The 57,671-nt window shown below is 40.7% G+C and carries 54 protein-coding genes; 41 read left to right on the top strand and 13 right to left on the bottom strand.

All coding sequences use genetic code 11. The features are described from left to right. The first annotated feature begins 48 nt into the window (after nt 1–48). From recR to rimO, 33 genes are all read left to right on the top strand, one after another. A complete protein-coding gene (recR, locus tag ACXYMT_RS13515) occupies nt 49–666 on the top strand; it encodes a recombination mediator RecR (protein WP_459059639.1) in 618 nt (205 codons plus the stop codon). Between the two features lie 206 nt (nt 667–872). Continuing rightward, nucleotides 873–2,192 carry a dihydrolipoamide acetyltransferase family protein gene (locus ACXYMT_RS13510; RefSeq protein ID WP_459059638.1) on the top strand — a complete coding sequence of 440 codons (1,320 nt, stop codon included), beginning with the start codon at nt 873–875 and terminating at the stop codon, nt 2,190–2,192. Between the two features lie 154 nt (nt 2,193–2,346). Further along, complete coding sequence (locus tag ACXYMT_RS13505) at nt 2,347–3,126, top strand: exonuclease domain-containing protein (RefSeq protein ID WP_459059637.1); 780 nt, start codon at nt 2,347–2,349, stop codon at nt 3,124–3,126. Nucleotides 3,127–3,138: 12 nt separating this feature from the next. Then, on the top strand, nt 3,139–3,753 hold the full coding sequence (locus tag ACXYMT_RS13500; RefSeq protein ID WP_459059636.1) for a fumarylacetoacetate hydrolase family protein: 615 nt from the start codon (nt 3,139–3,141) through the stop codon (nt 3,751–3,753). After that, nucleotides 3,750–4,088: an Hpt domain-containing protein gene (locus tag ACXYMT_RS13495; protein ID WP_459059635.1), complete on the top strand. Its 339-nt coding sequence runs from the start codon at nt 3,750–3,752 to the stop codon at nt 4,086–4,088. The genes ACXYMT_RS13500 and ACXYMT_RS13495 overlap by 4 nt, the downstream gene beginning before the upstream one ends. After that, nucleotides 4,088–5,332 carry a competence/damage-inducible protein A gene (locus ACXYMT_RS13490; RefSeq protein WP_459059634.1) on the top strand — a complete coding sequence of 415 codons (1,245 nt, stop codon included), beginning with the start codon at nt 4,088–4,090 and terminating at the stop codon, nt 5,330–5,332. The genes ACXYMT_RS13495 and ACXYMT_RS13490 overlap by 1 nt, the downstream gene beginning before the upstream one ends. Nucleotides 5,333–5,730: 398 nt before the next feature. Then, nucleotides 5,731–5,970 (top strand): 50S ribosomal protein L28, encoded by a 240-nt coding sequence (gene rpmB / locus ACXYMT_RS13485; RefSeq protein ID WP_459059633.1) that lies wholly within the window; start codon nt 5,731–5,733, stop codon nt 5,968–5,970. Nucleotides 5,971–5,994: 24 nt separating this feature from the next. Beyond that, the gene (gene rpmG / locus ACXYMT_RS13480; protein ID WP_013070733.1) at nt 5,995–6,177 is read left to right on the top strand and encodes a 50S ribosomal protein L33; all 183 of its coding nucleotides are present in this window, start codon (nt 5,995–5,997) and stop codon (nt 6,175–6,177) included. A gap of 9 nt (nt 6,178–6,186) precedes the next feature. Next, the gene (locus ACXYMT_RS13475) at nt 6,187–6,339 is read left to right on the top strand and encodes a DUF4295 domain-containing protein (RefSeq protein WP_324721550.1); all 153 of its coding nucleotides are present in this window, start codon (nt 6,187–6,189) and stop codon (nt 6,337–6,339) included. Nucleotides 6,340–6,457: 118 nt separating this feature from the next. Next, on the top strand, nt 6,458–7,411 hold the full coding sequence (gene ftsY, locus ACXYMT_RS13470) for a signal recognition particle-docking protein FtsY (RefSeq protein ID WP_459059632.1): 954 nt from the start codon (nt 6,458–6,460) through the stop codon (nt 7,409–7,411). Nucleotides 7,412–7,432: 21 nt separating this feature from the next. After that, on the top strand, nt 7,433–9,100 hold the full coding sequence (locus tag ACXYMT_RS13465) for an amidase family protein (protein WP_459059631.1): 1,668 nt from the start codon (nt 7,433–7,435) through the stop codon (nt 9,098–9,100). Beyond that, nucleotides 9,100–9,378, top strand: a complete 279-nt coding sequence (locus ACXYMT_RS13460; protein WP_459059630.1) for a hypothetical protein — start codon at nt 9,100–9,102, stop codon at nt 9,376–9,378. The genes ACXYMT_RS13465 and ACXYMT_RS13460 overlap by 1 nt, the downstream gene beginning before the upstream one ends. Before the next feature lie 233 nt (nt 9,379–9,611). Next, nucleotides 9,612–10,151, top strand: a complete 540-nt coding sequence (locus tag ACXYMT_RS13455; RefSeq protein WP_459059629.1) for a hypothetical protein — start codon at nt 9,612–9,614, stop codon at nt 10,149–10,151. Between the two features lie 239 nt (nt 10,152–10,390). Then, nucleotides 10,391–11,569, top strand: coding sequence for a tyrosine-type recombinase/integrase (locus tag ACXYMT_RS13450; RefSeq protein WP_459059628.1), 1,179 nt, complete (start codon nt 10,391–10,393; stop codon nt 11,567–11,569). 53 nt (nt 11,570–11,622) lie between these two features. Next, nucleotides 11,623–12,378 (top strand): hypothetical protein, encoded by a 756-nt coding sequence (locus ACXYMT_RS13445; protein WP_459059627.1) that lies wholly within the window; start codon nt 11,623–11,625, stop codon nt 12,376–12,378. Between the two features lie 132 nt (nt 12,379–12,510). Continuing rightward, the gene (locus ACXYMT_RS13440) at nt 12,511–13,065 is read left to right on the top strand and encodes a hypothetical protein (RefSeq protein ID WP_459059626.1); all 555 of its coding nucleotides are present in this window, start codon (nt 12,511–12,513) and stop codon (nt 13,063–13,065) included. 1,183 nt (nt 13,066–14,248) lie between these two features. Continuing rightward, on the top strand, nt 14,249–15,211 hold the full coding sequence (locus ACXYMT_RS13435; RefSeq protein WP_459059625.1) for a hypothetical protein: 963 nt from the start codon (nt 14,249–14,251) through the stop codon (nt 15,209–15,211). Between the two features lie 148 nt (nt 15,212–15,359). After that, nucleotides 15,360–16,229, top strand: a complete 870-nt coding sequence (locus ACXYMT_RS13430; protein ID WP_459059624.1) for a hypothetical protein — start codon at nt 15,360–15,362, stop codon at nt 16,227–16,229. A 251-nt stretch (nt 16,230–16,480) separates the two neighbouring features. Continuing rightward, entirely contained in the window at nt 16,481–17,551 is a 1,071-nt protein-coding gene (locus ACXYMT_RS13425) for a hypothetical protein (RefSeq protein ID WP_459059623.1), read from the top strand. A 442-nt stretch (nt 17,552–17,993) separates the two neighbouring features. Continuing rightward, a complete protein-coding gene (locus ACXYMT_RS13420; RefSeq protein WP_459059622.1) occupies nt 17,994–18,287 on the top strand; it encodes a type II toxin-antitoxin system HigB family toxin in 294 nt (97 codons plus the stop codon). Nucleotide 18,288: 1 nt separating this feature from the next. Continuing rightward, on the top strand, nt 18,289–18,645 hold the full coding sequence (locus ACXYMT_RS13415) for a helix-turn-helix domain-containing protein (RefSeq protein WP_459059621.1): 357 nt from the start codon (nt 18,289–18,291) through the stop codon (nt 18,643–18,645). A 229-nt stretch (nt 18,646–18,874) separates the two neighbouring features. Beyond that, complete coding sequence (locus ACXYMT_RS13410) at nt 18,875–19,171, top strand: type II toxin-antitoxin system HigB family toxin (protein ID WP_459059620.1); 297 nt, start codon at nt 18,875–18,877, stop codon at nt 19,169–19,171. Nucleotides 19,172–19,180: 9 nt separating this feature from the next. After that, the gene (locus tag ACXYMT_RS13405) at nt 19,181–19,549 is read left to right on the top strand and encodes a helix-turn-helix domain-containing protein (RefSeq protein WP_459059619.1); all 369 of its coding nucleotides are present in this window, start codon (nt 19,181–19,183) and stop codon (nt 19,547–19,549) included. A 230-nt stretch (nt 19,550–19,779) separates the two neighbouring features. Then, nucleotides 19,780–20,445: a helix-turn-helix domain-containing protein gene (locus tag ACXYMT_RS13400; protein WP_459059618.1), complete on the top strand. Its 666-nt coding sequence runs from the start codon at nt 19,780–19,782 to the stop codon at nt 20,443–20,445. A gap of 189 nt (nt 20,446–20,634) precedes the next feature. Beyond that, the gene (locus ACXYMT_RS13395; protein ID WP_459059617.1) at nt 20,635–21,714 is read left to right on the top strand and encodes a serine hydrolase domain-containing protein; all 1,080 of its coding nucleotides are present in this window, start codon (nt 20,635–20,637) and stop codon (nt 21,712–21,714) included. 193 nt (nt 21,715–21,907) lie between these two features. After that, nucleotides 21,908–22,420 carry a hypothetical protein gene (locus ACXYMT_RS13390; RefSeq protein WP_459059616.1) on the top strand — a complete coding sequence of 171 codons (513 nt, stop codon included), beginning with the start codon at nt 21,908–21,910 and terminating at the stop codon, nt 22,418–22,420. Between the two features lie 155 nt (nt 22,421–22,575). Next, entirely contained in the window at nt 22,576–23,088 is a 513-nt protein-coding gene (locus ACXYMT_RS13385) for an AAA family ATPase (protein ID WP_459059615.1), read from the top strand. Nucleotides 23,089–23,565: 477 nt separating this feature from the next. After that, nucleotides 23,566–24,927: a hypothetical protein gene (locus ACXYMT_RS13380; protein WP_459059614.1), complete on the top strand. Its 1,362-nt coding sequence runs from the start codon at nt 23,566–23,568 to the stop codon at nt 24,925–24,927. Nucleotides 24,928–25,180: 253 nt separating this feature from the next. Further along, nucleotides 25,181–25,876, top strand: coding sequence for an SDR family NAD(P)-dependent oxidoreductase (locus tag ACXYMT_RS13375; RefSeq protein WP_459059613.1), 696 nt, complete (start codon nt 25,181–25,183; stop codon nt 25,874–25,876). Nucleotides 25,877–26,127: 251 nt separating this feature from the next. Then, nucleotides 26,128–27,975, top strand: a complete 1,848-nt coding sequence (locus ACXYMT_RS13370; RefSeq protein ID WP_459059612.1) for a cystathionine beta-synthase — start codon at nt 26,128–26,130, stop codon at nt 27,973–27,975. Nucleotides 27,976–28,045: 70 nt separating this feature from the next. Next, nucleotides 28,046–31,294: a S41 family peptidase gene (locus tag ACXYMT_RS13365; RefSeq protein ID WP_459059611.1), complete on the top strand. Its 3,249-nt coding sequence runs from the start codon at nt 28,046–28,048 to the stop codon at nt 31,292–31,294. A 69-nt stretch (nt 31,295–31,363) separates the two neighbouring features. After that, entirely contained in the window at nt 31,364–32,215 is an 852-nt protein-coding gene (locus ACXYMT_RS13360) for an aminotransferase class IV (RefSeq protein WP_459059610.1), read from the top strand. Between the two features lie 286 nt (nt 32,216–32,501). After that, nucleotides 32,502–33,857: a 30S ribosomal protein S12 methylthiotransferase RimO gene (gene rimO, locus ACXYMT_RS13355; RefSeq protein ID WP_459059609.1), complete on the top strand. Its 1,356-nt coding sequence runs from the start codon at nt 32,502–32,504 to the stop codon at nt 33,855–33,857. A 324-nt stretch (nt 33,858–34,181) separates the two neighbouring features. Here rimO and ACXYMT_RS13350 read toward each other — a convergent pair whose 3' ends face one another. The 4 genes from ACXYMT_RS13350 to ACXYMT_RS13335 all read right to left on the bottom strand — a co-directional run bounded on the left by ACXYMT_RS13350 (nt 34,182) and on the right by ACXYMT_RS13335 (nt 37,941). After that, complete coding sequence (locus ACXYMT_RS13350) at nt 34,182–35,240, bottom strand: class I fructose-bisphosphate aldolase (RefSeq protein WP_459059608.1); 1,059 nt, start codon at nt 35,238–35,240, stop codon at nt 34,182–34,184. 100 nt (nt 35,241–35,340) lie between these two features. Then, nucleotides 35,341–36,015, bottom strand: coding sequence for a TIGR02117 family protein (locus tag ACXYMT_RS13345; RefSeq protein ID WP_459059607.1), 675 nt, complete (start codon nt 36,013–36,015; stop codon nt 35,341–35,343). Nucleotides 36,016–36,017: 2 nt separating this feature from the next. Then, nucleotides 36,018–37,262 (bottom strand): cysteine desulfurase-like protein, encoded by a 1,245-nt coding sequence (locus tag ACXYMT_RS13340; protein ID WP_459059606.1) that lies wholly within the window; start codon nt 37,260–37,262, stop codon nt 36,018–36,020. Further along, the gene (locus ACXYMT_RS13335; RefSeq protein WP_459059605.1) at nt 37,249–37,941 is read right to left on the bottom strand and encodes a TVP38/TMEM64 family protein; all 693 of its coding nucleotides are present in this window, start codon (nt 37,939–37,941) and stop codon (nt 37,249–37,251) included. The genes ACXYMT_RS13340 and ACXYMT_RS13335 overlap by 14 nt, the downstream gene beginning before the upstream one ends. A gap of 245 nt (nt 37,942–38,186) precedes the next feature. On the opposite strand from ACXYMT_RS13335, the gene ACXYMT_RS13330 reads away from it, so the two are divergent. The 6 genes from ACXYMT_RS13330 to phoU are packed head-to-tail and all read left to right on the top strand — an operon-like array spanning nt 38,187 to nt 43,577. Then, complete coding sequence (locus tag ACXYMT_RS13330) at nt 38,187–39,386, top strand: porin (protein ID WP_459059604.1); 1,200 nt, start codon at nt 38,187–38,189, stop codon at nt 39,384–39,386. Between the two features lie 11 nt (nt 39,387–39,397). Then, entirely contained in the window at nt 39,398–40,333 is a 936-nt protein-coding gene (locus ACXYMT_RS13325; protein ID WP_459059603.1) for a PstS family phosphate ABC transporter substrate-binding protein, read from the top strand. Between the two features lie 28 nt (nt 40,334–40,361). Next, nucleotides 40,362–41,240 (top strand): phosphate ABC transporter permease subunit PstC, encoded by an 879-nt coding sequence (gene pstC / locus ACXYMT_RS13320; protein ID WP_459059602.1) that lies wholly within the window; start codon nt 40,362–40,364, stop codon nt 41,238–41,240. Continuing rightward, a complete protein-coding gene (pstA, locus tag ACXYMT_RS13315; RefSeq protein WP_459059601.1) occupies nt 41,233–42,087 on the top strand; it encodes a phosphate ABC transporter permease PstA in 855 nt (284 codons plus the stop codon). The genes pstC and pstA overlap by 8 nt, the downstream gene beginning before the upstream one ends. Next, the gene (pstB, locus tag ACXYMT_RS13310) at nt 42,087–42,881 is read left to right on the top strand and encodes a phosphate ABC transporter ATP-binding protein PstB (RefSeq protein WP_459059600.1); all 795 of its coding nucleotides are present in this window, start codon (nt 42,087–42,089) and stop codon (nt 42,879–42,881) included. Before pstA ends, pstB begins: the two co-directional genes overlap by 1 nt. A 12-nt stretch (nt 42,882–42,893) precedes the next feature. Further along, nucleotides 42,894–43,577 carry a phosphate signaling complex protein PhoU gene (phoU, locus tag ACXYMT_RS13305; RefSeq protein WP_459059599.1) on the top strand — a complete coding sequence of 228 codons (684 nt, stop codon included), beginning with the start codon at nt 42,894–42,896 and terminating at the stop codon, nt 43,575–43,577. A 250-nt stretch (nt 43,578–43,827) separates the two neighbouring features. Here the strand turns inward: phoU and ACXYMT_RS13300 are convergent, their stop codons facing one another. From ACXYMT_RS13300 to ACXYMT_RS13290, 3 genes are read right to left on the bottom strand one after another with little or no spacing between them, the layout of a single operon-like run. Then, on the bottom strand, nt 43,828–46,662 hold the full coding sequence (locus ACXYMT_RS13300) for a M16 family metallopeptidase (RefSeq protein ID WP_459059598.1): 2,835 nt from the start codon (nt 46,660–46,662) through the stop codon (nt 43,828–43,830). Nucleotides 46,663–46,680: 18 nt separating this feature from the next. Beyond that, nucleotides 46,681–47,634, bottom strand: a complete 954-nt coding sequence (locus tag ACXYMT_RS13295) for a calcium/sodium antiporter (RefSeq protein WP_459059597.1) — start codon at nt 47,632–47,634, stop codon at nt 46,681–46,683. 6 nt (nt 47,635–47,640) lie between these two features. Then, complete coding sequence (locus ACXYMT_RS13290; protein ID WP_459059596.1) at nt 47,641–50,136, bottom strand: M14 family metallopeptidase; 2,496 nt, start codon at nt 50,134–50,136, stop codon at nt 47,641–47,643. A gap of 117 nt (nt 50,137–50,253) precedes the next feature. On the opposite strand from ACXYMT_RS13290, the gene bshC reads away from it, so the two are divergent. Together bshC and ACXYMT_RS13280 are read left to right on the top strand one after the other, a co-directional pair. Then, nucleotides 50,254–51,873 carry a bacillithiol biosynthesis cysteine-adding enzyme BshC gene (gene bshC, locus ACXYMT_RS13285; protein WP_459059595.1) on the top strand — a complete coding sequence of 540 codons (1,620 nt, stop codon included), beginning with the start codon at nt 50,254–50,256 and terminating at the stop codon, nt 51,871–51,873. Nucleotides 51,874–51,878: 5 nt separating this feature from the next. Further along, a complete protein-coding gene (locus tag ACXYMT_RS13280; protein ID WP_459059923.1) occupies nt 51,879–53,255 on the top strand; it encodes a pyridoxal phosphate-dependent decarboxylase family protein in 1,377 nt (458 codons plus the stop codon). Between the two features lie 100 nt (nt 53,256–53,355). Here ACXYMT_RS13280 and ACXYMT_RS13275 read toward each other — a convergent pair whose 3' ends face one another. The 6 genes from ACXYMT_RS13275 to ACXYMT_RS13250 all read right to left on the bottom strand — a co-directional run. Next, nucleotides 53,356–53,562, bottom strand: coding sequence for a hypothetical protein (locus ACXYMT_RS13275; RefSeq protein ID WP_459059594.1), 207 nt, complete (start codon nt 53,560–53,562; stop codon nt 53,356–53,358). 123 nt (nt 53,563–53,685) lie between these two features. After that, entirely contained in the window at nt 53,686–54,030 is a 345-nt protein-coding gene (gene rplT / locus ACXYMT_RS13270) for a 50S ribosomal protein L20 (protein ID WP_459059593.1), read from the bottom strand. A gap of 134 nt (nt 54,031–54,164) precedes the next feature. Continuing rightward, nucleotides 54,165–54,362, bottom strand: a complete 198-nt coding sequence (rpmI, locus tag ACXYMT_RS13265; RefSeq protein ID WP_029033297.1) for a 50S ribosomal protein L35 — start codon at nt 54,360–54,362, stop codon at nt 54,165–54,167. A gap of 68 nt (nt 54,363–54,430) precedes the next feature. Then, a complete protein-coding gene (gene infC, locus ACXYMT_RS13260; protein WP_324721978.1) occupies nt 54,431–54,952 on the bottom strand; it encodes a translation initiation factor IF-3 in 522 nt (173 codons plus the stop codon). A 58-nt stretch (nt 54,953–55,010) separates the two neighbouring features. After that, nucleotides 55,011–56,957 carry a threonine--tRNA ligase gene (thrS, locus tag ACXYMT_RS13255; RefSeq protein WP_459059592.1) on the bottom strand — a complete coding sequence of 649 codons (1,947 nt, stop codon included), beginning with the start codon at nt 56,955–56,957 and terminating at the stop codon, nt 55,011–55,013. 522 nt (nt 56,958–57,479) lie between these two features. Next, the coding region (locus ACXYMT_RS13250) for a hypothetical protein (protein ID WP_459059591.1) at nt 57,480–57,671 on the bottom strand (192 nt) is incomplete at its 5' end.

Raw genomic sequence — 57,671 nt, 5'->3', positions numbered from 1 at the left:
CGGCTTCTTTTTCTGGGAATTGTATGAAATATGGAGTAATTTTGAACTATGGAATTTTCTTCAAAATTATTGGAAGAAGCTGTGAATGAGATGTCCCAGCTTCCGGGAATTGGCAGGCGCACTGCTTTAAGGCTGGTATTACATCTTCTTAAGCAACCCGAATCCCAGACGGTAGCCTTGAGTAAGGCTTTAGTTGATCTCAAGACCGAAGTGAAATTTTGTAAGAACTGTCACAACATAAGTGATACCGAGCTTTGCGAGATCTGTGCGAACAGGAGTCGACAGCGGGAAGTAGTTTGCGTAGTGGAGGATATTCGGGATGTGATGGCGATAGAGAACACGAGTCAGTATCGCGGACTTTATCATGTGCTGGGCGGTAAGATCAATCCTATGGAAGGAATTGGCCCTTCTCAACTTACCATAAAATCTTTGATAGAGAAGGCCAGGAATGGGGAAATTGAGGAGATCATATTTGCCCTTAGCAGTACTTTGGAAGGAGACACTACCAATTTTTACATTTTTAAGCAACTGGAGGGTGTGGATATTAAAACCAGCACTATAGCCCGCGGAATTTCGGTGGGGGATGAGCTTGAATATGCAGATGAGGTGACCCTTGGCCGCAGTATTACCAACCGAATTCCGTTTGAGAATTCCCTGAAGAATTGATTCTGAAGATTTTTCTTCAGAAGTACCAAAAAAATCCTCTGCACAGAAATCCTGAATAAAAATTGTAATTTTACTCGGGAATTGGCTTTGTTTCAGAAGCCAAAAGTGATCAGAAAATCTTCGGCGCTGAAGAATTATTATTAATTGAGGTAGATTTTTAGTAATTTCGCAGTCGAATTTATGTAAAACATCTTCGAGTTAAGAATATGGCAAAATTTGAACTAAAATTACCCAAGATGGGGGAAAGTGTTGCGGAAGCAACCATTACGAATTGGTTAAAAGAAGTTGGAGAGACCATTGAAGCCGATGAGGCAGTTCTGGAAATTGCCACAGATAAAGTAGATAGTGAAGTGCCGAGTGAAGTTGATGGGGTGCTGGTTGAGAAGCTTTTCAATGAAGATGATGTAGTACAGGTAGGACAAACCATTGCTATTATAGAAACTGAAGGTGAAGAGGCAGCAAATACCACTCCGGTAGCCGATCAAGAGGTGCCTTCACCTGAAATAGAAGAAGCTGTAGTCGCAGCCGAGCAACGTGTGGAGCAAGCTAAGAGCATCAGTACATCTGACTATGCTGACAGCAACAGGTTCTACTCTCCCCTGGTAAAGAACATTGCAAAGGAAGAAGGTATTTCTTTTGAGGAACTTGAACAAATCCAGGGAAGCGGCAAAGAGGGAAGAGTGACCAAAAATGACATTTTAGGATACCTTGAAAGCCGTTCTTCTCAACCTGCTTCACAGCCGAAACAGCAACAGCAAGCTGCTGCGCCAACACAGGCAGCACCACAACCGGCTAAAACTCCGGTTAGTGTAAGTGGGGAAGACGAGATCATTGAAATGTCCCGAATGGGTAAAATGATCGCGCACCACATGGTAGAAAGTGTGCAGACTTCTGCTCACGTGCAGTCTTTTATTGAGGTGGATGTAACCAACATCTGGAACTGGAGAAAGAAGAACAAAGATGCTTTTGAGAAGAGAGAAGGAGAGAAGCTCACTTTTACTCCTATCTTTATGGAAGCCGTTGCCAAGGCAATAAAAGATTTTCCATTGATCAATATTTCTGTTGACGGGGATAAGATCATCAAGAAAAAGAATATCAACCTGGGGATGGCAGCAGCCCTTCCCGATGGGAACCTTATCGTACCGGTGATCAAAAATGCCGATCAACTTAACCTGGTTGGAATGGCCAAGGCCGTGAACGACCTCGCCAACCGTGCGAGACTGAACAAGCTAAAGCCCGATGATATACAGGGTGGAACTTACACAGTAACGAACGTAGGTACCTTTGGAAGTATTATGGGAACTCCAATTATTAATCAGCCGCAAGTTGGGATACTCGCGCTTGGTGCTATAAGAAAATTGCCGGCGGTGATTGAAACTCCCGAAGGTGATTTTATCGGCATCCGTTATAAGATGTTCCTGTCTCATAGCTATGACCACCGTGTGGTGAATGGGGCTTTAGGAGGACAGTTTGTACAGAGAGTCGCCCAGTACCTTGAAAAATTTGACAAGAACAGGGACCTGTAGTTAAGGTCTCAAAAATGATAAAAAAGCCATAGCCTTTTCGCTGTGGCTTTTTGCTTTTTTAGTTCTCTCTAGTCATGTTGGGGCGTGATACCTGCCTATTACTCACTGTTCACTGCCCACTTCTTTTACTATCTTTGCCCAAATAAATTTTATTATGGAGTTGAAGCTTACAAAGCCAATATGTTTTTTTGATCTTGAAGCAACAGGAACCAATGTCGCAAAGGACAGGATCGTTGAAATTTCTATTCTAAAGATCTTTCCGAATGGAAATCGCGAAAGCAAGACCTGGCTTGTAAATCCAACAGTGCCTATTTCCAAAGAAGTAGTTGCAGTACATGGAATCACGAATGAGAAAGTAGCCAATGAGCCTACTTTTAAAGAATTGGCTCCTGCAATTAATGAAATGATCAAGGGCTGTGACCTGGCGGGATACAACTCCAACCGCTATGATATTCCGCTTCTCGCGGAAGAGATGCTGCGGGCGGGGGTAGATTTTGAGATGAAAAGTTCCCTTTCTGTAGATGTGCAGACAATTTTTCACAAGATGGAACAAAGAACCCTTGCTGCCGCCTATAAGTTCTACTGCGGAAAAGATCTTGAAGGGGCGCATTCTGCGGCAGTTGACACCGAGGCTACTTATGAAGTGCTTAAGTCACAACTCGACATGTATGAAGACAAGCTGCAGAATGATGTAAAATGGCTTTCTGAATTCAGCTCTCAAAAGAATTGTGCAGACATTGCCGGTTTTATCATTTACGACAAAAAAGGCAGGGAAGTTTTTAGCTTTGGAAAGTATAAGGGTAAATGTGTAGAGGATATTCTTGAACAGGAGCCCGGTTATTTTGGATGGTTCCAAAACGCCGATTTTCCGCTGTACACTAAAAAAGTATTGACCGCAATTAAGCTAAGGAAATTAAATACCAAGCTGAAGTAATCAATTCCTGAGATGAAAATAATCTGTATAGGCCGAAATTACACCGAGCACATCACCGAACTTCAGAATGAGAAACCAGATGAGCCGGTGATCTTTTTAAAACCCGATTCGGCTGTCCTGCTCAAGAAGCAGCCTTTCTTTATTCCGCCATTTTCTAACGATATACATTACGAGGTGGAATTGCTGGTAAGGATCAATAGAATAGGTAAGCACATTCAGAAGAAATTTGCATACAAGTATTATGATGAAATAGGACTTGGAATAGATTTCACGGCAAGAGACCTTCAGAAGAAATTGAAGGATAAAGGTCTGCCATGGGAGAAAGCGAAGGGCTTTGACGGCTCTGCAGTGATCGGGGAAAAGTGGATCAAAAAGTCCCATTTTAAGGACCTCAATGATCTGGAATTCAGCCTTCAGAAGAATGGAGAAGCGGTGCAGCAGGGAAGAACTTCACATATGTTATGGAAGATTGACGAAATAATTGAATATATTTCACAATATTTTACGCTCAAGATAGGAGATGTGATCTTTACGGGAACGCCGGCGGGAGTAGGGCCTGTAGCGATAAATGACGAATTGAGCGGCTTTATAGAAGACCAACAAATATTCTCAATACAAATAAGATGAGGAATTACGATTTAGAAAGCGTAGAGGAAATGGCCGGAGGGGACCAGGACTTTATAAAGGTTGTGGTGCAGACTTTCCTGGAAGAGATCCCGCCAGATCTTGAAGGGATGAACCAGGCGGTGACACAGGACAATCCGCAGCAGGCTTATCAATTCGCTCATAAAATGAAGCCTAATTTCCAAATGTTCGGTCTTGGTCTTATGCCGCAGATAAAGATCCTCGAAAGCTGGGCAAAAGCCGGTGATAATACAGATGAGGTCAATGAAGCGGCCCGTATCATTACTGCAAAATATAAACTGGCCGAAAAAGACCTCAAGGAAGATTTTGATCTCTAATGACTGCAGAAATTATCACTATAGGGGATGAGATCCTCATTGGGCAGATAGTAGATTCCAATTCGGCTTTTATCGCCAAGGAGCTTAACCTTATAGGTATTTCAGTGTACCAGATCACTTCGGTGCAGGATGAGAAGGAGCACATCCTTTCTGCCTTGCTTGATGCTTCAAAAAGGGCCGATATAGTCATTCTTACCGGCGGGCTGGGTCCTACAAAAGATGATGTCACCAAATATACCTTTGCTGAATATTTCGAAGACCAGCTGGTGACAAATGATAAAGTACTTCAGCATATAGAAGAGCTTTTTGCCAAATACAAGAAAACCTCCATTTCAGACCTTAATCGCGAGCAGGCAATGCTTCCTTCTAAAGCCACAGTTTTACACAATCGTTACGGTACCGCACCGGGCATGTGGATGGAGAAGGAGGGAAAAGTTTATATCTCTCTCCCCGGCGTGCCCTATGAAATGAAAAACCTTATGGAAGAAGAGGTTATTCCGCGGTTAAGGGAGAAATTTCACAGGCCTTTCATATACCACAAAACTATTTTAACTAGAGGGGAAGGCGAAAGTGCTATTGCCAATAAACTTGCTGCTTTTGAAGACCGACTGCCAAAACATATAAAACTTGCGTACCTGCCGGGTCTTGGCAGCGTTAGGTTAAGGCTTTCCGGCAAGGGAGAACAAGAGGAGGAATTGATTAGCTCTGTAGAAAAACAGGTTGAAGGTCTGTATGAGCTGCTGGGGGATATCATTGCTGAAGAGCAGGAGGAAGACGAAAAGATAGCGGTACAGATAAGTAAACTGCTTACCTCGCAAGGGAAATTCCTTTCTGCTGCCGAGAGTTGTACGGGAGGAGCCCTGGCAGCCGAATTCACCACTCATCCCGGCGCATCTTCCTGTTTCAAGGGAGGTATGGTCTCTTACGCTACAGTGGTAAAGGAGGAAAACCTACATGTTCCAAAGGACCTGATCGAAAAGCACACTGTGGTAAGCCCCGAAGTTGCCGAAGCCATGGCAAAGAATGCGCGCAAATACTTTAAAACTGATTATGCACTTTCGACCACAGGCAATGCAGGCCCTACCAAGGGCGATAGTGATGCTGAGGTTGGCACTGTCTACATTGGCGTGGCTACTCCAGAAAAAGTTTATTCTAAAAAGTTCATTTTTGGAAACAGCAGGGACCAGGTGGTGAAGCAAACCGTTCAGAAAGCTTTTGAAATGATCCTGAAGGAAATATCCTGAAGTACGAAGTGGGAATTTAGAAGTACGAACTTATTCTATATAGGTGTTTTTAAAATTGCCACAACTCCACGAAAAAATTCTCAGTCTCTCGGATTATTAACATTGGGTACTGATCACTGATCCCTGGCCACTGATCACTGACCACTGGATTTTTTCAGAATTTTTCAGAAATTTGTGCTTCAAAAGGAGCTTCAGGCTTGAATCTGCTATAAAGATTTTCTTCCGAAGGGAGAGATGGTTTCAGCAATAGGTGTCAAAAAGGGCATTTTCAGCAGGTTTTTCAGGAGGGGAAAAGAAAATAGAGCTTCAGAAAAATATTTTCATCGGCTATTGGCTATTAGGTAAAAAAATCGTTAATTTGCAGCCTGTTTTGAAATAACGAGTTAAAGTATAGAGCAATGTCAAGAGTTTGTGAACTTACAGGTAAGAAAGCAATGGTAGGAAACAACGTTTCCCACGCGATGAATAAGACAAAACGTAAATTTGACGCCAATTTGGTTAAAAAACGTTTTTATATCCCTGAAGAAGATAAGTGGATCACTTTAAAAGTATCTACTTCTGCTATTAAGAATATTAATAAGAAGGGAATTACAGCTGTAATCAAAGAAGCAAGGGAAAAGGGTTTTTTAAACAAGTAATCCTAACATTTAAGACGCAGTAAAATGGCAAAGAAAGGTAACAGAGTTCAGGTTATATTAGAGTGTACAGAGCACAAAGCATCGGGACAGCCCGGTACTTCAAGATATATTACAACAAAAAACAAAAAGAACACGCCAGATAGAATGGAGCTGAAGAAATTCAATCCTATTCTAAAGAAGATGACGGTTCATAAAGAAATTAAATAAGCATAAGTCATGGCAAAGAAATCAGTAGCATCATTACAGACAGGATCAAAGAGATTAACTAAAGCCATCAAGATGGTAAAATCTCCAAAGAGCGGCGCCTATACTTTTGTTGAAGGAATTATGGCTCCTGAAATGGTAAATGACTTCCTGAACAAGAAATAAGTTATTTTCAAAATATTTAAAAGCCGTCCCGGTACTCATCGGGACGGCTTTTTGTTTTTGTGTATATTTACACACGGCTATTTTACTGCCAAAGTTGAAATAAAGACCAAGCTAAATAATGAGTTTATTTAAGAAGATATTCTCCCGTGAGAAAAAGGAAACCCTGGACAAGGGCCTTGAAAAATCTAAAAATGATTTCTTTTCCAAGCTGGGAAAAGCCGTTGCCGGTAAATCTAAAGTCGATGATGAGGTACTCGATGACCTGGAGGATGTTCTCGTGAGCAGTGATGTGGGCGTTGGCACTACCGTAAAGATCATTAACCGCATTGAGGAAAGAGTTGCCCGAGACCGCTTTTTGGGAACCGATGAACTAAATAAGATCCTGCGGGAGGAGATCGCCGCTCTTTTAGCCGAAACCAATTCGGGCGAGGCGACAGAATTTTATGTGCCGGCAGATAAAAAGCCTTATGTGATCATGGTGGTGGGCGTCAACGGGGTTGGAAAAACAACCACGATTGGAAAGCTTGCCTACCAGTTCAAGAAAGCCGGAAAGAAAGTTGTCCTTGGCGCTGCCGATACCTTTAGGGCTGCCGCCATTGATCAATTACAGGTATGGGCAGACAGGGTAGATGTTCCTATAGTAAAGCAGCAAATGGGTAGTGATCCTGCCTCGGTAGCTTATGATAGTGTGCAAAGCGCAGTGAAGCAAGGGGCAGATGTGGTGATCATTGATACCGCCGGCCGCCTTCACAATAAGGTCAATCTTATGAATGAGTTGTCTAAGGTGAAGCGGGTAACACAGAAAGTGGTGGAGAACTCGCCGCATGAAGTACTGTTAGTATTGGATGGTTCTACCGGCCAGAATGCCTTTGAACAAGCCAAGCAGTTCACAGCTGCGACCGAGGTTACTTCCCTGGCCGTTACCAAACTTGACGGTACTGCCAAGGGCGGGGTGGTGATAGGGATAAGCGACCAGTTCCAGATCCCCGTAAAATATATTGGAGTAGGTGAAGGGATGGAAGACCTGCAGGTTTTCAACAAATACGAGTTCGTAGACTCATTCTTCAAATAGTTATTTATCAAATATAAAATCATGAAGCAGATCATTACGCTCTTTTTGGTCCTGGTGACCTTTTTCTCCTGTAAAGTAAGCACAAAAGAAACAGCTTTAGATTCACCTGCCATCGTTTGGGAGGCGCAGGATGAAACCGCCGAACTTGAAGAACAGGCACAGCACGAAAATGAAAGGATGAGGTTTAAGCTCATCAATTCCAAAACTCTTGACAAGAACGAGATATGGAGACCTTTTGAAGCAGATCTCGCTTCTTTTTCTGCGGAAAGATATGAAGGACTAAAACAGCTTATCCTTGAAAGAAGCATTCCCGAATTGCAGCGTGCTGTGAAGGAGGGGGAGCTTTCTTATGAAGATCTTACCCTGTTCTACATCTACCGCATCAGGGAATTCGAGAGCAACAATGACCTTTCATTAAATGCGGTGATCGCTTTAAATCCTGAAGTAGTTGAACAGGCCAGGAAGCTGGATGAGCAGGGAGCTGCGGGTGTAAATGAGAATTCTGTTCATGGAATGCCTATCCTGCTGAAGGATAACATCAACACCAGCGACATGAAGACCACTGCAGGAGCTATAGCTCTTGCTGAAAACCAACCTTCCAAAAATGCCTTTATCGTTGATCGTTTACAAAAGAACAATGCCCTTATCCTCGGAAAAGTGAATTTGAGCGAGTGGGCTTATTATTTTTGTGACGGTTGTCCCCTGGGATACAGTGCCGTTGGCGGACAAACACTTAATCCCTACGGAAGAAAACAATTTGAGACAGGAGGTTCCAGTTCGGGTAGTGGAGTGGCCGTAGCTGCAAACTATGCGGTAGCTGCTATTGGAACTGAAACTGCAGGTTCCATTCTTTCCCCGGCATCCAAGAATGCGGTAGTCGGATTGAAACCGACAGTGGGGCTGCTGAGTCGTACCGGGATTATCCCAATTTCAGGTACTTTGGATACCCCGGGGCCAATGACCAAATATGTGATCGACAACACCATTTTATTAAATGCTCTTACAGGAAAAGATGCCGAAGATCGTACTTCGGTTGCTTCAGATAAGAACTATGTAAAAACAGTTTCTCCTGAAGGTCTCGAAGGGAAAAGGATAGGAGTGATGAAGTCTTTGATGACCGACTCCCTTTACAACCGGGCAGTGCAGAAAATGAAGGAAGGCGGAGCGGTGATCATTGAATTTGAAGCCGAAAATGTTCCGCTTGACAATTTCCTTACTTTGCTCAATGCAGATATGAAGAAGGATTTACCTGCTTACCTGTCCCGGCAAGCGGGAAAAGAAGTGACCTTTAAGAATGTGGAGGCGATCGTAAAATATAATCTTAAAGATACTCTGCTGCGGGCGCCTTACGGGCAGCAGCTGTTCGAGAACATAGTGTCCGATACTACCAGTGCAGAAGAGCTGGAAAGGATCTCTGCGCAACTGCAGGAAAGTGGGAGAAAGTTCTTTGATGTGCCTATGCAACAGCACAATCTTGATGCAGTGGCCTCTATCAATAATTATCATGCGGCCTATGCCGCAGTGGCAAAATACCCGGCACTGGCAGTGCCTGCAGGTTTTGAGGCGTCGGGAGAGCCAAAAAGCATCACCTTCATAGCAAAACCTTATGAAGAGGATAAGCTCCTTAACCTGGGATACGCCTTTGAACAGCAAAGCTACGCCCGTAAGCCACCAAAGAACTACAGGTAATGTCTCATAGGAACCTGGTGATCCTTACTAAGATCATCCTTATTTACAGTATTTTTTTCATCGTGATGAAGGCGGTAATTATTTTTGGAGGTGCCTGGCTGCTGCCAAACCTCCTGTTGATGATCCCATATTTGATCCTTGGAGTAATAGCGATAATACTTGTAAAACACGAAAGCTATTCCTGGTGGTTTGTGGGGATAGGTATTTTGATGATCATAATTACCCGAGTTTATGAAACTCAATTTGCAGTTTGGATCCAGCAGCGGCTGATAGAATAATTTCTTGAAAGGATAATATTATAAAGCGGTGGGAAGTTAGTTTCCCGCCGTTTTTTTTGCGGAAACACCTGTTAAAAATCCGCTTATTGGAACCTCATTTCTTTGCCTTCCTAAAATAAACTGAATCCCTTAGGGTTTACCGTAAGCTCAATTTATAGAATTGTCATAGTTTTACCTTAGGCCAATTAAGAAAGGTAACAGATTCCCTTCAAAATATTTCGATTATAATACCAATGAATAAAGCTATCTATCTCCTCGTATCAGTTCTCTTTTTTTCATGTTCAACAACCCGTTCTGGTAAAGCTGAAAAGGACACCAATCCCGAAGAAGATTACGTTTATGCAGATTTTACCGGAAAGCTTGAAGCCGAAAAGATCAATTTGCTTAAAAACTATTACAACTGGCAGGAGGAGGAGATCTTGATCATAAATTACAGGCAACCTCTTTCAGATTGTCATTTTAATAACCACAAAATAACTTCAGACAGTAAAAAGTGGTGGACAGAATTCTATTCTAAAGTTGATGTAGATAACAGCCTGAATATTGACGTTTTTTCAAATGGGGAGAAAATCAGAAAGAAAATGGATAACAGGAATTACTTCGACGACAAAGATGATTTTCTCCTGAATAATTTCTTTGACCGGAAGAAATCCTGCTTTGGTATTATGGTATTAAATCAACAGGGGCAATACTTTCAGTTCAATGGGCATTATTCGGAAAAACAGGTAGAAATCTTTATTAATGAGTTGAAAGGCCGGGGAAATATTGGCTAGAATAAATTTCCGGAAGGGATTTTACTTAGTTCACCATAGTACACCCCTCTAAAATGTCATTTTTGGAAGGTCATTTTTGTTTCTAAGGATCATGATAATCTCAAATTCTTCAGGCGGTAACATTAAAATTCGCAGGCCTTAAAATTAAACTGGTCTTCTAAAAAATAAGAATAGCCGGCCAGTGATTATTTTAAATTTCGGGAGCAGATTTTAGATATATTTACTTTAAAATCAGCACTATGAAAAAGGTTGAGCTCGCTCCTCTTCACCTTAATGGGGAGTGGCAAATAGCAATAAAATTCAAGTTCGATTCAGAGATTGAAAAGCTGCTACAAGCACTTCGACCGGTAAAATGGTCCAACACCCATAATTGTTTTTATGCAGCTCTTTGCAGTGAGAACAAGCATTTGCTTTACCATAAGTTAAGGGCTTCAAATTTATTTGTTGATTATAAGGCGATGCAGGAATTTTCCCTTGTAAAAAAGAAAGCGGAACCATCACCCGGGGAATTCAGCAAAAATCAAAAAAGGATTCTTCATGAGTATGTAGCATATCTGCGGGGGCAGCGATTAAGTGACAGCAGTGTAAGAACATACTACAATTTTGTACTTAAGCTGGTAGACTATATAGGTGACAGACCTCTGGATTCCCTGCGGCACAGGGATATCGAATTATTTGTCGAACAGAGAATAGCCGGCGGGAACTATGCCCTTAGTACGCACCGGCAGTGCATTAGTGCAATAAAACATTTTCTGGAACTTTTTGCTTGCGAGAAAATAGATGCAACCAGCATTAAACGGCCTAAAAGAAGCCAGTATCTACCGTCGGTCCTTTCCAAGGAAGAAGTTATTTCTTTGTTACAGGCTACCAGGAATTTGAAGCACCGTGCAATCCTTGCAATGATCTACTCGGGCGGATTAAGAATTTCTGAATTACTAGAATTAAAGCTGTACCACATTGATATTTTGCGAAGGCAAATTGTCATTAAAAATTCGAAAGGTCGTAAGGACCGCATTGTAGTTTTGGCCGAAAGTATGTTGCCGTTACTTAACAATTACCTTTCTACCTATTCACCCGGGGTTTATTTTGCTGAAGGCCAAACCGGCGGACAATATACCGCACAGAGCATTAGAACATTTCTGCAGGAATCCTGTCGGCGGTCGGGCATTAAAAAGAAAGTGACTCCACACACCTTAAGACATTCGTACGCAACTCACATGCTGGAAAACGGAATTGACATTAGGTATATTCAGGAGCTGCTGGGCCACTCCCGGCCGGAAACCACTATGATCTATACGCATGTGTCGAGGAAGGATATCATGAAAATCGAAAGTCCTTTGGACGTGACGGTAAAGGAGATGTTGCAGGCAGATAAAAGCAATGAAAACCTGTTGTTATCCCGAAATTTAAAAGGATAAATAACTATATTAGTTTTGATATAACGAGTTAGGGCCAATTTAAAAAAACATAAATGGTTAGGAGAAATCCAGAGCTAGAAGAAGCAATAAAGACTCTTGGAAAGTTTTTTCAGGAGAACAAAAACAGAACTGTTAATCCATTTATTGATATAAATCCATTTGCCCGGATTGCAGAATCTATAAAAATTCTCCAAGAGGAAGCACCTGGGAGTTTAATAGAATTGTCAAAGTACGGCTGGTATTTAGGCTATGATTCTCTACCAAAAACACCGATCGAATTAAACAGGAAGTTAAAAAACGGTGACGAAAAGGAGGTAGATGAGTTTTTGTCCGAATATTATCAAAAGGAATTAAGTTTGGTTGAAAGAAGACTGATCAAGCGAAATCCCGCAAGAAAAAAATTGATTGAAGAAGGGTTTCATAATCACCGCAAAAAGAACTATTATTCCTCAATTACTTTACTACTGACACAAGCTGACGGTTTATGCTATGACAGAGCTAACAAATTTTATTTTCAGAACGATTCTGACCTGAAAAAAGCTAAAATCTTTCGACCTGCAATCCATAGTGAATTAGCTAAAGATGAGGGAATGTTCTTCAAAACCTTTTTAGCTCCTATGAATAATCCTTCTGCAATTAATGAGTTAATAAAAAATATTGAAAACTTTCCAGTACGGCTGAATAGGCACGAAATTATTCACGGGATTGATATTGAATTCGGTACAGAAATTAATTCTTTAAAGACAATATCATTCTTAAATTATTTAAATGATGTTTTACACGATAAAACTGGCCCTAACAGCGGTTAACGGACAAATAGCGGCAGACCGTTTAAAATGACATTTTTGAGTACCTTTAAAAAGATAACTTAACCGACAAATAATCGTTTCCCAAGCCGCTACTTGCGTTAACCGGGAACGTTGGCACCAAGCTAAAAACAAATGAAGTATTTTAAAAAGGAAAACATAGGAAGAACTGTAGCCCTAATTTCATTTATTTTGGGTTCAATTCTAGTCGGACTTTTCTACTTTACAGAAAAAGCAGAATTATTGTTTATTGGATACATCTTCATTTTCTTTATAGTTATTGTCAACATTGGCGTTTTCATAGCTTCAATAGTAGAAGCGATTAGTAATAAATCTATTAGAAAAAAGCTCTTTATAAACAATGCAATTATGTTGTTAAATATTCCAGTCGCTTATTTCTATCTCTGGTTTATGTTGATCCTCCTTAATACGATCCGACTAACTCTGACGAACCCGACGGATTCAAAATTTACGGACTTACATATTAGTGGATGCGAATCCATATCGATAGATAATTTAGAAGCTGGAGAGAGTAAAACCGTCTGGATTTCAATATCAAGTGATTGTTCAATAAATTTAAACTTCAAAGAAAAGGGTACTGAGAAAACGGAAACAGTTATCGGATATGCTTCAAGTATGGGAGGATATAAAACAGAACATATAATTGGTAAAGGAAATCAAGAACTGTGATTGAGAAAAAGCCAGGTGCCAACAGCGGTTAACAAAAATGGCTTTTTTGGGAGATAATTTCCTACATTTATTTCCATTTTAAGAACCCGTTACGCCGGAAAGTGATTCCTTCCCTACACGCCACTTTCGTTAACCGGGACGTTACCCAAAATGCCGCTGACTAACCAAACGCGGGAAAAATAAAACTGACTCGGATAAATAAAGGACTTCTAAAATGCCATTTTTGAAAGGGAAGATAAATTGAATATTAAAAGAAGAATTGCGACGGATCACTCACTCATACGGATAATTAAAAGGTGCTAAAAACATCATTTTTGAGTAGTAAGAAAATGAGAATTTCAAAATAAAATAAAGCGGACTTTCTCACTCAAAGCGGATAAAAATAATCGGACGCAAAAATGTCATTTTTGAGAGGGAAGAAATTTAAAGTTTAAATTAAAATGCAGCGGACTCTCACTGAGACCTGGAAAATAAGAAGTAGAACGGAGACTACTCTGGCGGCTCACTCAGGCGGGCGGCACATTGGGTAACACTGTATAAAAAAAATGCTCAAACCTGTGCCAAATCGAAAGTTCGTGCCCGCTTGCAACGCCTGATTGTCCTGCGGACAATCAAGCTCGCCAGCTCGCACTATTTTTTATACGGGACGTTACCCAAAATGCCGCTGACTAACCAAACGCGGGAAAAATAAAACTGACTCGGATAAATAAAGGACTTCTAAAATGCCATTTTTGAAAGGGAAGATAAATTGAATATTAAAAGAAGAATTGCGACGGATCACTCACTCATACGGATAATTAAAAGGTGCTAAAAACATCATTTTTGAGTAGTAAGAAAATGAGAATTTCAAAATAAAATAAAGCGGACTTTCTCACTCAAAGCGGATAAAAATAATCGGACGCAAAAATGTCATTTTTGAGAGGGAAGAAATTTAAAGTTTAAATTAAAATGCAGCGGACTCTCACTGAGACCTGGAAAATAAGAAGTAGAACGGAGACTACTCTGGCGGCTCACTCAGGCGGGCGGCACATTGGGTAACACTGTATAAAAAAAATGCTCAAACCTGTGCCAAATCGAAAGTTCGTGCCCGCTTGCAACGCCTGATTGTCCTGCGGACAATCAAGCTCGCCAGCTCGCACTATTTTTTATACGGGACGTTGGGCACAATATTAACCTACTTTATATGAAGAATTTAATTATCGTATTTTTATTTATCTCAGTTTCTGCCTTGGGACAGGAGTTTAACCTTGATATTCACAACACTTCACTTTCCGAGTATTTAAGAATGGAAGCAAATTTGGGAAGCGAGAGAATTACCACTACTTCCAACCACGTTTCCTTTAGCGGAGATGCTCAACCTATTAAATTCTTGAGGAAAGAAAAAATCCTACCCGATTTAATAACTTACTATTTCTTTAAAGAAAAAGATTCAACGATGTCATCTATTCGTTACGAGTGGGACGTTTATAATTTTGAGAAACAACAAAATAACCAGAAATCAAAAGAATTTGAAAAGGCATTGATTGACAAGTACAAAAAATTAAAAGAAAATATTTCCAAAGATTACGGCCAACCAGAAGTTAAAAGGAATTATTCGAATATTAGTCGATTAGATTCTCTAAATACATTTGTTGAAAGTTCAACTTGGAAACCTAACGATACTACTGAAATCGAAATGTATGCTACAGTATCAAATTACTACGAAAACCGGGGATCTTCAGTAATAAATCCGACTCACCGAATAAGACTGTATGTTAAGAATCAATCAAAAGAAGAAAAGACATCTCCAAAATTAGACGAGAAAAAACTTTCTGAACTCGATGAAGTCAAAAATGATTTTTTCCAAGCATTAAGTTCTGGAGATTTGGAAAAATCCAGAGATTATTTATCAGACCTAATCAAGAATAATGTTACTGACGAGCAACTTAATATGTTGATTTCTAATTTAAAATTTGAACATGAAACAGAACTAATATTTAGTGGAGTTCAAATAGGTTTGAATGGAGGAGTATTTATTTCACTCCAGTACAAATATGCAGACGATAAATCGAGTCCACCGAGTGAAATGGTCAAATTAGTTTTTGATGATAAAGATAAGATCGCGGGGATTCAACCAATTCAGTTACAGAGCTCAGTTACTGATTAAAAATACTGTGCCCAACACTGTATAAAAAAAATGCTCAAACCTGTCTCAAATCGAAAGTCTGTGCGTACTTGCTGCGCCTGATTGTCCTGCGGACAATCAAGCTCGCCAGCTCGCACTATTTTTTATACGGGACGTTGGCAAACATTAAATGAAAGATAGAATTCCATATTTAGTTGAAATCTACCGTGCCTTTAAAAGTGATGATTTAAAATCTCGATTGAAGCAATTCGACCTACTCACAAATTCCCTCTTTACTTTAACTCAAAGTCTATTTGACAACAAAGTCAAAGTAGAATATCACCATGCGGAAATTGAAAATAAATTTTTTAGATATGGTATGGCTAATCACAGCATTAAAAAACTCTTAGAGGGAAATAAATTTTCAATTATTAGTAAGACGATTGAAATTACAGATTTATTCTCTCTTTATGCTTTAACACGGATGCAGATTGAAACATTTGCTATTATGTATTACCTGTTCTTTGATAAGGTGGAAACAGCAGAAAAAAATTTCAGATATAATCTTTATAAACTTCACGGACTACAAAAGCAATATAGCTTCCCAGTAAAATCTGAAAAAAATGAGGATAAAAAGACCGCAATTCAAAAGGAGATTTATTTAATAACAGAAAAAATCCAAAATTCTTCGAAGTTTAAAATTTCAACCGCTAAGCAGCAGAAAGAATTTTTATCTCCAAAATATCCAAAAACAGAATCCACAAAAGATATTTTAATCAAGAGCGGAATAGATTCGAATAGAATGAATGATATGTGGAGTTTATATTCTAATCATGCTCATGGAGAACATATAAGTGACCGCCAATACAATTATATTTACTTAAACAAGAAATCTACACTTGAGGAATCCATGACTGTATTATCCTTAAATACAATTCTTACTTCCACCCTTTGCAAACTAATTACTGATGAATTTGCGGGAGTAAAAAAGAAATACGAAGATCTTGATTTAGGAGATAAAGTTCAGATTGAAACTTGGAGCAACTTAAGGCAAAAATAAACGTTTGCCAACAGCGGTTATCAAAAATGGCTTTTTTGAGAGATAAATTTCTACATTTATTTCCATAGAAAAACCCGTTACGCCGGAAAATGAAGTCTTCCCTACACGCCACTTTTGTTAACCGGGAACGTTGTGAGCAAGCTTCGGATGAAGAAATCCAAATTTCAAGACATAGTTCCAATATTATTCTGTTATTGTATTAAATTTCTTATAATTTTAATATTTTCGCTACACAATTTTTATTTTATAAAATGATTTTCAAGCCTGACAGAGATAATCCCTATTCTAAAAAACTCAAAACACCTCATTATATTAAAATTTTTACTCCTCCTGATATTTGGAGTCATATTTACGGCCTTTCTTCTGCTCTTGGTTTCATTATAGCTATTCTAGCATTAATCTATAACTATATAAACCAATCACAAAATTCGGATTTTAATAGCTACAACTATATTCTAACCACACTAACAGTTTTAATAGCTGTTGTTCTCCTAATATTTCTTTTAAGTGTACTTTCTTTTAATCAGAGAATTAAAAGATTAAGCCAGATTCCAGCAAAATATTCATTTTATGAGCAAGAATTTATTAAAAATGATATCATCATTAATCAATTATGTGAATGCTCCCATATTGTAACCCATTATTTTAGGAACCTAGATTTTTCTCTTCAAGAAATAATTGATAAAGAAGAGTCTAAAATAACCGATAACGAATTAATCGATGTAATAAATAAATTCGACTATTTTTTAATCAATATTATTACAAATTTACAGTCGTACTTCAGTCAAATTACTGATGATAATTGCTCCTTGACCATAAAGCTTTTAAATTACAATGATGCTAGTTCGGCTGACGACGACATTTTTATAAAAACCTATTTCAGAGACCCGGTTAACTTTAAAAGAAGAAGAGAGACTGATAATTTGCATCCCAAATGTGCTGTTGAAGACAATACTGCATTTGCAATTATAATGGACCAAGCATATAAAAATATTTATTTTGCAGAAGATAATTTGACGGATCTATATAATAGACACATGTATAAAAATCCAAATCCTGAATGGCATAAATACTATAATAGTACCCTTGTTGTACCTATTTCAATTGTAACAGGAAAGAATGAAAGAATAATCCTTGGATTTCTTTCAGTAGATAATTTTAAGGGAGGTTTAGCGAATAATTCAAACAAAGAATATTTGTTTTTCATAGCAGATTTACTATATTTAGCATTCAATAAGTTTGACAGAATCATTAAATTCGCACAAACGAAAAACATTACAAATGAAAAGATCGACAGGTACTCGAATTGGAATCAGTGTTAATAAACGTTCCGCTGACAAAAAATTTCAAGTTAGAGATACAGTATTTAAAAAAGGATCTCTTTTAAATTCTAAAGTTGATTATTATACTTCAAATTCTAATTCTTTAGGGTATCGCGCTGATAAATAATCGGAATAATATAAATATTTTATCTAGGGTAGTTTACAATTAAGCTACCCTATTTTTTTTTAATTACTTAAAACTTATTTCCCACTCAAAAGATAAACTTCTAAAGAAGCCAGCTCACAACAACGGTTAACAAAAATGGCTTTTTTGAGAGATAATTTCCCACATTTATTTCCATTAGAAAAACCCGTTACGCCGGAAAGTGATTCCTTCCCTACACGCCACTTTCGTTAACCGGGACGTTAGCTCCAATATTTTATCAAGAAAATAGTTCCCAATTTGGGATTTTAATTTATCTTTGTTTTTAAATAATTTAATGTGAGAATTATTGCAAAACGAACCTTACGTGATTTTTGGACAAAACACGCTGATAGTGAACAACAATTAAAAGCCTGGTATAGAGAAACAGAAAAAACGGAATGGGAAAATATTAATGATCTAAAGAAAGATTATCCTAGTGCAAGTATTTTACAAGACAATCGAATTGTATTCAACGTTAAAGGAAACAATTACAGATTGATTGTAAAATTCAGTTTCGAATATCAGATCTGTTGGATCAGATTTATAGGAACACACGCAGAATATGATAAAATAGATGCAAACACAATTTGAGATGAAAATAAAACCAATAAGAAACGAACAAGATTATCAAAAAGCTCTAGAAAGACTTGAGGTGATTTTTGATGCAAAAAGAGGAACTGAAGAAGGAGACGAACTTGAAATATTATCAATTCTAATTGACAATTATGAAAATGAACATTTTCCAATTGGAATGCCAGATCCGATAGAAGCTATAAAATTTAGAATGGAACAAATGGGAATGAAACAAAAAGATTTAGCAGAGGTTTTCGGTTTCAAAAGTAGAGTAAGTGAAATTCTAAATAAGAAAAGGAAACTGACTTTAGAAATGGTAAGAAAATTAAATACTACGCTACATATTCCAACGGAAGTTTTGATCCAAGATTATTAATCGGAACAAAAATACTGGAGCTAAGAACGGCTCATCGCAAATAACGGGTAGTTTCTTGAAAACGGTTATTTTAGAGGCCAATTATTAAAAGAACTAATCCGACTAATCCGCATCCTTACTCCCGCAACTTGCGTTAACCGGGACATTATGTGCAATTTTTTTCATTAAGTTTCTGCTTAAAAGTTCTAAAATAGAGAACTTTGATTATCTTTGTTCTAGATTTTTTAGAGTGAAAAGAATAGTTTCAAAAAAGACATTAAAAGAATTCTGGGAAAAACATTCTGATTCAGAACAGTATTTAAAAACCTGGTATGAGACAGCTAAAACTTCCAAATGGAATTCTCCGAATGATATTAAAAAAACTTATATAAATTCCAGCATTTTAAAAGATAGTAGAGTAGTTTTCAACATTATGGGGAACTCATATAGATTGATCGTAAAATTTAATTACGAGCGACAATGGGCCTTCGTAAGATTTGTTGGAACACACGCAGAATATGATAAAATAGATGCTGACACAATTTAAACTAGAGTTATGAATATTAAACCTTTAAAAAACGAACAAGATTACGAGAAAGCTTTAGAAAGGCTTGAGGTAATATTTGATGCTCCAGCTAACTCTCAAGAAGGAGATGAAGCAGAAATTCTTTCAATGCTAATTGATAATTACGAAAATGAACATTATCCAATTGAAGCTCCAGATCCAATTGAAGCAATAAAGATCAGAATGGAAGAAATGAATCTCAAACAAAAAGATTTGGTTGGGATAATTGGGGGGAAAAGTAGAGTTTCAGAAATCCTGAATAAAAAGAAGAGATTGACTGTAGACATGATTAGAGAATTGGAAAGAATTCTACATATTTCTGCTTCTGTATTGGTAACTAATTACCAGTTGTCAAAGTAAAAAAAAATAGCACATAACATCGGTTAACGAGCAAATAGCAGACCGTTCGAAAAAGACATTTTTAACTACCTTTAAAAAGACAACTTAACCGACAAAATCCCGTTTCCCAGGTCCGCAACTTGCGTTACTCGGGACGTTGTAACCAATTGACGCAAAGATGACGTTAACTTGACGTAACACGTAAATATGTTTCCGATATAGATTTGCTTAAACAATAAATAACATTTAAAATGGAAACAAAAAAATTAGCAAAAAACTTAAAGAATTTAAGAGCAACTCGCGGAATGTCTCAAGAATATTTAGCAGACGAATCAAGAGTTAGTTTAAGAACTATTCAAAGAATAGAAAATAATGAATCGGAACCAACAGGCGAAACAATTAAAAGAATAGCAATTGCTTTAGACGTTGAATTGAGCGAATTAATTGGTTCAAATTCGGTTAGGGAAACAAACGATTTGAAAGCAACTATAATCTTTCTAAAAAAACAGCTTTCTCAAACCAATGAAAAATCGGAAATTAAAACGTTTGAAAAATTCATAAAACTTTTACAAAAATTAAAAGAAAAGGATTTAAGTACGGAACAGATGGAAGGAATTGAAAGTTACTTAAGATATTTGGAACTTGAAAAAATACCATCTTTTAGTAATGAAATTTACAAGAAAAAATTAGCCAAATTCAAGAAGTATTTAAAAAACAATTTAGGTTTTGTACCTGCAAATATCTACACAACTTGGATAGCAAGTATTGCAATTGCGTTTGCTACGGCTTTCTCTGTTCAGAGTGGTATTGATATTAGTATAAAAATCGGAGTGATTTCGATAGCATTTCTTCTAATTGGAATTGGAATTATAATGGATTTGAGAATGAAAAGCCAGGAACGAACTTTTAGTTTCTGAAAACAACTGGCCACAACAACGATTAACACAAAATGCTGCAGAGTAGTCAAAAATGGCATTTTTGAGTACCTTTAAATTTAGATGACTAATTGATTCCGAATTCCTAAGCCGCACCCTGTATTCTACAAAACGATGGGCATAATTTGTCACATTGAGATAATTTTATCGTCATTAGTTTTAAAAGCCAATATGAACAGATATCTAATTCTTATTATTACAGTTCTTTTATTAGTTAATTCTACTTACTCTCAAAATTCAAATGCCTTAGAAAAAATAGATCCCGGTAAAATAGGTTTCTCAAAAAAGAAATTAGATTCCCTGGGGATTTTTCTTGAAAAAGCTGGATCATCATCCTTAATGATCTTAGCTGATGGAAAGGAGGTTTATCAATGGGGAAATACAGATAAAAAGCTATTGGTCCATTCCATCAGAAAAGCGCTTTTAAATTCCTTATATGGCATATACATCGAGAATGGAACAATAGACACTACACTAACATTACAAGAGCTCGAGATAGATGATATTCAACCTGGATTAAGTGAAATAGAAAAATCAGCTACGATTGCCGACCTTTTAAAATCCCGATCTGGAATTTATCATAATGCAGCTGCTGTTGCGAAGAGTATGTTAGACAAAATGCCGGAAAGAGGAAGTCATAAACCGAATGAGGTATATTATTATAATAATTGGGATTTTAATACCCTTGGATTTATTTTAGAAAAGTTAACTGGAGAAGGCTTATATGATCTTTTCCATAGACACATAGCTCAACCATTAGGAATGAGTTATAATAATAATATTGTTACAGTTAAGGATCCAGACGATAATTGGGAAATACCTGATGTCGATGGCTTTTACCAGTATGAAACAAATAAATCCAGATATCCGGCTTATCATTTCAGATTGTCTGCCAAAGATCTGGCGTTATACGGGCAGCTTTATTTAAATAATGGAAAATGGAATGGAGAACAAATTATACCAGAAGAATGGATTGAAAGATCAACAAAACCATATTCTATAACTAATGAAAATTACGGAATTGGATATGGAATGCTTTGGAACGTTCTGGTTCCAAACGAAAATAGAAATACAAAATCCTATTTTCACACAGGCGTTGGTATTCATATGCTAGGGATATATCCAGAATCCAATTTGGTTTTGATACACAGGGTAAATACAGAAAAAGAATATAAGTTTCATCAAGGCAATTTTTATCAAATGATAGGAATGGTGTGGAACTCCAAGGAAGGTAGTAACAAGGAAAACTAAAACCAACATCTGTTCATCGCCAATAACGGGTAGTATGGTGAAAACTGGTATTCTCGAGACCAATTATTATAACTCTAAAAGACAATCCGGGTCCTTTCTCCGGCAATTTCCGTTAATCGGGAAGGTTAGAGGTAAGGTAAATAGAAACTTAGATAAGTAATATAACATTCATACAATCCAAGTTCAAAATGAAATGAAAATATTAGCCTTGATCTTTACAGCAACATTGACCATTACAGCATCAATTGCAAATGCTCAAGATTCAGAAACCGACATAGAAGCCCAAAAAGCTATTTCTCAATTAGAATTTATTGTGGGCGATTGGAAAGGCACGGGTTGGATGATGGGACGTGACGGACAAAAACACCCGTTCAATCAAACCGAAAATATTAAGTTTAAACTTGACAGTACTGCAATTTTAATTGAAGGACTTGGAAAATCTAATGAGATAATTACTCATAATGCAATGGCTATTGTCACGTACGACAAGAGTGAGAAGAATTACAACTTCCGTTCTTACTTATCAACCGGAAGAGGCGGGGATTTTAAAGCCGAATTGATTGACGGGAAATTTTATTGGTATCCGAATGAAAATATGAGGTATATCATTTCTCTGAACAACAAAGGACAATGGTATGAAACAGGCGAAATAAAGAGAGACAATGAGTGGGTTCAGTTTTTTGAAATGACTTTGGACAAACAATAAAATTCAACCGTTAACACTGGCTACAGCAAATGCAGGTTGAATGTTTAAAAGTCATGGAATTATGACTAAATGGAAATCGGTCTGGCAGACAAGAAAACGGCTTTAAGATACAGCACATGCCATTAGCCAGGGCCGTTGCACAATTGATAAAATAAATGATACATCTGATTGTTGGAAATACAGGTTCTGGGAAAACAACATATTCAACTGCCTTGAAAAAAGAAACAAACGGAATTATCTTTTCTATTGATAAATGGAATAAAACATTATTTCTGGATGACAAGAATCCTGGCGATGGATTGGAATGGTTTCTCGAAAGAATTGAAAGAGCCGAAAAAATGATAATGGAATTGATTCAACAGCTGGAAAATGCGAATACAGATTCTATACTGGACCTGGGACTTTCAAAGTTTGAACATCGGGAAAAATTTAGAAAGTTCGCAAAACTGCACCAATACGAATTAAAGATCCATTTTTTAGATATTTCTAGGCAAACCCGATTCGAAAGAGTAATGAAAAGAAATCATGAAGAAGGAGCTACATTCGAATTTGAGGTAACTAAAGAAAATTTCGAATTTATGGAAGATTGGTTTGAAGAACCAAACGAAGAAGAATTGGCTGGAGGCGTGATTATATCGGAAGAAAAAACGTGTGGCAACAATATATAGGAACAATGCTAAAACCTGTTTTGAAACGAAATTTCGTGTTCCCTTGCAACGCCTGATTGTCCTGCGGACAATTGAGATCGCCCGCTCGCACGTTTTTGCGGAAGCGGTTATTATAATTCCAGTGATACAGACTGAAATTTGGGAAATTATTTTTTCCGAAAAAAATCTTTGCTGCTTGTAATGCCTGCAAATTGTAGGGTATAATTACAAAATAACTATGCCCACACGTAAAAGACTTCTACTTGATCGAACAGGCTTATTATCTATCAGACTTAACAAAAGATTAAAATACAGATCAAAGATTTCTTGGTAAATTTAAGTTGTCTGGTGTCCAAACCGTTGATTTATAACTGTGTAAAAGCAGAACTAGCTCTCCGCCAATTTTTTTCAACGTCTTAGTAATAAGCTGCCAGGTATCTTTTCATCTCGTCCACTCGGATTGGAAGTAAAATTTGCAACCAGTTAAAATTCAGAATAATGATGAAACCAGTACATCTTTTCAGATCTATAATCTTTTTCATTTTAGCCTCTTGCGATGCTCAAGTTCCGGCAGGTAACCAACAGTCGGGATCCTATGACCTTAATGAGGCGGTAGAGATCGAGATGTTGGGCCGCACTGGTGAGACCATTCAATTCGGCGATTTTTTTAGCGACACAACTGTGGTCTGGTCAGGCAGGCGGGCAAGCAATGGGTGGGGGTTTGGCGATTTTCGTGTTACTCTGCCGGTAAATATCGAGGTAAAGGACTGCCAGGATCTCACTCTAAATATTGAGGACATCTTTGGTGATAACAAATTTACCTGGCAGCGCCTTAGATTGTTAAGCGCTCACGCACGTGGTGTTGGTGGCGAGTTCGAGGTGGATATGCCTGTAGTTATTCGGGTAACCAACAGCAGAGGCATTAAGATCGACCTGGAAGATATTTTTAGTGACAACTCCTTCACCTGGACGTTCAGTGCCCCGGGTAAAGCGAACAGATCGTTTAGCGCAGGTCCCTTCGACGGCGGGGTGGGAGGATCCCTCCGTTTGGCAATTTCGGTGACCATTGAGGTTTTTGACAGTAAAGACATTGGAATTGATGTGGAAGATGTTTTGTGCGATATGGATTTCACGTGGGATGCTGGCTCTAACAACTCGGCTTCCTTTATCGGCGGACCTATGAAGATCGAGGCACCCCTTACATTTCGGGTAGAGCGAAGTGACGGAGTAAGGATCAACCTTGAGGATACAGCAGGGGATATGATTCTTGACTGGACCGCCGGGGGTAGCGAAGTCATTGGCGGCCCAATAGTTTTTGACGTGCCCACGAACTTCATCGTGGTTAATAGCCGTGATGTGAACATCGATTTTGAGGATCAGGCCGGAGACAACATATTCAACTGGGTACTTGAAGGAGAGAGCCCTCTCCGGGCGGAGCTAAAAAGCACAGTGACTGCCAGTACCCCTGCCCATTTTAGCGTGACAGAAGACAGTAAGGGGGTGAAGATCAACAGTGAAGATTTTTTTAGTGATAACATTTTTGTATGGAAAGGTAATTTTGAAGAAGATGCCCGTGCCGGCTTAGATGGCTCCGTCTCGGTTGCAGCGTCTGCACTCTTTGAGGTGGATAATAGCCAGGATGTTAATATAGATGCGGAAGATGTCTACGGCGACAACATCTTTGCGTGGTGGCCGCCCAAAAAAGATCAGGCATCACCTCTTCCCGGTTCGGTTTCCGAAGTTTTCGGAGATGTCCAACGCAGGGTAATGGAAAGCGAAAAAGTAATTATAGAATTTGCGAACCTGAACAATGGCAACCAGTACCTCTGGGGGCCTGCACCGGAATGTGATGAATGTTGAATGAATACGCAATTTCGTGGATAAGAATCGGGATTTTTTTGCTTCTACGCAGCTTTGAAATCGACCAATTAAGTTTCATGGTCATTTCCGGAAAATAAACCCGAACCTTTGTAGAGGGATCAAAATCGGTCAACAGCATAGTTAAGAATTTTGAAAAATATATTCCTTCGCAGGCTCCCGCAGCATCCGTCTTAAAAATGTCATTTTTGACTACCTTTAAAAAAAACCGTTAAATGCAGCTAAAGACAGATCAATGAGAAATTATGTCATTATAGGAGGATCATCGGGGATTGGAAAAGAGTTAGTTAAAAAATTATCAGATCAAGGAAATAACATTTTTGCGACCTATCACCAACACGTAGTAGAAGAGAGTTCAGAAAATGTAAAATATCAAAAGTTTGATGTGCTGAATGATATGCTTGATCTAAGCGATCTTCCCGAAGAGATCCATGGCTTTGTGTACTGTCCCGGGAGTATAAACTTAAAACCCTTTCACCGTTTTAAAGAAGAAGATTTTATTGATGATTATAAACTTCAGGTGGTGGGGGCAACAAAGTTGCTACAGCAACTTTTGCCCAAACTAAAACAAAGTGGTGATTCTTCAATAGTCCTTTTCTCAACAGTTGCAGTCCAGAATGGCTTTAATTTTCATTCCCAGGTTGCAGCTTCAAAAGGAGCTATAGAGGGTTTAACCCGGGCATTAGCTGCTGAGTTTGCGCCAAAGATAAGAGTGAATGCCATCGCTCCTTCGCTTACCGATACACCAATGGCAGGAAAATTACTAAGCACTCCCGAAAAGGTGGAGGCGCAGTCCAGGCTTAACCCTATGAAAAGAGTTGGAAAGGCATCAGACCTGGCTTCAACTGCAGCCTTTCTGCTATCTTCTGAATCTTCATGGATTACGGGGCAGATCCTTCATGTAGATGGCGGATTTTCCTCTATAAAATAGAGTCTTGAGGCAACGGGGAGTTGTACCCATCTTTAGAGATCATAACTTTTTTATGAGATTAGAATCCCCTTTCAATTTTCTTTATCTGAAGCGTGTTGTATAAAAAGTGCAGATAATAATTGAGATTACCCTGTTCTCTCATGCCTTAACAATAGTTGTAGATTATAGCTGTATTAGGACAAAACCTCTCTATTTGCTTTTAAAATAGTGCTAAGAAATCTATATTCACGTCCTTTCAAAAATGAACAAACATGAACGAGAATAAAGTGCTGAATTATATTAAAGAAGTTTTGGAAAATATGCCACTTGACTGGCTGAAGCTCACTACCCACAGGTTGGATATCTACAATGAAGAATTGGCGAAAACTGAATTTCTGGAGCAGTTCGAGATCTTGTTCAGGGAGAACAATTCGAACCCATCGGCCCTTGCGGCTTTACCCACTGCATACGATTATATTCGTTTAGGTCATCCTCTTTCCACTGTACTGGAATGGAGCCTGGCGAATTTAAATGACCTGGATGCCAAAAGTGTGATAAGCTTTTCTTCCCGAACAGTTCCCGTCCTTGCAGTGCTGAGAAAGAATCTTTTCGAGAACAATAACACCCGAATTCTTTACACGGGAGAATTACCCGCTGCCTTTGATGCTGAAGCAGTAAGAAGCGTCTATGGGTATAATTTTGAATTAGAACAAGTTGAAGGTGTTGATGAAGTCTCGGAATATGACGGAACTACCATCTTTATTTCAGAGGATCAGAATTTTGGTAAAGTTGAACTGAACAGGAATATTGACTTTTTTATCAGCACTCATGCGCAGCTTGGAAGTGTTTTACTGGTGAATGGAGAAGCAAATAAAAGCTACATCGGAGAGATTCAGCATGTGCGTAGAAGAGAAACTATCGCAATGACTCCGGCGAATTGTTTTTCTGCTTTACAAATGTTGACCGGCCAGATTTCCGAAGTTGAAAGAAAAGGAGATGTTGAGGCAAATAAGAAGAGCGTACGGAATTCTATAAAAGACATCACTGCTACAGCTACCAAGCCTCTGCTTGGTTCCTCGGGACTTTCTGTTCAATATGCGATCATGATGGGCCTCATTGATGATGCGGTCGAACAACACAAAGGAAAAGATATCAGGATCATTGTGCCTCCCAACTGTTATGGGGGAACGAATGACCAGGCAAGACGGGTTGCTGCCTGTGTGGATAATGTGGAGATAATGGACCTGCTTGTGGACGGGGATAATGATATGGTGCAGAGTATCGATCAGGTTCTGGAACGGGTCGCAAAGGAAGACGCCGTGCCTTATATCATTGCTGAAATTCCTACCAATCCTCGGGTTGAGGTTCCCGATCTTGAGCAGTTAAGGGCTGTTTTAAGTGCAAAAAGGAAAACTACAGATGGAAAAGATGCTATAGATCCTGTTTTTATACTGGATCAGACTTTCTGCCCCAATGTGCAATTTCTAAGCGAGGACGGGATACTCTCCTCCATCAGGACAATTTCATACGTCAGCGGATCAAAATTCCCCAGTGGTGGAAGATGTACAGCCGGCTATTGTGTGGCCAATAATAAAGCTGCCGACCTGATGCCGAAAATAGAAAGGCACCTGCAGCTTTGCGACAATGAAGCTACAGATCTTCAGGTTGAAATTTTAGCTGAACAATTGCCTTCCATGAATCAGCGTATCGCGGAAGCCTATAAGAACACTCGTGAGTTCGTGAATTTCATCAGGGAAACCTTACCGGAAGCAAAGATCAATTTTGTATCGGAAGAACTTGCTCAACAAGGTTTTACTCCCTCTGTATTTTCACTTGATCTACCGACTAAAGGCAGTACAGATGAGGAAAGAGAAGCTTACAAAAGAAAACTAAACCAAAAATTGATCGACATGATGATTGGGGAGATCCCGAATGAGAGTAAGTACTGTGTAAGCTATGGCCAATTAAAGGGATGTTACTGGACCATTCCTGCAACCTCAACCCAGGGAACGACCAAAGAAAGTGATAAAGATTACATTGCGCGTGTTTCTTTGTCTCCCGACCTGGATCTTGAGAAACATAAAAATGTGTTCAGGGAATTTGTGAAGCAGATAAAATAGCCGGCGCTGTTCAGGTTATGAAGAAATTACTCCATTTTTTTATATTTAGGTTTTCCAAAAATTTACATTCATGAAAAGATTTTTCCTGGCAATTTTCATTGCCATTTTTTCAGTTTCTATGTCGGCACAGGAGGAAGCGCGCTGGTTGCGCTACCCCAGCATTTCGCCAGATGGTAATACAATAATCTTTAGCTACATGGGCAACCTTTACCGGGTGGCACAAAATGGCGGAACAGCCGTACCACTTACAACAGGTGATGCTTATGATGGTTGGCCGGTTTGGAGCAATGACGGCAAAACCATTGCCTTTGCCAGTGACCGCTATGGTAATTTTGATGTTTTTAGCATGCCTGCTACAGGAGGTGCTCCTGTGAGGCTTACCTATAACAGTACAGATGACCTACCTTATGATTTCACTGCAGATGATACAAAAGTGCTTTTTGGCAGTGGTCGAAATGCACCGGCAGAAAGTGTGAGGTTCCCAAGTCCGGGGCTTTTTAAGAATATGTATACCATTCCGGTAAAGGGAGGTAGACCAATTCTGCTTACTGCAGCAGGAGCCGATAATGCGAACTTCAGCAACGACGGAACCAAATTGGTTTTCGAGGACAGGAAAGGTTACGAAGATGCCTTAAGAAAACACCACACTTCTTCAGTCACCAGGGATATCTGGTTGTATGATATCAGCGAAAATACTTATGATCAACTCAGCAGTTTTGAGGGGGAGAATCGGGAACCTGCTTTTAGTGCAGATGCTTCCGCAGTATTCTACCTCAATGAAAAGAGCGGGACGCAAAACCTTTATAAAATGCCACTTTCGGGAGGTGCTGAAGAACAGCTGACAGAGTTTGAGGATTTCCCCGTAAGGCACTTGACGATTTCAGATGATAATACACTTGCCTTTACCTGGAAAGGAGATATCTATACCCTCACCCCCGGTGAAGCTGCTCAAAAGGTGGAGGTGATGGTAATGAGTGATTCTGGCTATGAAGCCGTGAAGAATATGGATATAAGCTCGGTCACCGAATTTGCAGTTTCTCCAAACAACAAGGAGATCGCCTTTGTGAACAGGGGAGAGGTCTTCGTTACCGGAGTGGATGATTCCCGTACGAAAAGGGTGACCAACACGCCCGAGCAGGAAAGGATGATAAGCTGGAGTGAAGATGGTAAGACCTTGCTATTTTCAGGAGAAAGAGACGGCAGCTGGAATGTCTATAAAGTGACACTTTCCCGCCCCGAAGAAGAATACTTTTACGCTTCTACCGTGCTGAATTCTGAACCTGTTATCGCTACTGAAGCTGAAGAATTTCAGCCAAAATATTCACCTGACGGAAAAAAGATCGCCTTTATTGAAGAAAGAAATATCCTGAAGGTGCTTGATCTGGTTTCCAAAAATAAAACCACGGTTTTTCCTTCCGGCAGGAACTTCTCCTACAGTGACGGCGACTGGTCTTACCAGTGGAGCCCCGATAGCAGATGGTTGCTGGTCGATGATCAAAAAGGCTATTTTGCAAGGAACAATGTGGCACTTATAAAAGCAGACGGATCGGGAGAGATCTTCCATCCTGTAAATAGCGGCTTTGGTGAATCCAATGCAAAGTGGGCGATGGATGGAAAAATGATGACCTATGAAAGCAGTAAGGAGGGTAGAAAATCCCTTGCGCTGCAAGGTAGTAGAGAAGTGGATATCTACGGAGTTTTCTTTGACCAGGAAGCTTATGATAAATATGTGCTAAGCAAAGAAGAATTTGAGTTGCTTACGGCCAAAGAGAAAAAGGAAAAAGAAGAGGAAGAAAAGAAAGCAAAGGAAGAGGAGGATAAAAAGTCTAAAAAGAAGAAGGATAAAGCTGAAGATAAGAAACTACTTAAGCTGGATCTTGAAAATCTCGAATACCGCAAGGAGAAGTTGACCATCAATAGTTCGAGCATTAGCGATTATGTGCTCAACAAAGATGGCAGCAAGGTATATTACCTGGCTTCTTTTGAGAAAGGTTATGACCTGTGGGTAACCGAGCCGCGTACCAGAGAGACCAAGATCCTTGCTAAAATGGGAGGTTCGCCTAGCGGAATTGAAATTAGTGAGGATGATGAAAGTATCTTTTTAAGTAACAACGGAAAGCTGGTAAAAGTGGATGCTGAGAGTGGCGAAGTTAAAAATATAGCTATTGCAGGAGATATGATGGTCGATGCCGAAGCTGAAAGAAAATATATGTTCGACCACATGTGGAGGCAGGTAAAGAAGAAATTCTACGATCCCAACCTTCATGGGGTGGATTGGGAAATGTACAGGGAAGAATATTCAAAGTTCCTGCCTTACATCAATAACAACTACGATTATCAGCAGTTGTTAAGCGAGTTGCTTGGGGAACTAAATGCTTCTCATACCGGTGGCAGATACCGGCCCGAGAACAACGGTTTACAAACAGCAGCTTTAGGTCTTCTTTTCGATGAGAAGTATAGCGGAGAGGGAATAAAGATTTCTGAAATTCTTGCAGGTGGACCTTTAGATAAAGCTAAGTCCAGAGTTAAGGCGGGAGATGTAATAGTGAAGATCAACGGGGAGGAAATTGCAGCCAATGAGAACTGGAACAAGTACCTGCTCGGGCTTAACGACAAGAACACATTGTTAACCATCAAGAGAGGCAATTCCACTTTTGATGAAAAAGTACAGCCATTCTCTCCGGGAGAGGAAAGTCAGTTAATGTACAGGAGATGGGTGAATATGATGGAAGAAATGGTCGACTCCCTTAGTGGCGGAGAGCTGGGTTATCTTCACATTCGCGGAATGAATGACAGCAGCTTTAGAGATGTTTATGAGAGTGCCCTCGGAAAGAACATTGATAAGAAAGCATTGGTAGTCGATACAAGGTTCAACGGCGGCGGATGGTTACATGATGACCTGAACACCTTCCTAAGCGGAAAGGAATACCTGAAATTCGCACCTCAGGGCAATGTCGTCAAAGGTGGAGAGCCTATGGCTCGCTGGACTAAACCGAGTATTGTAGTGATGGGAGAAGGCAACTACAGTGACGCTTTTATCTTCCCTTATGTCTACAAACAGAATGACCTCGGAAAACTGGTTGGAATGCCGGTCCCGGGTACCGGAACCGCAGTATGGTGGGAGCGACAAATAGATCCAACTATCGTCTTCGGAATTCCTATGGTAGCCACGATTGGTGCAGAAGGAAGACCAACCGAGAATCTGCAGCTGGAACCGGATATCATGGTGCCGCTTCCTTACAATGATTTTCTCAATGGCGAGGATCCACAGATAGAGACAGCCGTGCGGGAATTACAGGCACAGGTTAACCAGGAATAAATCGTGCCTGGTCAAGAGAATTTTGAAAAGCCTTCCGTAAATTTCGGAAGGCTTTTTTATTTTACCGAAATGAACCCATATCCCTCCGAAGTTTATTTGAACGGCCAATGGATGCCACCACAGGAAGCTACAGTTTCCGTTTTTGACCGCGCCTTTATGTTTGGAGACGGGATCTACGAGGTGACGCCCTTTTACCGCGGAAAACCATTTAGACTGCAGGATCATTTAGATCGGGTGAAATACTGTTTGGGAGAAATAAAAATTCCCTTCGATTTTGCCATTTTAGAGCCTCTAATGTTTGAAGCTCTCTCCCGCGCCGGACTTACTGATAAAGACGCGGCAGTTTACATGCAGGTCTCCCGGGGTGCCGCTCCCCGCACACATCATTTTCCTGATGATCCTAATCCTACTGTGTTAATGTATGCCTTTCCTGTACAGCTGGAGAATTTTCAGGAGAAACGCTGGAAGGTTTTGGTTTCCGAAGATTTCAGGTGGCAGAGGTGTGACATCAAATCCACTGCGCTTCTGGCCAATACTATGTCCAATGAAGAAGCTATTGCAGGAGGTTATGATGAAAACCTATTGATTCGTGATGAGTACTTTACTGAAGGTTCTCATTCTACTGCATTTTTTGTTACAGCTGGTACTGTCTATACCCATCCCGAAGGTCCCCTTATCCTCTCGGGTATCACCCGAAAAGTAGTACTTGAAATCTGCCGGGATCTTGAAATAACCTATAAAGAAGAAGCTTTTTTTATTGACCGGATTTCTGAAGTTGATGAAGTTTTTCTTACCGGCACTACTACCCAGATTACGGTTGTTGAATCCCTTTCTTCAGAAGGAAAGGAGATCTTCAGATCCCAAAAAGGGGAAATCACGGCAAGACTTCAGGAGGAGTTTTATAAAAGAACGAGAGGTTGACCTGCGGCAATTTTCCAGCACCAAATCCCAGGTGCCAAATTCCAGGCACCAGATTTCATCAGCCTCCTTCTGGTATCCGGTGGCTGATCTTTCAGATTTGGCTCTGCAAAAAACTTTCCCTTCAAACCATAAAAGGCTGATTCTTAAAAACTACAAGCTTAAGCTGTTAGATGATACATTTCTCAAATTTGATTGTATCTTTGCAGCCCTTTTAGAAATCTTTCTTTTTGAAACCTCACAGGTTTCGGAAACCTGTGAGGTTTTTAAATTATAGATAAGTAAGTGTATGAGAACAAAGTCGTTAAAGAAGAACAGGATCAATGTGGTCACTCTTGGGTGTAGCAAGAATGTCTATGACAGTGAAGTCTTGATGGGGCAGCTTAAGGCCAACAATAAGGATGTGGTGCATGAACAGGAGGGAAATATTGTTGTGATCAACACCTGTGGCTTCATTGACAACGCAAAAGAACAGTCGGTAAATACCATTTTAGAGTATGTAGAGCTGAAGGAGCAGGGCGAGGTGGACAAGGTTTTTGTTACCGGATGTCTCAGCGAGCGCTACAAACCTGATCTTGTTAAGGAGATCCCGGATGTTGATCAATACTTCGGAACTACCGAACTTCCTGAACTTCTCGCCGCACTTGAAGCCGACTATAAGCATGAACTGGTAGGGGAGCGATTAACGACTACTCCAAAGAATTATGCTTACCTGAAAATAGCCGAAGGTTGTGACAGGCCGTGTTCGTTTTGTGCAATTCCGCTAATGCGTGGAAAACACAGGTCCACCCCTATAGAAAACCTGGTGGAGGAAGCCAAAAAGCTTGCTGCACAGGGCGTGAAGGAACTTATTCTTATCGCGCAGGATCTAACCTATTACGGACTAGACCTCTATAAAAAGAGAAATTTAGCCGAACTTCTTGAGAACCTGGTGAAGGTGGAAGGAATTGAATGGATCAGGCTACATTATGCTTTTCCAACCGGTTTTCCTATGGATGTACTGGACCTTATGAAGCGCGAACCTAAGATATGTAACTACCTCGATATTCCGTTGCAGCATATTTCAGATGATCTGCTGAAGTCCATGCGCCGCGGAACCACACATGAAAAAACCACGAATTTGCTGAAGGAATTCCGAAACAGGGTGCCGGAAATGGCAATTAGAACTACTCTTATTGTAGGTTATCCGGGTGAAACTGAAGCTCATTTCGAAGAGCTGAAGCAGTGGGTAAAGGAAATGCGTTTTGAACGTCTTGGATGTTTTACTTATTCTCATGAAGAGAATACCCATGCTTACAATCTCGAAGATGATGTGCCGGAGGAAGTGAAACAGGAAAGAGCGAATGAGATCATGGAAATTCAGTCGCAGATCTCCTGGGAACTTAATCAGCAGAAAATAGGAAAAACCTTTAGAGTTGTTATTGACAGAAAAGAAGGGGAGAACTATGTGGGTAGAACAGAGCATGATTCCCCCGATGTTGATAACGAGGTACATATCGATGCGACAAAGATCTACCTTAAGACCGGGGACTTTTACGACGTCATAATCACAGATGCCGCCGATTTTGACCTTTTTGGAGAGCCTGTGAATGCAAATGTTGAAAAGCCGAAGCGTAAGGAGCTGTTTAAAATGAGTGGTCAGTAATCGGTGATCAGTGATCAGATAAAATTTCTAAACCTCACAGGTTTTCAAAACCTGTGAGGTTTTTTTATACTCCCTGGTGACCTTGAATCTATTTCAGGGTTTTGTTCCGAAAAGTTAGAGATGCTGAAACAAGTTCAGCCTGACATGGGCCGTCACCCTGATTTCATTTCAAAGTTGTGTTTGTGGAACTCATAGATGCTGAAACAAGTTCAGCATGACGTGAGCCGTCACTCTGGAACTATTTCAGGTTCTAAACCTGGACCATCATTTTCATATTATCAGACCTACAAGGTTTTGAAAACCTTGCAGGTCCATCAATACTACCTAAGCCAGGTCAATTTCTTTCGTTAAATAGACTTCCTGTACGCTTTGAAGGATCTCGATACCGTCCTTTAATGGTCGCTGGAAAGCTTTTCGCCCCATGATAAGTCCGCAGCCGCCGGCGCGTTTGTTAATGACTGCAGTTTTAACTGCAGCTTTGAAATCTGAATCTCCTTCAGAACCCCCACCGGAGTTGATGAGCCCGATCTTGCCCATATAACAGTTCGCTACCTGCAGGCGGCAAAGGTCAATAGGATGATCTGTAGCCAGACTTTCATACATTTCTTTCGAATGTTTGGCAAAGTCTATGTCCTGGAATCCATAGTTGGTTTCCGGAAGCTTTTGTTTGATGACATCGGCTTTTATGGTCACGCCAATGTGATTGGCCTGCCCGGTAAGATCGGCGGCGGTGTGGTAATCCTTTCCGTCTTTTTTAAAAGCTGAATTTCGGGTGTAGCACCACAGAATGGTGGCCATTCCAAGCTGATGGGCTTCTTCAAAGGCTGCTGCTACTTCCTGGATTTGCCTTGTGCTCTCTTCACTTCCGAAGTAAATTGTTGCGCCAATAGCTGTTGCACCCATGTCCCATGCTTCACGCACACTTCCGAAGGGAATTTGATCATATTTATTGGGATAGGTCATTAGCTCATTGTGGTTGATCTTTACCACAAAAGGAATTTTGTGAGCGTATTTACGTGCGTGTAAAGCGAGACCACCAAAAGTAGATGCGACGCCGTTACAGCCGGCTTCGATAGCCAGTTTGATGATATTTTCGGGATCAAAATAATCTTTGTTCTTATAAAAAGATGCTGCTGCGCTGTGCTCAATACCCTGGTCTACCGGCAAGATGTTGAGGTAACCGGTTCCGCCAAGCGCTCCATGGTTGTAGAGCTGTGCCAGACTTTTTAGAACCTGTGGATTGCGGTCACTTTCAGTAAAATTTTCAACGGTCTCAGGACCGGGTTTTGTGAGTCTTTCCTTCGGAATCTTCTCGCTCTTGTATTCTAATAGAGATTCTGCTTCATCTCCCAGAAGCTCGGTTATCTTTTTTATGTTACTCATAGCAAAAAGTGTTGTTTGGTTGATTTCTAAACGTATAAAGCTGAAGTTAAGATTTTTAGCTAAAAACCTTAAACAGCAGCTTCTTAAAATATGTATAAAATCAATGATATTTATAGAAGATCCCTTCGTCGAAAGGAGTCCATAAACAAGCGGGAAGTCCGGCTTCTTTTAACCCGTTGTTGACCCAGGTGTTGCAGGTATAAAAAGAGTTGAGAGATCTTTTTGCATAGAAGAAGGCGTCGTTTCTGTTGTAGTGTAGATTGGAAACAGGTTTGACATTGCCGGAGAAATCTTTTTGGAAGCTCCATCTCACATATTCCACCAGCCGTTGGTACTCGTCTTCACTCACTTTTATGGGAACAGTAGGTTGATCAAATCTGGGAACTGTTTCAAATTCCACATGCATGGCCGAAGGAGTGGGAAGAAATACCGCCTGCATGGCGGTGGGGAAGGTAAGGTCACTCCATTCGGGCGTGTTCTGGTAAAATTCAAGATCGCCCCAGCCAAAGGAAATGTACTGGTAATTTCCCCTTTTTGAGATGGTATATGAAGAATCGATCATTTGTTCCCAATTCACAATTTCATTTTTTACCGGAAAGACAAAATCTGTATGCACCCCGTTCGTCCGTAAATAGATCGTAATATCTCCGCCCGGCTCTCTATCTGTGTTCACAGGAATGGCTGAACCTATCAAGGCTGCCACAAAATAGAGCAACATAAGGAGCAGGAAAGCCAGGAGGCCTTTAGCAAAGAATTTAATTACCCTTACGATCATCTTTATGGTTTCATGAGGAGCAGTTCTTTGAGAGCTGATTTAAAAATTGCTATCTCCTCAAGGGTATTATAAGGGGCAAATCCTATTCTAATCCAGCCGCCGGTGTCCATCACCGGGAAAACTTCGGCCATAGTAGCCGCATAAAAATGCCCGTCCCCGATACAGAGGTTAAACTTTTCGGCAAAGAATTCTGTTGCCGCCCGGGAGTGAATGCCTTTGATCTTGAAAACAAAAGTGGGGGTTTTCTCAACCTCATTTCCTGCACGGTATAATTGTACTTCAGGAATAGATTGAAGAAAATTTTGCAGGTCTTCCATGAGCTCCTTTTCATGAGTTTCTATTGCTCTCATGCCGGAGCGGAGTTTTTCCCGCCGGGAATTACCCTCTCCAAGGCTTTCAATAAAACTTATTGCGCCACAAAGTCCCGCGATACCTTCATGGTTTTGAGTTCCGGTTTCAAGCTTATACGGGATCTTGTTGGGTGCAGGTTTCAGCTTTGCAATTTCCAAGCTCTCAAAAAGTTCTTCTTTAATGGCAGCTATTCCCAAATGAGGTCCGAAAAATTTATAGGCAGAGCAGAATAAAATATCGCTTCCCAGCTCCTGTTTATCAATAAGGAAATGAGGCACTGCATGAACCGCGTCGGCAATGGTGATCGCATTCACCTTTTTTGCTTTTTCGAAGATTTCCCCGGCATCTGTAACAGTACCGGTGAGATTTGACGAGAGCCCTATGGCAACTACTTTTGTCCTCTCATTAAGAAGAGTATCTAAATTGCTAAGATCATGCACGAGCTTCTCCTTGTCAACCGGGATCCATTTAACAATTGCGCCGGTCTCTTTAGCCAGGTGGATCCATGGATCGACATTGGCCCTGTGATCAAGTTGAGTAACAAGAATTTCGTCTCCTTCTTTTAGAAGTGGTCGCAAAGAATTTGAAACCTGAAAGGCGAGACTGGTCATGTTCTGGCCGAAGGCGACTTCTCTTGCAGAACAATTTAAAAGGTCTCCCACTGCTTCCTTTGCCTCCTCCAGCAAAAGATCTGTCTTTTGACTGGTAGAGAAAGTGCCGTGAAGATTTGCCATTCCGGTTTCGATGTACTCAAGCATCCGGTCAATACAGGATTGTACCATTTGTGTTCCTCCAGGTCCGTCAAAATAAACAGGGAAAACCTGTTCTTTGTTTTTAAAGTTTAGTGCCGGGAATTGCGCCCGCACTTCATCAATTGGAAAATTATTGCTTTGCATTTTTCTTCTTTCTTTTGTTGTAATCAATGTAAATATAAATAGCATATAGTACAGCGCCGGCACCACCAATCCAATAAAGTCCGTTTTCCAGCCTGTCAATATCAGTAGAGAAGTAGCCTACAGCCAATGACAAAGGGATCATTCCGGCATAGGTAGCGAGCATGAACCTTTTATAGTTCATCCTGAAGATCCCCGCAATAAAACTTATAGCATCATTTGAAAAGAATGGAGAAACCCTGAACAGGATCACCGTTACAAAACTGTAATTCTCGATCCAGAATTCCATCTTCTCGTATTTTTTATTGCTTATAAAGACAGTTTTGAACTTTTTCCCAATGAAGTAACCTATAGTAGAGGCTATCCCTACACCTATGAGGTTGATCAATACTCCCCACCAAAAACCATAGGCAAGGACCCCAACAATTATAGGTAACCAGGAGGGAAATATGATGAGGAACATTTGTAAAATGATGAAAACTATGATCGCGATAGGACCCAGGACTCCAAACTGCTGAACGTAATCCTTGATGCGGTCCTGATCTTCACTTAACAATATCTTCCATGCTTCTTTTACAGATTCCTGAAAAGGTGAATGGGTAAAGTAGAAGATGACCAGAAACAGAATAATTGCACCGCTAATAAAAAAGGAGAGATATTTTTCAAGAAATGATTTACTCACGCTGAGGCCATTTGGATACAAATTAGAAAAAAAACTTCAGTATCCCCGGTAGAAGTTCTTAATAAAAAATAAACTTTTGTTTACATAAGGATGAAAATATTATCTTCTAAAAATGTCATTTTTGAAGTCTCGTTTTCAGGTTTGCAGTGGGTGTTAACCATTAGTTTTTTACTTATTGATAATTTCGAGGTAACATTGACTTAACATTGATGCAGTTTCTTTGCATCGACAAAAATTAAGAGATCATGAAAATTACCTCTGGCTGGTTTACAGCTATAGCACTTTTGCTTTCTATTCATTTGTACGGGCAGGATATTACCGAAAATAAATTCGGAAAAGGAATTATAAACACGGTAGCTGCCGATAGCTCCTACAGTGTGAAAATGAATGTAAGGATGCAATCTCTTTTCACTACCAATTGGGGAATAACAGAAGAAAACGGGTTTGGAGAAAGTGAGTCTGCATTTCTTATTAGGAGGGCACGTCTTAAATTTGGCGGTTTTGCATATTCTCCCCGACTTGAGTATAAGATAGAACTGGGACTTTCCAATAGGGATATTTCCGGAGCTTCACCTTTTACCAGTGATGCTCCGCGTTATATTCTTGATGCTGTGGTAAAGTGGAACTTTCACGAAAATTTTGAATTATGGGTGGGTCAAACAAAACTTCCCGGAAACCGGGAGCGCATAATTTCTTCCGGAAGTCTTGAAACTGTAGATCGCTCATTGGTGAACAGTCGCTTCAACATTGACAGGGATCTGGGCTTGCAGTTACACCACGAGACTTCTCTTGGAGGTGACTTCATCATGAGAGAGGCATTGTCTATTGCACAGGGTGAGGGAAGAAACATAACTACCGGGAATTTGGGTGGCTATCAGTATACAGCCAGACTGGAGTTTCTTCCCTTTGGAGACTTTGCAGATTACGCGGGTGCCGACTTTGCACGTGAAGAAGAACCAAAGCTGGCTGTGGGTGTTTCATATGATTATAACGACGATGCAGTAAAGACCCGTTCCAATATGGGAAGCTATATGGTTACCGATGATGGGTTCTTTCAAACAGATATTACCACCTTCTTTTTAGACGCCATCTTCAAGTACGAAGGAATTTCAGCTATGGCAGAATACGCACACCGTGATGCGGATGAGATCCTTGCAATGAATCCGGACAACAGTTTAACAGGTGCTGCTGTAAATGCGGGTAGTGGGTTAAATGTGCAGGCTGGTTATTTATTTCCTTCAAATTATCAAGTATTGGGGAGATACACTAATATCGATCTAGATGACACAGTGACTCAGGCCGTAGAAAATCAATACACTTTAGGACTTTCAAAATATATCTCTAAGCACAACTTAAAGGTGCAGGCAGATCTAAGTTATTTAGACATGAACTTAGGGCTGGACGACGACCTAATGTTTAGAATGCAACTTGAACTACAACTATAACAAACAGAAAAATGAAAAAATTCCTATTACTTACAGCAATAACAGTTTCCCTGGCTTCCTGCGGAAACAATAAAAAAGAAGATGGATCGGCCATTAGCATTGATGGGTCCAGCACAGTTTATCCGGTAACCGAAGCTATAGCCGAAGAATACAGGAGTGAAGCTCCAGGAACCGATATCACCATTGGTGTTTCGGGTACCGGGGGTGGTTTTCAGAAATTTGGTAGGGGAGAGGTTGCTATCACTAACGCCTCCCGACCTATAAAAGAAGACGAACGTGCTATTGCAGAAAGCAACGGGATCTCATTTGTAGAACTTGAAGTAGCTTATGACGGACTTGCCGTAGTTGTGAACCCTGAGAATGACTGGGTAAACTGCTTTACTGTAGAACAACTTAAAAAGATCTGGGAACCCGGAGCGCAGGGTAATATTACCCGTTGGAACCAGATCGATCCCTCCTGGCCAGACGAGGAAATCCACCTTTTTGGTCCCGGAGTAGCATCGGGCACATTTGATTATTTTACTGAAGCTATCGTTGGGAAAAGTGGATCCAGCCGTGGAGATTACACTGCCAGTGAAGATGATAACGTCTTAGTTCAGGGAGTTTCCGGCGATAAGTTCGGACTGGGTTTCTTTGGCCTTGCTTATTATGAGGAGAATTCAGATAAACTAAGAATGGTCGCAGTAGACGGGAGAGAAGGCTGTGTTGAACCTACTGCCGAGACTGTAAGTAATGGAAGCTACGCGCCTCTTTCAAGACCACTTTACATTTATGTGAACAGTTCTTCTTTAGAAAATCCGGCAGTGATTGACTTTGTTGAATTTTATCTTGACCAAGCTCCTCAATTACTTCAGGATGTAGGGTATATTCCTTTGACCGATGAAGAATACAAAAGGGAGAGACAAAAATTTGCCTCTTTCGTTGAAGAAAATACAACTCAGGAATAAATCCTTCGGGATCTAACTCCCTGAAAATATGAGGAAACTTAAAGAGTCAATTATTGAGAAAGGATTACAGGCTAGTGCTCTTGTCACCATATTAGTGACAGTGGGTATTATCCTGGTTCTTTCCATTGAAGCCATTAGGTTCTTTAGTGAAGTCCCTATCACAGAATTCCTAACCGATACGCAATGGACACCGCTTTATACAGACAAGCATTTCGGAATCCTGCCCCTACTTTCCGGAACCTTGCTCACCTCGTTTATTGCAATCTTATTTGCAGTACCGGTGGGGCTTTCGATTAGTATCTATATCAGCGAATATGCACCAAGAAGTTTCAGGAAGACCATAAAACCTCTTCTGGAACTACTCGCGGCTGTGCCCACGGTGGTTTATGGATTCTTTGCTCTTACAGTGGTGACCCCCTTTCTGCAGACATTCATTCCGTCACTATCCGGATTCAACTCGCTTTCGGCAGGATTGGTTATGGGAATCATGATCATTCCGTTTATTTCTTCTTTAAGTGAGGACGCGCTTCACGCCGTACCGAATTCTTTAAGAGAAGCGGCATATGGAATGGGGTCTACCAAGCTTCAGAACTCATTCAGGGTTCTAGTGCCGGCAGCTTCTTCGGGAATTGTCGTGTCAATTATCCTTGCCATATCCAGAGCTATTGGGGAGACCATGATCGTCGCAATTGCGGCAGGACAGCAACCACGACTCACATTTGATCCCACCGTACCGGTCGAGACCATTACTGCCTATATTGTGCAGGTAAGTTTAGGGGATGTCCAGCATGGGTCTCTTGAATATCGTACGATCTTCGCTGCAGGTATAACACTTTTCATTTTTACCTTCCTTCTTAACACGATTAGTTACAGGATAAGGAAAAAATTCAGGGAGAAATATGAATAATATTAAAAGGAACCGAATCTATGACCAGATCTTTAAGTTCTGGGGGATCGCCTGTACTTTTTTAGGACTGGTCCTGCTAACGATCTTTATAGGTTCAATTTTCATAGACGGAATTCAGAGAATAGATTGGGATTTCATTACCAATCTTCCTTCAAGAAAAGCCGAAAGGGCAGGTATCTACACAGCATTAATGGGAAGTGTGTGGATCTTACTTCTTACCACAGTCATTGCTTTGCCTATTGGGATTGCGGCCGCTATTTATCTTGAAGAATATGCTAAGGAAAGTAAACTCGCATCTTTGCTAGAGGTAAACATTTCCAACCTGGCGGGGGTGCCTTCTATCATCTATGGATTGCTTGGACTTGAGGTGTTTGTAAGGATCCTGCAGATGGGAGCAAGTGTTTTGGCAGGTAGTTTTACTCTGGCTTTATTGATCCTTCCCATCGTAATTGTTTCTACCAGGGAAGCGCTAAAGGCAGTTCCCAAGTCGATAAGAGATGCTTCCTTTGCAATGGGAGCTTCAAAATGGCAAACCATTTCAAAACAACTTTTACCTGCCTCTTTTGGAGGTATTTTAACGGGAATCATCCTGGCACTATCACGTGCTGTAGGGGAGACGGCGCCTTTAATTGTAATTGGTGCTTTGGCATACGTGCCTTTTGCCCCGGCTTCCCCGATGGACGAATTTTCGGTATTGCCAATCCAGATCTTTAACTGGATCTCAAGGCCCCAGCATGGCTTTGAGGTAAACGCAGCTGCAGCGATCATTATCCTGCTATTAATTACCTTTATTATGAACGGTATAGCTGTGTACTTTAGAAACCGCTGGCAAAAAAGATTAAAATAATGAAAGAGAAGAAAGAAATAATAGACAAATCTCTCAAGAGAAAACACAAACTTGAATCAAAGGAAGTAAAGGTTTTCTATGATGATTTTATGGCGATCAAAGGGATCGACATGAAAATACGGGCAAATAAGATCACTGCCTTTATTGGTCCTTCAGGATGTGGGAAATCCACCTTTCTAAGACTGTTCAATCGTATGAACGATTACGTTGATGGCTTTAGGATGGAAGGAGAGATCCTTATAGACGGTGAGAACATTTACAAGAAAAAGGTAAATGTTGAGCAGCTAAGAAAGCAGGTGGGAATGGTTTTTCAAAAGCCCAACCCTTTTCCAAAATCCATTTATGAAAACGTGGCCTATGGTTTAAAGATCCAGGGAATTAAGGACAAGGCATACCTCAAGGATAAGGTTGAAGATTCCCTAAAACAGGTAGGGCTATGGAGTGAGGTAAAAGAGGATATCAACAAGTCGGCCCTTGCACTATCGGGAGGTCAGCAGCAGCGTCTTTGTATAGCGCGTGCCCTGGCTGTAGAGCCATCCATCATTCTTATGGACGAACCTACTTCCGCATTGGACCCCATCTCAACAGCCAAAATTGAGGAACTCATTTATGAGCTTAAAGAGAAGTACACCATAGTGATCGTGACACATAACATGCAACAGGCGGGAAGGATAAGTGATTACACCGCTTTCTTCTATATGGGCGAATTAATTGAATACGACAAATCAAAGAAACTTTTCACCAATCCCGAAAAACAACAGACCGAGAACTATATTACCGGTAGGTTCGGATAAAATTTTTTAAATATGATAAGTTTAGACCAACATAAAGAGGCCTTGAATCAGGCAGGGCTTGAAATGCTCAACCTTTGTACTACTCAGTTGGAACACGCGCAGGAAGCTTTCTTTAAACATGACAGCGATCTTGCTGAAGAAGTGCTGCATACCGAGAATAGGGTGAATGCTCTTGACCTCAAGATCGATCGTGACTGTGAGCGCTTCATCGCATTACATAACCCTGTGGCTAGTGACCTGAGATTTGTACTTGCTTTGAGAAAGATAAATTTCGATCTTGAAAGAGTGGGGGATCACGCTTATGGAATTTCCAATTACATCGTCAAACTGGATACTCCTATAGAGGATAGGCTTATGCAGAAGATGCGGGTAGAGGAAATGTTCACCACGGCGCTTTCTATGTTAGATGACATTAGTGAAGCTTATAATGTAGTAGATACCAAGATCGCCAGGAAGGTCTTTAAAAAAGATAAGATCCTAAATGAGATCAACATGAGATCCTTTGAGATTATTTCTGAAGAAGTCAAAGCCGACCCTCAATTGATCGATCAGGTGATGCTACTGTTTTCCGTGATCAAAAAGCTTGAAAGGATTGGAGACCTGGTAACGAATATTGCTGAAGAGATCATTTTCTTTAGAGAAGCTGAAGTTCTAAAGCACCGTAAGAAAAAAGGAGGGAAGAAGAAGGATTCTTAAAAAGAATCAAGACTTCGTTGAAATAAAAATGCCCGGGAATTTCCCGGGCATTTTTTTAAAGAGGTCTCCAAAATGTCTTTTTAAAGAGGTCTCCAAAATGTCTTTTTAAAGAGGTCTCCAAAATGTCTTTTTAAAGAGGTCTCCAAAATGTCTTTTTAAAGAGGTCTCCAAAATGTTTTTTTAAAGAGGTCTCCAAAATGTCTTTTTAAAGAGGTCTCCAAAATGTCTTTTTAAAGAGGTCTCCAAAATGTTATTTTACCTCCGCATTTAGAAGCACCGGTTTGCCAAAGCCAAGATCCTCCAGGCGGTTTAACTGAGTTTCGGCATCCCCTACAATGAGGTAGTACATCTTATCTGGATTGACATATTTTTGTGCAAGAGCTTTGATCTCCGGTACTGTGATATTTCTCACTGTTTCTTCCTGCTTGAGCACATAGTCTTTAGCACGATCATAGTTGCTTATTTCCCGAAGCATTTGCAGCTTTGAGCCCATTGTTTCGAACTTGCGGGCGTTGCTCTTGATCATAAAACCTTTAGTGACATCAAGGTCCTGCTCATTGAAGTTCTCGGGATAATTTTTCAGGATCTCCTTTACCAGGTCTACTGCTTCATAGGTTATATTAGATCTCACTCCGCTCGAAATAAGGAAAGGTCCGGTGATAGTACTTCCATCAAACCCGGATCGTATTCCGTAGGTATAACCTTTTCCTTCTCTGAGTTCCTGTGTTAGTTGGGAAGCGAAACTTCCGCCGCCAAGCCTGTAGTTCATCACTGTTGCAGGAAAGAAATCCTCATCGGTCTCTGCAAGGGCAGGATATCCTATGTGAAGTACTGATTGCTTCGCTCCCGGAACATCATAAAAGAAAACCTGAGATTCGGCCGGAGGAGTTACTTTTGGAAGGTCCTCAAAAATGACATTTTTGACAATCCAGTTTTGTGTAAGATCTTTTACTTCTGCAACTGCATCCTCCTTTGCAATGTCACCTACTACCAGGAAAGATGCGAGGTGAGGAGACAGATAATCATTATAATAGTCTTTTAGATCCTGTAAGTTAATAGCTTCTACAGAACTTTCTGTACCCAGATTGTTGTGTGAAAGGATGTGCTTTTCACCATAGATGAGTTTCCTGAATTCATTCGAAGCAATGTTATTGGGTGAAGCCTTATCCTGCTGAATTCGGCTTATCACCTGTTGTTTTGCAAGGGCAAATTCTTCTTCGTCCCATCTTGGCTCCAGCAGGATCTCTTTTACAAGTGCCATTGTTTCTTCAAAATTCTTAGCCAGGGTACTGCCGCTAAGGATAAGCTTTTCATCTGTAGCGTTCACACGAATGCTTACACCCAACAATTCAATGGCTTCTTCCAGTTCCTGCGGCGTGCGGTTCTTTGTACCCTTGGTCATCAAATTTGCAAGCAGATTGGAAACCCCAATTTTAGAAGGATCTTCCAGTAGCATTCCGCCTTTGATCTCGAGCATGAACTGCACCAGGGGAACTTCAGAATTTTTAATCCCGTAGATCTCCATGCCACTTTCCAGGTTCTCTTCCCAAATAGCGGGAACTTTTACTTGTGGCGCATCTCCATATGGAGGTTCGATTGTTCTGTCAAAGCTGGACGGAGTTCTTTGATAAGTTACTTCCTCATCAAGATCAAACTCCTGTTCGGCTCCCATTACAATTTCTTCCTCTTCAACTTCGGCCAGTTTTGATCCTTCCAAAGCCAATTCCGTTTGACCCTTCGGAACAAAACTAGTGGCTACAAAAGGCTTATTCTGAATGTATTTTTTGTAAACTCTCATCACATCTTCCGGAGTCACTGCAAGAATGTATTCCATCTCCTTATTGATCATATTAGGATCATTAGCGAAGATCTCGTACTGCGCCAGTTGGAAACCTTTTCCAAGAACGCTGGAAAGGCTGTTGTAAAATGATGTTTCCTGCCCCGCTTTGATCCTTTTTAGATCTTTTTCTGAAATTCCTTCCTGTTCAAATTTCCTGAAGGTTTCTTCTACCGCCAATTTCACCTTATCCAGGTCTGTACCGTCATAAGCTCTCACCTGCAGCATGAATTGTCCTGCCAGTTCAGAATTGTAATTGTACATTCTAACATTGGGTGTTAATTTCTCTTTTGCCACAAGTTCTTTGTAGAAGGGTGAATTTTTTCCTTCAGATAAATAGTTGGCAAGAATGTCCAGAGCATAGGAATCCTTGTGGTACGAAGGAACTCCCGGCCAGGTCATAGTCAGTTCAGGTAGCCTGGCAAAGTTGTCTTCGTAATATAATCTTTTTGTCTGCTTTAGGTTAGCAGGTTGTTTTTCGAGTTCTTTTACTTCGGGGCCTCTTTTGATCTCTCCAAAATACTTTTCCACCCATTGTTTAGCCTGATCTGTATCAAAGTCTCCCGCTATAGTTAGTACCACATTGTTGGGAACATACCAGCGGTTAAAGAATTCTTTTACATCGGCAAGAGTTGCATTTTGCAGGTCCTCAAGGGAACCAATCACCTGCCAGCTGTAGGGATGTCCTTCAGGATAAAGATTTTTGTCGATCACATATTGCGTATGGCCATAAGGTCTGTTATCAACAGCCTGTCTTTTCTCATTTTTTACTACCTGCTTTTCCTTGGCAAGTACAGGTTCTGTTACTGTGTTGATGAAGTAACCAAGCTTATCGGCTTCTGCCCAGATCATTTTTTCAAGAGCATCATTAGGAACGGTCTGGAAATAATTTGTCCGGTCACGGCTTGTGGATCCATTAGCTCCACTGCCTCCAATTCGGGCACTGAGTTTATCTAGTCCGCCTTTTCCAAGGTTTTCTGATTCGAGGAACAACAGGTGCTCAAAAAGGTGTGCAAAGCCGGTTCTTCCTTCTTTCTCACGCGCCGATCCTACGTGGCTGGTAAGTGCTACCGCCACCACAGGGTCTGATCGGTCCACGTGAAATATTACTTTTAATCCGTTGTCCAGGGTAAAGGTTTCATAGTCTACTTCAAAGCCTGAAGTTTCAGCAGTTTGCTGAGCACTGGCACTTCCGGAGTAAACCGTAAGAAGAAATGCCAGAAAATAGAATTTTAGAGAGGGTTTCATTCAGATTATATTTCAGAATTAAATAATAAGATAAGTTACGTATGCGATATAGCCCACAACAAATACCGCGCCTTCCCAACGTTCCACTTTTCGACCACGACCGGTAAAGACAAAGATAAAGAGCAGTAGGCCGGTGAGAATATTCACCAGGATATCGAAAAGCGAATCTGGATTGATCCCCAGGGGAACTATAGTTCCCGATATTCCCAGGATGAGGAAGATATTGAAGATGTTCGATCCCACCACGTTTCCAATTGCTATATCTACATTCTTCTTCCTTACTGCAATAATGGAAGTGGCAAGTTCGGGCAGGGAAGTACCAATCGATACTACGGTCAAGCCTATGACTCTTTCAGACAAACCAATGACTTCAGCGATACTAACGGCGCTGGTGACGATGAGCCGACCTCCAATTACAAGTCCTCCCAGGCCAAGAACGATAAAAAGAACGGCCTTCCAGGTGCTATAATCCTTGGTTTCCATCTCCTCATCTGCACCGCCACCTTTGGCAACCATAAGATTGTAGACCAGGAAAATAAGGAAAAATAGCAGGAGAATGATCCCGTCACTTCTGGAAATAAGGTTGCTGCCAGAACCGTCAAGAAATATATCTGATGATACCACCAGTACACAAATAGCCGCGAGTAAACTCAGCGGGATCTCTATCCAGGTAGTATTGCTTTTTACCGTAAGTGGATAAATGAGGGCAGAGATACCCAAAATTCCAAGGACGTTGAAAATGTTACTTCCCAGGACATTTCCGAGGACCATATCTGTGCTGCCGGTGGTGGCGGCAAAGACGTTAACTACCAACTCGGGAGCAGATGTTCCAAAGGCTACAATAGTTAAACCAATGACAATGCTGGGAACTCCCCACCTGGCGGCAAGACTTGAAGCTGCATCAACAAGTGCGTTGGCACCATAAATAAGAGCAATAAAACCAACAAACAGTAAAAGAATATCTATTAACATACGATGCTATAAATTAGAATAAGTGGAAATTTCACTATTGTCAACGAAGAAAATTGAATTCACGAAGAGTAGCTTTCCATTTTGCCAAAACGCACGGAATAATGGGTTGTCGACCAGGTAAACAAAACTACCCTCACCCATAGGTTCTACACCAAAAGTGAGAGAATTCTTTATCTTTTCTTTTGCTTCGCTACCTACAAACCCTGCAACAATTCTAGGAGTCTCCTGCAGGTATCCTACATTGAATCCATCGTTGAGAAGAGAATAACTGTCTTGACTGAGCTTTAGGCTTAGGTAAGTATCGTTATATCCAAAGGCCATTGGATGTGTATTGTCCATTTGTGTTTCGATGATGCTTCCGGTGATAAGTTCTTTTATTCCTTCTCGCTCCCGAAGGGCGTAAGGAATTAAGTTTGGCTTGGAAACAGTATCTTTTTCCTTATGCTCGTTGAGTTTGAGGTTAAAGCCTTCTTTTCCGGCAAAAGATTTTAAGGCGCTCCCAACAGCAATGACCTTACCTCCTGATTTCACCCACTCGGTGAGCCTGGCAAGACCTTTTTCATCAAAAAGCTCTTTGTAATTGCCGTTTGGGAGAATGATTACATCCAGTTTTGAAAGCTCTATGTAAGAAAAATATCCTGTGTCCAAAGAAGTTACAGGGTAATTTAGCTCCTGTTCAAAGAAATACCATAGTTCTCCATAATTAAGAGATGAGGTTCCTTCCCCTCTTAAAATGCCAATTCTGGGTGCGTTTATGATCCTGACCTGTGATGAACCCAGATCCGGACCCGATGTGGAAAATCCGGTGCCGGTGGCGGTGAGTTCTCTTTCGTGCTCGTTTGCTATTCGGATCAATTGCTCATCAAAATCAGTAATTTTTAGGTTGTCACCCTTTGTGATGATGAGGCTTCCGGGAGCAAAGTTCTTTCCGGCGTTCTCGAGCGCTGTTTCTGTGAATCGCACTTTTATTCCGGCTTCCAAAAGGGCAGCAAGGAATCGTGCATCTTTCATACTTCTCCAGCCGGTAATATAGGCTGCTGCATTTGGAGTTGGATGGTTATCTACTAAAGATATATTTGTGGTGGGCAAGGTTGGAACAGAAGATTGTGTGCTCAATGCATCTAGGCCGTAGGCGTAGGGAAGACTCCAGGCAGTAATGTCATAAGTAAGGGAATCTGGTAGCTGAGTTGCAGGCTCCATAAGTACTTTTACCATTTTTCCTTTAGGTTGGGCAGTGCTTACAACCAGTGTATTTTGTCCAGCCTCTAGGCTACTGTTCTTTTTCTTCAGGGCGTCATAACCTTTTATTTTTCCCGGTTGAGCCATGGCATAATTGATCTCATGGCGATCAAGCAAGTCTTTTAGAAGGTCAATTTTATCCTCATGCCCTGTTAGCACATAATTAACTGCATTCTTCCCGCTATTGTTGTAAAACCGGGAAAATTCCGCATTTAATCTATCGACATTTTTTGAAGCAATTTCTACGGTAGACAATCCGGTAACATGGTGATGCTCTACCCGATCTACAAGTGTCAAAATGTAGCCTTGTTCAGTCTGGATGCCAAGCCCTTCCTGCCCGGCTTGTTCGTAGGTCATTCCTATAGCTCCCATAAATGTAGGGTAGGTGTCTCCATAGCTGGGATAAAGCAGATCAAATTTTTCCTTTGTAAAATAGAGCCAACCTTCTTCATCAAAATAGCGGGCGTGATTAAGCCCTATCTCTTTTTGAAATTCTCTCTGGAAAGGGGTAATGACGTTATGCAAAGGTTCGGCTGCCGGAGCGAAATAATATGGATCATTTCTGCCCTGCTCATGAAAGTCCACATGAATGTGAGGCAGCCATTGATTGTAGATCTCTAATCGCTGTCTAGTCTCGGCCTGGGTTGCCCAAGCCCAGTCCCTGTTGAGGTCAAACAAATAATGATTTGGTCGTCCTCCCGGCCATGACTCGTTGTGTTCCACAGCCATTGGTGATGTGTTAAAAGGTGCTGCTTTGACTTGTTTATACCAGTTTACATATCGATCGCGACCATCGGGATTTACAGCGGGATCCATGATCACCACCAGGTCTTGTAGCCATTCCTGCTTCTGTGTTACGAGCTCATAAAGGGTTTGCATTGCTGCTTCTGTACTGGAAGCTTCGTTGCCATGAACATTATAACTAAGCCAAATAATGCCCTTTTTGGAAGGTAAGGAAGTATTACCCTCAATAATTCCGGTGTTTTGAAAATGGCTTTGGCGGATCTCTTCCAGATTGTTCAGGTTTTCTTCCGAAGAGATAATGGCATAGGTGAGCGGCCTACCTTCAGGGGTTTCCCCATATTTTTGAAACTGAACAAGAGCTGATTCTTCGGCTACATGTTCAAAATATTCAACCACTTTATGGTGGCGTGTGAAATTTATACCTAATTGGTATCCTAAAAACTCTTCAGGAGATTGTTGTGCAAGGGTAATTTGAAAACTGAAAATAAGGGCTGTAACTAAGGCCGGAACTTTTGCCATAAGGAATGGAAATATTAAAAATTTAGCTGGTAAATATAATGATTATCCAATCCAATATCTTTATACTCAATTTTACCGCAACCGCTGTTAATTGTATATTTGCCAAAACTCATTTCAATGCAGAAAAATTCTCTTTCGTATCGGGATACTAATTATTTTACACCATTAGTGACCGATTATTTGGATCAAAAAGAGAATGTAAAGCAGTTTTATGAACTTTTTCCGACTCTGGATAATTTCGGAAAACAGATCCTTTCCAAGAAAGACAACTACAACAGCAGCGGCGGAAGGGAAAAACGCTCCACACTTGTCAAAGTCCTGAAGAAGCAGTATCAAAACCTGAAGGTTTCAGATACCGCTTCAAAAAACATCGATCTTTTAAAAGAAGAAACCACTTTCACAGTCACAACCGGACACCAGCTTAACCTTTTTACAGGACCATTGTATTTTCTCTATAAGATCGTTACCGCAATAAACCTGGCTTCCGATCTGAAAAAGACATATCCGGAATATAATTTTGTGCCTATCTACTGGATGGCTACTGAAGATCACGATTTTGAAGAGATCAGTTTCTTTCATCTCCACGGAAAGAAGTTTCAGTGGAATCCGACGAAATCAGAGAAGTCCGGCGGACCTGTAGGAGAATTGCCGACCGAAGGCCTTGAAGATGTCTTTGAACTGTTTTCAGCTGAAATTGGGAACAGCAAGAACGCACAACAGCTAAAGGAGTGGTTTAAAAAGGCTTATTTGGAGCACGACAATCTCGCAGATGCCACACGCTATCTCGCTAATGAACTATTCGGTGAGCAGGGACTGGTGATCCTTGACGCTCATGAGCCCGAGCTTAAGAGACATTATATTCCTTTTATAAATGCGGAACTCTTTAAACCTGATTTTGGCAATAAGGTCATCACGAAGAGTGAAGCTTTAGAAAAGGAAGGCTACAAAGTACAGGTGAATCCACGGGAGATCAACCTGTTCTACATTAATGAAGGGCTTCGGGAACGGATCGTTGAAAAGGACGGGAAGTTTTTTGTACACGGTACGGAGATCTCCTGGACATATAAAGAAATTGAGACTCTAATTGAGACTCATCCCGAAAGATTTAGTCCTAATGTTCTACTGCGCCCACTCTATGAGGAAGTAATTCTGCCAAACCTGTGTTATATAGGAGGTGGGGGAGAAATTGCCTATTGGTTTCAGTTAAAAGAACTTTTCGAAGAAGCAGGTGTTACTTTTCCTATAGTCTTATTGCGGAATTCAGCTTTACTTCAGACAGAAAAGCAGGACCAAAAAAGGCAAAAACTGAACATCTCTTTGCCCGAGCTTTTCCTGAAGTCACACGAATTGATCAATAGGAAGGTCCGTCGTATCTCAAATATCGACATCGACTTTTCCTCCCAAAAAGAGCATTTGGTAGAGCAATTCCGCGGAATGTATGAACTGGCTGCACGTACAGATAAATCATTTTTGAATGCCGTAAAGGCACAGGAAGTGAAGCAACTAAAAGGTTTGGATAACCTTGAAAAACGCTTGCTCAAAGCCCAAAAGCGTAAACTCAGCGATGAAGTTTCGCGAATTGCAGCGCTTCAGAATGAATTGTTTCCAGGCAAAGGACTGCAGGAACGGCATCATAACTTTTCAGAGTTCTACCTGGAATATGGAGAAAATCTTATTCTTACGCTGCTGGAAAACCTGAGGCCACTTGAATTAAAATTTGATATTCTTTCGCTATGACGAAAATGCACAAGATAGACATCGACCTGGTAGAAATGACCCTCGATGTTATGAAATATACCGTTGACCGCATCTCCAATGTCACCCCTGAACTCGGCTCTCCTAAAAAGGAAGAGGAGCTTTTTGAGATGATAGGGGAGACTGTTACTCCCAAAGGAATAGGAGGGGAGGTGGCATTTAAAATGTTCAGGGATATACTTGTAAAAGCAACAGTGCCTATTGACCATCCCCGTCACCTGGCTTTTGTACCGGCTGCACCAACCCGTGCGGCTATTATGTTTGATCTTGTGACCTCGGCTTCCAGTATTCATGGAGCATACTGGATGGAAGGTGCCGGTGGGATCTTTTGTGAGAATCAGGCTATGAAATGGCTGGTTTCTCTCACCGGGCTTCCGGAAGGAGCATTTGGAGTATTTACCAGCGGGGGAACCGCAGCGAATTTGTCCGGATTGGTCGCTGCTCGTGAGGCCTGGAGAAAAAGAGATTCGGCTAATATTGGGGTGAGAGCTTTGCTGTTAACTTCAAATGGAGCGCACTCTTCCATACAGGCTATGGCTAAAGTAATGGATGCCGACGTGGTGATGATCGACTGTCCCGATGAAAACCTTCGGGGTCATGCGTTGCAATCGGCTATTGATGAGCTGAAGGAAGAGGACCGAAAAAGGCTTTTTGCAGTAGTAGCAACAGGCGGAACTACAAATGCCGGAATTATTGATGAACTGGATTCTATTGCAGATGTTTGCCAAAAGGAAAAAGTTTGGTTCCATGTTGACGCTGCTTACGGTGGTGGGGCTTTAGCAGCTCCTTCGGTACGTCATCTTTTTAATGGGATCGAAAGGGCAGACAGTATTACAATTGATCCTCACAAATGGCTGTTTTCACCCTATGATTGTGGTGCTATTATTTATAAGGATATGGACCTTGCAGCTGAGGCTCATTCTCAAAAGGGTTCCTATCTGGAGATCTTTAAAGATGAGGGCGCCCAGGGTTTCAATCCGGCAGATTACCAGATTCAACTTACCAGAAGGATCCGTGGGATGCCTCTATGGTTCTCACTTGCCATGCATGGAACAGAAAAATATCAAAATGCAATTGAAAAAGGAATTGAGCTGGCAAAGATCGCAGCTCAAAAGATCGAGAAGGATGAGAACCTGGAGTTAGTGAGACCTGCGAGTTTATCTGTAGTGCTATTCCGAAGAAAGGGGTGGACACCTGAGGATTATCGCGACTGGACCTACAGGAATCATAAAAATGGAATTGCACTGGTGACACCAACCAAATGGATGGGGAAGGACGGTTATGAAACCATTTCACGTTTTTGTTTTATCAATCCTGAGACTACAGAGGCCGATATTGACATTATCCTGGAAACTATGAAGTAATACCGGATAAAGATTGCAAACCTTATCTGCAAATATCTTTTCGTTAATACTTCTTGACAATCAAAGTTGACAGATTCTGAAACAGGAAGAAGAATGGATCTCATCTTTTTCGCTGCCTTACTTTTCTGGCTATTCTTTTTTCTTGGATCTTAGTTTCCTTGGCTTCTTCGGAACAATGACATTTCAAGCCGCTGTCGGAGAAGAGACAAATAGTTGCAGTTAACTCAAGGCTGTTATCTGCCGGGGAAGCATAAATATAGAAGCTTAGCAAAAATGCGAGGGGGATTATCCGTTTCAGTTCTTTCATGATACTTAGTTAATATCTTCAAGACGTAGAAGGATCAGAAAAGACGCAGGAATTGGAGAAAAATTTAAATAAAAAAATCCCGCTCTTTCGAACGGGATCTTATAAGTGAGATAACAGTTTAATTTATTTTACTTTGTTGACGATAGCTGCAAACGCATCCGGGTGGTTCATCGCCAAATCTGCAAGAACCTTACGATTCAATTCGATTCCGCTGGCTTTAACTTTCCCCATGAACTGCGAATAAGACATTCCGTGCATACGGGCACCTGCGTTGATACGCATGATCCATAATGAACGGAAAGTTCTTTTCTTGTTTTTACGGTCTCTGTAAGCATAAAGCATTGCTTTTTCAACCGCGTTTTTAGCTACTGTCCAAACGTTCTTACGACGTCCAAAGTAACCTTTTGCTTGCTTAAGAACCTTTTTTCTTCTGGCTCTCTTCGCAACTGAATTTACTGATCTTGGCATATTTTTAAATTTTTTTGTAGCAGGCGGTCGTTTGCGACACTTTCAAAAGAACTTCTAAAATCTAACTTCTAAATTCTAAGTTCGTTTTGCCTGACTCCAGGGTTATGAAATTTGTTAAACCATCAAGGGTTCAATTACAATAAACGTAATTGAAGTTTGATATTCTTCTCGTCTGCCTCATGTACCAAAGTACTGTGAGTCAGCGCTAGCTTTTGTTTTTTAGTCTTCTTTGTTAAGATGTGACTTTTAAACGCATGCTTTCTTTTGATCTTTCCTGTACCGGTAAGCTTAAAACGCTTCTTGGCACTGGATTTTGTCTTCATTTTAGGCATTGTGTCCTTCTTTTTTAATTATCTCACTTATTATTGTAGATCATGCAGCCGAAAGCAACTGCATGATATTATTTCGATTTTGACTTCTTAGGAGAAATGAACATCGTCATTCGTTTCCCTTCAAGTTTCGGCATTTGCTCTACCTTTCCAAGTTCTTCCAGGTCTGTCGCCAGGCGAAGTAAAAGGATCTCACCTTGTTCTTTGAACACGATGGAACGGCCTTTAAAGAAAACATATGCTTTTAATTTTGCACCTTCCTTAAGAAATTTCTCGGCGTGCTTCTTCTTAAACTCATAATCGTGATCATCGGTATTGGGACCAAAACGTATCTCCTTTACCACAACCTGGGTTGCTTTGGCCTTTAGGGCTTTATCACGCTTTTTCTGTTCATAGAGAAACTTCTTATAGTCCATTACTTTGGCAACGGGAGGGTTGGCATTGGGAGAGATCTCCACAAGGTCCAATTCCTGCTCTTCGGCAATGGCTAATGCTTTTCGGGTTGGGTAAACACCCATTTCCACGTTGTCGCCTACAAGGCGAACTTCTTCCGCACGTATCTTTCCGTTAATTCTGTGCGGATCTTCTTTGATTTCTCTAAGAGGTCTTTTTGATCTTTTTCTACGTATTGCTATGGCTCAAAAATTTTGGTTAAACTTCAAATGCTTTCAAAGTATTATCTACTTCTTTCTTTATAATTTGGGCAAAGTCTTCTATTGACATGGTGCCAATATCGCCTTCCCCGTGTTTACGTACAGAAACCGTTCCGTTTTCTGCTTCCTGTTCTCCAACGATCAGCATATATGGAACTTTGCTTACTTCGGCTTCCCGGATCTTCTTACCAATGGTCTCGTTCCGGTGGTCCACAAGGGCGCGAATTTCGTGATTTTCCAGCAAAGTTAAAACTTTTTGGCTGTATTTTTCGTATTTCTCACTGAGGGAGAGTATAATAGCCTGATCTGGCATCAACCAGAGCGGGAAATTACCACCTGTATTTTCTAAAAGTACCGCAACAAATCTTTCCATACTTCCAAAAGGTGCACGGTGGATCATTACAGGGCGGTGCATTTCGTTGTCACTTCCTTTATAAGTAAGGTCAAATCTTTCCGGAAGATTGTAATCCACCTGGATCGTTCCAAGTTGCCACTGTCTTCCCAAAGCATCCTTCACCATGAAGTCCAGTTTAGGTCCGTAAAAGGCTGCCTCTCCTGTTTCAACTTTGTAATTGAGACCTTTTTCTTTTGCGGCATTTACAATGGCATTTTCTGCCTTATCCCAATTCTCGTCAGACCCAATGTACTTCTCTTTATTCTCAGGATCTCTTAATGAAACCTGAGCAGTAAAATCTTCAAACCCAAGAGAGCTGAATACATATAATGTAAGGTCAATTACCTTCTTAAATTCAGAATCCAACTGATCCGGAGTACAGAAAATATGAGCATCATCCTGCGTAAAGCCTCTAACCCTTGTCAAACCATGAAGTTCTCCACTTTGTTCGTAGCGGTAAACAGTGCCGAATTCAGCAAAACGCTTCGGAAGATCTTTGTAGCTCCAGTGACCATGATTGTAGATCTCACAGTGGTGAGGGCAGTTCATTGGCTTCAGCAAAAACTCTTCTCCTTCGTTAGGAGTATGGATCGGCTGAAAACTGTCTTCTCCATATTTAGCGTAATGTCCCGAAGTGACATATAATTCTTTCTGACCAATATGCGGAGTCACCACCATCTCATAGCCGGCTTTTTTCTGCGCTTTTTTTAGGAAGTTCTCCAGTCGCTCTCTCAAAGCTGCACCTTTCGGAAGCCATAAGGGCAGTCCCTGCCCAACTTTTTGAGAGAAAGTGAAAAGTTCAAGTTCCCGGCCAAGTTTGCGGTGATCTCTTTTCTTGGCTTCTTCGAGCATTTCAAGATACTCCTTCAGGTCCTTCTGCTTCGGAAATGAAATTCCGTAGACCCTCGTAAGCTGAGGATTCTTTTCATTACCTCTCCAGTAAGCTCCGGCAACACTCATCAGTTTCACTGCTTTTATTGGAGCAGTGCTGGGAAGGTGTCCGCCGCGACAGAGGTCGGTAAAAGTATCGTGATCACAAAAGGTGATAGTTCCCTCCTCCAGGTTTTCGATCAGTTCTACTTTAAAAGGATTGTTTTCCCTTCTATAATATCCAAGAGCTTCTTCTTTTGGAACCGAACGCATACTGAATTCGTGTTTTCCACGGGCGATCTCCAGCATCCGGTCTTCGATCTTTTTGAAATCGTTCTCCGAGATCTTTTGATCACCAAAATCCACGTCATAATAAAAACCATTTTCAATCGCCGGACCAATAGTGAGTTTTGCACCAGGATAAAGATCCTGGATCGCCTGGGCCATCACGTGAGAAGAAGAGTGCCAAAAAGCCTTTTTTCCTTCCTCGTCATTCCATGTATATAAGGTAAGGCTGCCATCGGTAGTAAGAGGGGTGGAAACTTCGACCGTGGTATCATTAAATTTTGCCGAGATGACATTCCGTGCAAGACCTTCACTAATACTTTTGGCTACCTCCATAGGAGTAGTTCCCTTTTCAAATTCCTTAATACTGCCGTCGGGCAACGTAATCTTTATCATAAAATCTAATTAAGGCTGCAAAGATAACAGGTTAAGAGGTGCTTTACAATACTATTATATATATGTATTGGATTTTTTGGGCGTTCCCCACCTTCGCTACCGCTCAGTTGGGTCCTGGCTTTCCGCTTTAGTTTTAAAGCGCCATTTATGGCAGCGCTTTAAAAGCTGCCGCTGCAACCTGCCTGCCGGCAGGCAGGTCCCTAACGCACCGGAGGTACGAAGTACGAAGGGCGATATTAGAAGTTAGTTGACTGGGGCGTGGTCAAAGAACCTTGGTGCAACTTCTAACTTTAACTCTAACTTTTTTATTTTCTTCCAAAAATGTCATTTTAGAAAAGTGTTCTGAAGTTCCATTTTGGAAGTTGATTTACTTATGAGTGGTTTCGAGCAAATGATAACGAGCACCCATGAAAGAGACTTCTAACTTCTAACTTCTAAAATCTAACTTTTTTTTAGCTTTCAAAAATGTCATTTTGAGCACCTTATCCGGCAGGGTTTCAAAAATGTCAAAAAAAGCCTAAATTATTTTTTCAGAAAACTTGTGGAAGTGGAATTCGGTTGTATATTTGCAGCCGCTTTGAGAGAGAGGTACGGTAGAGGGGAAGCAACGGCTGAGCCTTTATGTAGCAAGACTTCGAAGCAAATAAGTTCTCTGAAAATTTTTTGAATTTTAACTTGGATTGTAAAGGAAATAGATTTTATCTTTGCATCCGC

The organism is Salinimicrobium sp. CAU 1759 (assembly GCF_054482715.1).
Note: the sequence above shows the minus strand (reverse complement) of the source record. Positions and strands in the feature narration are given on the sequence as shown.

Excerpts from the sequence above, each read along its gene's own strand:
- recR (WP_459059639.1), top strand. The coding sequence starts at position 49 with ATGGAATTTTCTTCAAAATTATTGGAAGAAGCTGTGAATGAGATGTCC.
- ACXYMT_RS13510 (WP_459059638.1), top strand. The coding sequence starts at position 873 with ATGGCAAAATTTGAACTAAAATTACCCAAGATGGGGGAAAGTGTTGCG.
- ACXYMT_RS13505 (WP_459059637.1), top strand. The coding sequence starts at position 2,347 with ATGGAGTTGAAGCTTACAAAGCCAATATGTTTTTTTGATCTTGAAGCA.
- ACXYMT_RS13500 (WP_459059636.1), top strand. The coding sequence starts at position 3,139 with ATGAAAATAATCTGTATAGGCCGAAATTACACCGAGCACATCACCGAA.
- ACXYMT_RS13495 (WP_459059635.1), top strand. The coding sequence starts at position 3,750 with ATGAGGAATTACGATTTAGAAAGCGTAGAGGAAATGGCCGGAGGGGAC.
- ACXYMT_RS13490 (WP_459059634.1), top strand. The coding sequence starts at position 4,088 with ATGACTGCAGAAATTATCACTATAGGGGATGAGATCCTCATTGGGCAG.
- rpmB (WP_459059633.1), top strand. The coding sequence starts at position 5,731 with ATGTCAAGAGTTTGTGAACTTACAGGTAAGAAAGCAATGGTAGGAAAC.
- rpmG (WP_013070733.1), top strand. The coding sequence starts at position 5,995 with ATGGCAAAGAAAGGTAACAGAGTTCAGGTTATATTAGAGTGTACAGAG.
- ACXYMT_RS13475 (WP_324721550.1), top strand. The coding sequence starts at position 6,187 with ATGGCAAAGAAATCAGTAGCATCATTACAGACAGGATCAAAGAGATTA.
- ftsY (WP_459059632.1), top strand. The coding sequence starts at position 6,458 with ATGAGTTTATTTAAGAAGATATTCTCCCGTGAGAAAAAGGAAACCCTG.
- ACXYMT_RS13465 (WP_459059631.1), top strand. The coding sequence starts at position 7,433 with ATGAAGCAGATCATTACGCTCTTTTTGGTCCTGGTGACCTTTTTCTCC.
- ACXYMT_RS13460 (WP_459059630.1), top strand. The coding sequence starts at position 9,100 with ATGTCTCATAGGAACCTGGTGATCCTTACTAAGATCATCCTTATTTAC.
- ACXYMT_RS13455 (WP_459059629.1), top strand. The coding sequence starts at position 9,612 with ATGAATAAAGCTATCTATCTCCTCGTATCAGTTCTCTTTTTTTCATGT.
- ACXYMT_RS13450 (WP_459059628.1), top strand. The coding sequence starts at position 10,391 with ATGAAAAAGGTTGAGCTCGCTCCTCTTCACCTTAATGGGGAGTGGCAA.
- ACXYMT_RS13445 (WP_459059627.1), top strand. The coding sequence starts at position 11,623 with ATGGTTAGGAGAAATCCAGAGCTAGAAGAAGCAATAAAGACTCTTGGA.
- ACXYMT_RS13440 (WP_459059626.1), top strand. The coding sequence starts at position 12,511 with ATGAAGTATTTTAAAAAGGAAAACATAGGAAGAACTGTAGCCCTAATT.
- ACXYMT_RS13435 (WP_459059625.1), top strand. The coding sequence starts at position 14,249 with ATGAAGAATTTAATTATCGTATTTTTATTTATCTCAGTTTCTGCCTTG.
- ACXYMT_RS13430 (WP_459059624.1), top strand. The coding sequence starts at position 15,360 with ATGAAAGATAGAATTCCATATTTAGTTGAAATCTACCGTGCCTTTAAA.
- ACXYMT_RS13425 (WP_459059623.1), top strand. The coding sequence starts at position 16,481 with ATGATTTTCAAGCCTGACAGAGATAATCCCTATTCTAAAAAACTCAAA.
- ACXYMT_RS13415 (WP_459059621.1), top strand. The coding sequence starts at position 18,289 with ATGAAAATAAAACCAATAAGAAACGAACAAGATTATCAAAAAGCTCTA.
- ACXYMT_RS13405 (WP_459059619.1), top strand. The coding sequence starts at position 19,181 with ATGAATATTAAACCTTTAAAAAACGAACAAGATTACGAGAAAGCTTTA.
- ACXYMT_RS13400 (WP_459059618.1), top strand. The coding sequence starts at position 19,780 with ATGGAAACAAAAAAATTAGCAAAAAACTTAAAGAATTTAAGAGCAACT.
- ACXYMT_RS13395 (WP_459059617.1), top strand. The coding sequence starts at position 20,635 with ATGAACAGATATCTAATTCTTATTATTACAGTTCTTTTATTAGTTAAT.
- ACXYMT_RS13390 (WP_459059616.1), top strand. The coding sequence starts at position 21,908 with ATGAAAATATTAGCCTTGATCTTTACAGCAACATTGACCATTACAGCA.
- ACXYMT_RS13385 (WP_459059615.1), top strand. The coding sequence starts at position 22,576 with ATGATACATCTGATTGTTGGAAATACAGGTTCTGGGAAAACAACATAT.
- ACXYMT_RS13380 (WP_459059614.1), top strand. The coding sequence starts at position 23,566 with ATGATGAAACCAGTACATCTTTTCAGATCTATAATCTTTTTCATTTTA.
- ACXYMT_RS13375 (WP_459059613.1), top strand. The coding sequence starts at position 25,181 with ATGAGAAATTATGTCATTATAGGAGGATCATCGGGGATTGGAAAAGAG.
- ACXYMT_RS13370 (WP_459059612.1), top strand. The coding sequence starts at position 26,128 with ATGAACGAGAATAAAGTGCTGAATTATATTAAAGAAGTTTTGGAAAAT.
- ACXYMT_RS13365 (WP_459059611.1), top strand. The coding sequence starts at position 28,046 with ATGAAAAGATTTTTCCTGGCAATTTTCATTGCCATTTTTTCAGTTTCT.
- ACXYMT_RS13360 (WP_459059610.1), top strand. The coding sequence starts at position 31,364 with ATGAACCCATATCCCTCCGAAGTTTATTTGAACGGCCAATGGATGCCA.
- rimO (WP_459059609.1), top strand. The coding sequence starts at position 32,502 with ATGAGAACAAAGTCGTTAAAGAAGAACAGGATCAATGTGGTCACTCTT.
- ACXYMT_RS13350 (WP_459059608.1), bottom strand. The coding sequence starts at position 35,240 with ATGAGTAACATAAAAAAGATAACCGAGCTTCTGGGAGATGAAGCAGAA.
- ACXYMT_RS13345 (WP_459059607.1), bottom strand. The coding sequence starts at position 36,015 with ATGATCGTAAGGGTAATTAAATTCTTTGCTAAAGGCCTCCTGGCTTTC.
- ACXYMT_RS13340 (WP_459059606.1), bottom strand. The coding sequence starts at position 37,262 with ATGCAAAGCAATAATTTTCCAATTGATGAAGTGCGGGCGCAATTCCCG.
- ACXYMT_RS13330 (WP_459059604.1), top strand. The coding sequence starts at position 38,187 with ATGAAAATTACCTCTGGCTGGTTTACAGCTATAGCACTTTTGCTTTCT.
- ACXYMT_RS13325 (WP_459059603.1), top strand. The coding sequence starts at position 39,398 with ATGAAAAAATTCCTATTACTTACAGCAATAACAGTTTCCCTGGCTTCC.
- pstC (WP_459059602.1), top strand. The coding sequence starts at position 40,362 with ATGAGGAAACTTAAAGAGTCAATTATTGAGAAAGGATTACAGGCTAGT.
- pstA (WP_459059601.1), top strand. The coding sequence starts at position 41,233 with ATGAATAATATTAAAAGGAACCGAATCTATGACCAGATCTTTAAGTTC.
- pstB (WP_459059600.1), top strand. The coding sequence starts at position 42,087 with ATGAAAGAGAAGAAAGAAATAATAGACAAATCTCTCAAGAGAAAACAC.
- phoU (WP_459059599.1), top strand. The coding sequence starts at position 42,894 with ATGATAAGTTTAGACCAACATAAAGAGGCCTTGAATCAGGCAGGGCTT.
- ACXYMT_RS13300 (WP_459059598.1), bottom strand. The coding sequence starts at position 46,662 with ATGAAACCCTCTCTAAAATTCTATTTTCTGGCATTTCTTCTTACGGTT.
- ACXYMT_RS13295 (WP_459059597.1), bottom strand. The coding sequence starts at position 47,634 with ATGTTAATAGATATTCTTTTACTGTTTGTTGGTTTTATTGCTCTTATT.
- ACXYMT_RS13290 (WP_459059596.1), bottom strand. The coding sequence starts at position 50,136 with ATGGCAAAAGTTCCGGCCTTAGTTACAGCCCTTATTTTCAGTTTTCAA.
- bshC (WP_459059595.1), top strand. The coding sequence starts at position 50,254 with ATGCAGAAAAATTCTCTTTCGTATCGGGATACTAATTATTTTACACCA.
- ACXYMT_RS13280 (WP_459059923.1), top strand. The coding sequence starts at position 51,879 with ATGCACAAGATAGACATCGACCTGGTAGAAATGACCCTCGATGTTATG.
- ACXYMT_RS13275 (WP_459059594.1), bottom strand. The coding sequence starts at position 53,562 with ATGAAAGAACTGAAACGGATAATCCCCCTCGCATTTTTGCTAAGCTTC.
- rplT (WP_459059593.1), bottom strand. The coding sequence starts at position 54,030 with ATGCCAAGATCAGTAAATTCAGTTGCGAAGAGAGCCAGAAGAAAAAAG.
- rpmI (WP_029033297.1), bottom strand. The coding sequence starts at position 54,362 with ATGCCTAAAATGAAGACAAAATCCAGTGCCAAGAAGCGTTTTAAGCTT.
- thrS (WP_459059592.1), bottom strand. The coding sequence starts at position 56,957 with ATGATAAAGATTACGTTGCCCGACGGCAGTATTAAGGAATTTGAAAAG.